We start from the raw sequence: 55,648 nt of genomic DNA, 5'->3' as shown, positions 1-55,648 counted from the left end.
GGCCGGCGGCAATCGCTGCGGCAACTGGAGGTCGGGCTGGCGCATTACGACCCGTTGCAGGAGGGCCTGGGCGTGCTCGCCGAATACCTCGCCGGCTACCTGCCGGCCGAACGCCTGCGGGTGCTGGCCGCGCGTGTCGTCGCCACGGAAATGGCGATCCACGGCGAAGGTATCCCGGCGATCTACGACCTGCTGCACGTCACCCATGGTCTGCCCAGCGACGACGCCTTCGACGTGGCCGTGCGCGCGCTGCGTGGCGGCGGCCTGACCAAGGATGCGGTCTACCTGGGTGGCCTGCGCGACCTGATCGACTACCTGCGCGACGACGGTGAGTTCGAGCCGTTGTTCGTCGGCAAGTTCGCGCTGTCGCACCGGGTGGTGCTCGACCAGTTGATCGACGAGGGCTGGGTCGTCGCCCCCGACCTGCTGCCGCGCTATTGCTCGTGGCCCGACTTCACCGAACGCCTGTCCCATTGCCGGAACCTTCCGGTCGAACGTCTCTTCCATCAGGAACCCGCCCAATGACCCGCAATCCGAGCACCGATTCCAGCACCGGTCCGACCGGCGATGCCTCGCCCAAACGACGCCCCATCAAGCTCGGGTTCGTCATCAACGACATGGCCACCGAGAAGAACAACTACACCACCATCCGGCTCGCACGCACCGCGGTGAACCGTGGCCACGAAGTCGCATTGATCGGCCTGGGCAACTTCATCTATGACGCCAACGGCACCATCCGCGCACACGCCCACATTCCGCGGCAGGACCACTACAAGAATGACGACGAGTTGCTGGCGGACCTGCAGGGCGAGGGCGCCGAGATCCATCGGATCTCCGTCGAGGAACTCGACGTGCTGCTGCTGCGCAGCGACCCCGCCGACGAAGTGGTCGATCGTCCGTGGGCACCCAACAGCGGGCTGTTGTTCGCCCAGTTGGCGGCGCTGCGCCACGTGATCGTGCTGAACGACCCGACCCACCTGACCGACGCGTCCAACAAGACCTATTTCCAGCACTTCCCGGAAGAGGTGCGACCGGTTACCTGCATCACCCTGGATGCCGACGAGATCAAATCGTTCATCAAATCGCACGACGGCTACGGGGTGATCAAGCCGTTGCAGGGCTCGGGCGGGCAGAGCGTATTCGTGGTCACGCCCGACAGCGGCTCCAACCTCAACCAGATGATCGACGCAGTGACCCGCGACGGCTACGCGATCGTACAGGAGTACCTGCCCGACGCGGTCAACGGCGACCTGCGTTTGCTGACGCTCAACGGTCGTCCGCTGGTGGTCGACGGCCATTACGCCTGCTTCCGGCGCTACAACGACAGCGGTGATGCGCGCAGCAACATCACCGCCGGCGGCAAGGTGGAGATGGCGGTGCCCGACGCCGATGCGCTGCGGCTCGCCGAGATCGCCGGGCCCAAGCTCATGCGCGACGGCATGTACCTGGCCGGGCTCGACATCGTCGGCGACAAGATGATGGAGATCAATGTCGATACCCCCGGCGGGATCAACATGGCCGAGGAACTGACCGGCGCCGACTTCAGTGGCCACATCATCGGCGACCTGGAGCGCAAGGTCCGCCTGCGCGACCAGTACAACCGCACCCTGACCAACACCGAGCTGGCGATGATGTAAATGTAGGAGCGACGTAAGTCGCGAAAGCCACAGCCCGGCAATCCGCCAGGCCGTAGCCGGACCACAGGCGAATCGACCGCCGCGTGTATCGCTTCCCTGAGGGATACTGTCGGGGATACCTGCGAGTTGCGCCGTGGACAACTTCCTCATCACCTTCGACCTCATCGGCACCTTCGTCTTCGCGCTCTCGGGCGCGACGCTCGGGGTGCGCTACCGGCTGGACCTGTTCGGGGTGCTGGTGCTGTCGTTCGCGGCGGCGACCTCCGGCGGCATCGCCCGCGACCTGCTGATCGGCGCCACCCCGCCGGTCGCGCTTGCCAACTGGTACTACCTCGCGGTGAGTTGCCTGGCGGGCCTGATCACCTTCTATCGGCATGTCGAGATCGACCGGCTGCGCAACCCGGTGCAACTGTTCGACGCGGGCGGGCTGGCCCTGTTTGCGGTGACGGGCGCATTGAAGGCGCTGGACTTCGGCCTGGCCCCGGTTTCGGCGACGCTGCTGGGGATGTTGAGCGGCATCGGCGGCGGCATCGCCCGCGACGTGCTGGTCGCGCGCACCCCGGTGATCTTCCAGGCCGACCTGTATGCGGTCGCGGCGTTGTCGGGCGCGGCGGCGGTGGTGGTCGGCCACGGCCTGGGCCTGCCGCTGGTGCCGGTGGTGGTGGTCGGGGTAGGGCTGTGCTTCGGCCTGCGCTACATGGCCATCCGCCATGGTTGGCGGCTGCCGGTCGCCGAGCACCGCGAGTCCTGAGCCGGCTATCATCCGGTTATGTCGAAGCTGCTGCTCAACCTGCGCTATGTACTGGACGACGAGGTCGAGGACATCCGGGCCATGCTCGACGAGAACCGGATCGGGTTCTACGAGACCCGGCCGAGCCGCTGGGGTATTTCCCATGGCGGCATCTGGATCCGCGACGACAAGGACCTGCCGCGGGCCAAGCAACTCATGGCCGGCTACCAGGCCGAGCGCCAGGCGAGGGTGCGGGCCGAGAACGACGCGGCCCGTCGCGATGGCACTGCGGAAACCTTCATGGACGTGCTGCGCGAACAGCCCGGGCGGGTGCTGCTGATCGCGCTGGCGATCCTGCTGTTGCTGGGACTGGTCGCATTGCCGGCGGTGCTGCTGCGCACCTGATCGGGCCGACACATCGGTCACGCGCGGGTATGTCTTTGGTCATTGGCCGGACGGGCGTGGATGTGCAATCGTCGGGACTTGGGGAGCGGGCCGGGGATGGCGCTCGCGTCGCCTGTCGTCGCCATTCGAGGTTGCCCGCATGACCCGCAAACGTTCCCTGCTCCGTCGCTCCCTGTTGCCCGCCGGCCTGTTGCTGGCGTTTGCCGGCGCCGCCGGCACTGCTCCGGCCGCCAAGCCGGGCCAGGCCGAATTGACCGACCACACCTACGCCACCGGCGCGCCGATGACGGCCGAGCAGGAGGCGGTGGTATTCGAATCGGCCGACCTGAAGTTCAAGGTGTTCCCCGAGGGCAAGCGCATCGACGGCGATGCAACCCTGGCGTTCCGCGCGACTGCGCCGGTCGCGAAACTCGTGGTCGACCTGGACCGCAACTATGCGATCGAGTCGGTCTCGGTCGACGGCACGGTGTTGCCGGACAGCGCATACGCCAATCCCGAAGGCCGGTTGACGGTGACGCTGCCGCAGCCACTCGCGATCGGCGACGAGGCCGCGTTGCGCATCGTCTACGGCGGGGAGCCGCACGTGGCCGAGAAGGCGCCGTGGGATGGCGGTTTCGTCTGGGCCACCGCGCCGACCGGCGAGCCGTGGATCGCCACCGCCGTGCAGGGCGAGGGTTGCGACCTGTTCTGGCCGTGCATCGACCATCCGATGGGCGAGCCGCACGTGGTCACCCAGCACATTACCGTGCCCGATCCGCTGGTCGCGGCCGGCAATGGCGTCGCGATGGGCATGGACCAGCACGACGGCTGGCGCACCTGGCACTGGCGCACCGAGAACCCCAACACCTATGCGATCGCCCTCAACATCGGGCCGTATGAGCTGCTGGAAGGCGAGTACGAGAGCCGTTACGGCAACACCATCCCGCTGCGCTTCTGGCACCTGCGCGGCAACGCCGAGGAGGCGCGCGGACTGTTCGCCGAGTTCCCGCTGATGCTCGATTTCTTCGAGTCGACCATCGGTCCGTATCCGTTCGCCGGCGAGAAGATGGGCGTGGTCGAGACCCCGCACCTGGGCATGGAGCACCAGACCATCAACGCCTACGGCAACGACTACAAGCAGGGCGAGTACGGCTTCGACTGGTTGCTGCAGCACGAGTTTGCGCACGAGTGGTTCGGCAACCAGTTGACCAACGTCAACTGGGACGACATGTGGCTGCACGAGGGTTTCGGCAGCTACATGCAGCCGCTGTATGGCCAGTACCTGCGTGGCGATGCGGCGTACTACGCGTCGCTGCACGGCCAGCGGCTCGGGCTGGCCAACAAGCATCCGATCGTTGCCGGCCGGCCGATGCTGGAGGACGATGTCTACGACAAGGAAGACGGTCCCGGCGGCGACATCTACGCCAAGGCCTCGGTGATGCTGCACAGCCTGCGCGAACTGATCGGCGACAAGGCATTCTTCAGCGCCACCCGTCGCGTGGTCTACGGCACCGACACCCCGGAGCCGGGCAACTTCGCGCCGCGCTACGCCAGCACCGGCGATTTCATCGACATCGTCAACGAGGTGACCGGCAAGGACTATCGTTGGTTCTTCGACGTCTACCTGTACTCCGCGGCGCTGCCGGAACTGGTAGCCACCCGTGACGCCGACGGCCTCGCGCTTCGCTGGAAGACCGAAGGCGACAAGCCGTTCCCGATGCCGGTGGATGTCCGCATCGGCTCGGTCGACGGCAACGTGCAGACCGTGGCGATGGGCGATGGAAGCGGCCATGTCGACCTGCCGGCCGATGCCCTGTACACGCTGGACCCGCATTCCAAGGTGCTGCGTGCGTTGCCGCACATCGTCATGTTCCAGCAGGACAAGCTGAAGCGCGCAAAGCAGGCGGCCGAAGCGAAAAAGACCAGCGAGTAGCTTCCCGCCACCCCCTGTAGGAGCGACGTAAGTCGCGATTTCCTCGCGAATCGGGATCGCCGTGCAATCGCGACTTACCTCGCTCCTACAACAAAGGGACCCGTGCGGCAGAATGACCGTATGTCCCCAGACCTACTCCCGCCAGCCTCCACGCCAGACCCGCCGCCGGTCCGTCCGGTCGAACCCGACGCTGCCGACTGCTGCGGCGAAGGCTGCCCGCGCTGCATTTTCGATGTCTACGACGAGGCGATGGAGCGTTACGAAGCCGCGCTGGCGGCATGGCGCAAGCGTCATCCGGAATCGGAGCAAGCAACCGATCCGGACGGTTAACCGGCGAATCCCTGCAACCGCTTAGCCGGACTCCGACACCGACGCCGGTATTGCTTCCCCGGTAGCGGTCTTGCGGTAATCCCGGTCGAATACCGGCAACACCGCCTGGATCAGAGGCCCGATCGCCAGCGCATAGGCCACGGTGCCCAGCCCGAACGTGCCGCCCAGCAGGTAGCCGGCCAGCAACACGCTGCCCTCGATCAGCGTGCGGACCAATCGCACCGACCAGCCGCTGCGCCGTGCCAGCCCGGTCATCAGGCCATCGCGCGGGCCGGGTCCGAAGTGCGCACCGATGTAGGCCGCGGTCGCGACGGCGTTGAGCACGATGCCGGCGATCAACAAGGCCACCCGGCCGGTCATTCCAACGTCGCCCAGCGCATCGCCGAACCAGCCGTTGACCAGGTCGAACACCACCCCGATCACCACCGCATTGCTGATCGTGCCGATGCCGGGTTTCTGCCGGATCGGGATCCAGGCCAGCAGCACCACGAAGCTGGTCGCAATCGCCACCCGGCCCATCGACCAGCCGCCCTGCAGGGCGACACCCTGGTGCAGCACGTCCCACGGCATCAGGCCGAGATCGGACTCCAGCATCAGCCACATCGACACGCCGTAGGCGATCAGTCCGAGATAGAGCTGGAGGAGGCGACGTGTCATGTCCGGTGGGCGCGCTGTGGGGAGGCAGCGTCAGGGCGATATTTTAGTGGACGCGTCAGTCCGCTGCGCCGCTTCCGGTGGAACGCTGCGGTGCGCCGGCAGGTACTGCGACACCGGCGGCGCGTACCATCGGCGGCTGGATCACCACGTTAGAGACCCCGATGACCATTTCCATGCACGCCGCTTCCGTCCCGGTATTCAAGCAGATGCTCGGCAGCCTCGCTGCGCTGCTGGAGAAGGCCGAGTCCCACGCGGAAGCGCGCAAGATCGCTCCGGAGGTGCTGCTGCAGACGCGCCTGTTTCCCGACATGTTCCCGCTGGTGCGGCAGGTGCAGATCGCCTGCGACTTCGCCAAGGGCGTGACCGCCCGACTGGCCGGCGCGGAGGTACCTGCGTATGACGATACGGAGCAGTCCTTCGAGCAGTTGCGGGCGCGGATCGATCGCACCATTGCTTTCATCGGCAGTTTCGACGCCGCAGCATTCGACGGCAGCGAGATGCGCGAGATCGTCACCCGTCCGGGCACTCCGAAGGAGCGCCGCTTCAACGGCCAGGACTATCTGCTCGGCTACGGCCTGCCGCAGTTCTTCTTCCACGTGACCACCGCCTACGCTCTGCTGCGCCACAACGGCGTGGACGTCGGCAAGCGCGACTACATGGGCGCGTATTGATCCGCGAACTGCGAGGGAGAGGTCAGAAGCGGTCGCCGACGGGCGAGTAACGCCATTCGCCCGGCGGCATCTTGTTCAGCCCGATCCGGCCGATCCGCAGTCGCCGGATCGCCACCACGTCCAGCCCGACCTCGGCGCACATGTGCCGCAGTTGACCGGGGCGCACGTCCTTGATCGCGAAGCGCAGCCGCACCTCGTTCTGCCAGCTGACCTTGCACGGCGGCAACGCCCGGCCTTCATAGGCCAGTCCGCGTGACAGCCGCCCCAGGGTGTACGGGTCGGTGGCGCCACGGACCTCGACCAGGAACTCCTGCTCGATCTTCGCGCCGTCCTCTTTGAGTCGCCGTGCGACGCGGCCGTCCTGGCTCAGCACCACCAGCCCGCTGGCCTCGTCGTCCAGCGGCATCAGCGGCTGCAGGTGCGCGAAGTGGCGCTGCAGCACGCGGATGCCGGTGACGTCGCCTTCGGCATGCGTCGCCCGGGTAACGAGTGACGGGGTGGCGTTGAATGCAATGCCGGCAGGCTTGTGCAGCAGCATGGTCGCCGGCTCGGCCGGTTCCAGCCGTGATTCGGGATCCAGTTCCACGTGTTCCCCGGCGACCATGAACTGCGGCGTCTCCACCACCATCCCGTCGACCCGGACCCAGCCGCCCTCGATGTACTGCTCGGCCTGCGCGCGCGAGCAGCCGGTCAATTCGGCGACGCGACGGGCGAGCCGCTCGGGTGCGGGCGGGGTGGGCTGCTCGGGCATGGGCGTAACCGCAACGGGGCGGCCCAGTGTAAAGCGCGTGGACCGCTAAAATGCCGCGATGATCCTCAACCTCGCCGCCTACCATTTCACACCGATCGACCGGCCCGTCGAATTGGCCGATGACCTGCGCGGCTGGGCCGACGCGGGTGGACTGCGCGGAACCGCGTTGGTGGCGGGCGAGGGCATCAACCTGTTCCTGGCCGGCACGGAACCGGCGGTCCATGGCTTTCTCGATCGCCTGCGGGCCGACCCGCGGTTCGCCGACATCACAGTCAAGCTCAGCCACAGCCAGCGGCAACCGTTTGCGCGCCTGAAGGTCAAGCTCAAGCCGGAAATCATCAGTTTCCGCCGCGACAACAGCTCGCCGCTGGACGGCCGCGCACCAACGGTGGCACCGGCGGAGCTTGCGCGCTGGATGGCCCAGGGCCATGACGACAGCGGCCGGCGGCTGGTGCTGCTCGACACCCGCAACCGCGAGGAAGTGGGTCACGGCACCTTCGAAGGCGCGCTGACCCTGCCGATCGACAATTTCACCGAGCTGCCCGACGCACTGGCGCCGCACCGCGAGTCGCTGGCCGACGCCAGCGTGGTCAGCTTCTGCACCGGCGGCATCCGCTGCGAGAAGGCCGCGTTGTGGCTGCGCGCCGATGGCATGGACAACCTGCTGCAACTGGACGGCGGCATCCTGGGGTATTTCGAACAGGTCGGCGGCGCCGGCTATGACGGCCGTTGCTTCGTATTCGACGAGCGGGTGGCGCTGGACCCGGCGTTGCAACCGCTGGTGGATGGCGAGGACGCCTGAGAATTCCGCCCGCGCACAGCGGGACCGGCTGACTCCATCCACAACCTGCGGTTATGACCCATGCCCGTCTTTCTATTGGCGGATTTCGCGGGCCTGTGTCTATGCTCGGGCCGTGTCATGGACGAAAGAACCATGCGCCCGACCATTATGTGCTGCTGTCGGGGGCCAGGGCTCGAACTGCCTGAGCCGGTTCCATGGCCGACTGTTGGGGGGCATCCGTTGCACGGTCAATGGGGTGTGATTGCTTTTGGCCGCGGCGATCCATGACACGTAACGCTGGAGAAACTTCGCATGAATGACCGCCTGGGCCGGAATATTCCCACTTTGTTGGCTGCGTCGGTGCTGCTTGCGCTGGCCGGTGCCGCGACCGCGCAGGAAGCGGAGAACGCAGACCAGGAAACGTCCACCCAGGACGCAACGTCCCGGGACACGCCCTCCGCCAAGGCCCTGGACCTGAGCACCGTGATCGTGACGGGCACGCGTATCAGCGATCGCACACAGGCCGAGTCGCTGGTGCCGATCGACGTGATTCCCAGCGATGTGCTGACCCAGACCGGTGCCGTCGACCTGGGCAGTGCACTCGACCAGGTGGTTCCGTCGCTGAATTTCCCGCTTGCGTCCATGTCCGACACGTTCGCTTTCACGCGCCCGTTCCAGATGCGCGGCCTCAACAGCGACCAGGTGCTGGTGCTGGTGGACGGCAAGCGCTGGCACTCGAGTGCGCTGATGCTGACGCTCGGCCAGGTCGGGCAGGGCTCGCAGGGCGTGAATATCGGCACGATCCCCATCGGTGCGATCGACCGTATCGAAGTGCTGCGTGATGGCGCCTCGGCGCAGTACGGTTCGGATGCCCTCGCGGGCGTGATCAACATCATCCTTAAAAAGGGACCGGACGGCGGCCAGGTGCAGGCCAGCTACGGCAAGTATTCGGCAGGCGATGGCGACCGCTCCCGGATCCAGGGCGACGTCGGGTTTTCGCTTGGTGAGAATGGATGGCTGAGGATCTCCGCGGAGGTCGCCGATCAGCAGCCGACCAACCGCGCGGGACTGGACAACCGGCCGGGGTTCACCGAGTTGGGAAAGAAGTTCACGGTCGGTATCCCGAGGTCGGAGAGCTACAACACCTTCTTCAACTGGGGATACGACTTCGCGCCAAACGTGAGTCTTTACGGGTCCGGGCATTACGGCATGCTCATGGCCGAGCCCATGGCGTTCTATCGCTATGGCGCCAATGCGCCTGAGCCGAAGAATGACCTGATGCAGTACATCTTCCCGGATGGCGATGGCTTCCAGCCGGTGGAGCACGGCGAGTCGCGGGACAAGAGCTTCGTCATGGGGTTGCGCGGCGATACCGATGGCGGCTGGAGCTGGGACGTCAGCGGCACCTGGGGCGCCAATCGCGTGTCCTATGGCACGTTCAATACAGTCAACTTCGCCTTCTGGAACGATTTCGGCTACAGCCCCACGGATATCCACGACGGTACCCTGACTTCATCGCAAGCCACGTTTGACGTCGCGATGGCCAAGTCGCTGGGCGAAAACTGGGATCTTGGTTTCGGCGTGCAGTACCTGCGGCAGAGATACGAGATCGTCGAGGGCGACCTCGCCTCCTGGTACGTGGGCAATTCCGGAATCACGGGCGCCGCCCAGGGTTTTGCCGGATGGGGGCCGCAGGACGCGAGCGACAATTCGAGGCATTCCATCGCCGAGTACGTGCAGTTGGAAGGCAACATCACGGAGCGCTTGAGTAGCTCCCTTGCGGTGCGCCACGAGGATTACTCGGACTTCGGGACCAATGTGTCCTATGCGTTGTCCGGGCGCTATGACTTCGACAACGGGTTCGCGCTGCGCGGGACGGTCTCCACCGGCTTCCGCGCACCGGGCCTGGGACAGCAGCATGGCTCGGCAACCACTTCCGTGTCCTACCCCGAAGGCAACTCGCTGGGCCTGCCGGAAGGCATCTACCTGCGTGGCCTGGTGCCGGTCGACAACGAACTGGCCATGTTGCTTGGCAGCGAGCCGCTGGAGCCGGAAACCTCGCAGAGCTACACGATTGGTGCGGTGTGGAACCCGATTCCTTCATTCACGACCACGGTGGACCTGTACCAGATCGACCTGGATGACCGCATCCTGATGTCGAGCTCGATGTCGCTGGTGGCGGACTCGGTCCAGGATTACCTCGCGGACAATGGCATCACCAACCCGCAGTACGTTGCGCTTGCCTACTTCACCAACGCCGCGGAGATGCGTATCCGGGGCATCGGCATCGTCACCAACTACTTCAAGGAATTCGAGGACGGCGGGGAATTCGAGACGACGGTCAACTGGGCATACCACAAGAACGAGGTGACCGGCGTTCGTCCAAACCCCGCGGTACTCGAAGCACTGGGTGATGTCGGCTTCAACCGCATTACGCGCAGCCAGACCAAGGGGCTGCTCGCCGACCAGATGCCCCGTTCCAAGTTCATCTGGACCAATACCTACAAGAAAAACAACTGGGGATTCACCGGCACCGCGATCCGCTACGGCGGTGTGACCGAATACAGTTCCACCGATGCCGCCAACGACGACATATACCCGGCCAAGTGGATCTTCAACACGGCCGTTGATTATTACCGTGACCGTTGGACCTTCACCGTGGGCGCGGACAACATCTTCGATACCTATCCGGAAAAGGCGCCCGAGGGCAGCAATTTCCACGGCATATTCCCCTATCCGAGCAGTTCGCCGTTCGGGTCCCAGGGTGCGTTCGTCTACGGGAAGGTCACTTACCGCTGGTAAGTCGGCTTGGGTGCGCGCTGTGTCCGTAGCAGCGCGCGCTGTGTCCCAGGCTGCGCTGGGTGTGGGGCGGGCAGGCACGGTGCTCGGGGTGTCTGGTCGCTCGTCCGGTTCCAGATCACGGCTGAAGCCGCTCCTGCGGTGATGGTCGGCTATGCGTTGGAGCGCAACCACTCCACCGCGCCCAGGCCCGCGCGGCGCCCACTCGCGAAGCATGCGGTCAGCAGGTAGCCGCCGGTCGGTGCTTCCCAGTCCAGCATCTCGCCGGCGCAGAACACGCCGGGCAGCGCATCGAGCATCAGGCGTGGGTCCATCGCTTCCAGCCGTACGCCGCCCGCGCTGCTGATCGACTCCTCAACGGGTCGCGCGCGCCTGAGCTTCAGTGGCAGACGCTTGATAGCGCGCGCCAGCAGTTCGGCGTCATCCATCCGCGACTTGCCGAGGACCTCGTGGAGCAGGGCGCTGCGCACGCCGGTCAACCCCGCCTGGCGGCGCAGGTGGTCGCTGAGGCTGCGGCCGTTGCGCGGTTTGCCGAGGTCGCGGCGCAGGCGGTCGAGTTCGCGGCCGGGGGCGAGGTCGAGCTGCAGCGTGGCCTCGCCATCGCGTGCGATCGCATCGCGCAGCGGGGCCGACAGCGCGTACACCAGGCTGCCTTCGATGCCGGTTTCAGTGACGACGCATTCGCCCTGTCGCTGGTGTTCGCGACCGCCCTCATGCCAGTGGGCGACCACCGGTTTCAGTGGCGCACCGGCGTGGCGGCTGGCGAAGTGTTCGCTCCAGCCGATATCGAAACCGCAGTTGGACGGCGCCAGCGGCGCAGCGTCGACGCCGCGTGCGGCCAGCCTCGCCTGCCAGGCGCCGTCGGAACCTAGTTGCGGCCAACTGGCACCACCCAGCGCGAGCACGCTCGCCGCGGCCACGACGTATCGCTCGCCAGCCGGGGTGGCGAAGCGCAACGCACCCTCGCCGGTCCAGCCGAGCCACTGGTGCTGTACGTGGAAGCGCACGCCCTGGTCGCGTAGTCGTCGCACCCAGCCGCGCAGCAGCGGCGCGGCCTTGCGGTCGGTCGGGAACACGCGGTTGGAGCTGCCGACATAGGTGTCGATGCCGAGCCCGCGGGCCCATTCGCGCAACGCGTCGGTGTCGAAGTCATCGAGCCAGCCTCCGACCGCATCGCGACGTTCGCGATAGCGCGAGTCGAATGCCGGCCGCGGCTCGGCATGGGTCAGGTTGAGCCCGCCCTTGCCGGCGATCAGGAACTTGCGCCCGACCGAACCCTTGCCCTCGAACACATCGACCTCGACCCCGGCCGCGCGTGCGACTTCGGCGGCCATGAGGCCGGCCGGGCCGCCGCCGATGATGGCGAGGCCGGGGAGGGTGGGTGGAGTGTCGGGCATGGGCGCACGTGGGCTCTTGTCGGACGGGAAGGATCGCATGGTCCCCACGGCGAGAGTCCTGTCCTGACTGTAGGAGCGGCTTCAGCCGCGATCTGGAGCCGGACGGGCGACCGGACGTCCCATCGCGGCTGAAGCCGCTCCTACAGAACCCCGAGGGAATGCATCGGCGCCCAGCTGCGGTAAGGTCGGTGCTTCGTTCCAGGGGATCCCATCCGATGCATCTCAAGACACCCGGGTTGCGCGCCCTCGTGCTGGCGCTGGGCTTTACGTTCGCCGCGGGCACGATAGCGCAGACGACACCGACGCCGGCCGCCGCCGCGGCGCCGGATACCGCCACGCCAGCCGACACCCCTTCCGCCCTGCAAGGCTTCGACGCCTACGTCGAGAATGTCCGCAAGCAGTTCGACGTGCCCGCCATCGCCGTTGCCATCGTCAAGGACGGCAAGGTCGTGCTCGAGCGCGGCTACGGGGTCAAGGACCTGCAATCGCGCGAGCCGGTCGACGAGCAGACCCTGTTCGCGATCGCCTCCAACACCAAGGCGTTCACCGCCGCTTCGCTGCAGATGCTGGCCGAGGACGGCCAGCTCGACATGGACGACCGGGTGATCGAGCACCTGCCTTGGTTCCGCATGTCCGACCCCTACATCACTCACGAGATGCGCATCAACGATCTGCTCGCGCACCGCAGCGGGCTGGCACTCGGCGCCGGCGACTTGCTGTACTGGCCGGGCACCGACTACGACACCGAAGAGGTCGCGCGGCGCCTGCGCAACGTGCCGATCGATGGCGGCTTCCGCGCCCAGTACGCCTACGACAACATCCTGTTCGGCGTCGCCCAACTGGTGATCGAGGCGGCCAGCGGCCAGTCCTACGAGGACTTCCTGCGCAGCCGCATCCTGCAACCGCTGGACATGGACGCGACCCGCTTCAACAGCGACCGCCTGCAGCCCGGTGACAACGTCGCGACCGGGTACTCCAAGGCCAACTTCGAGGACCTCGTCGCCGCACCGCGCATGTCATGGGGCAATGTGTCGGGCGCCGGCGGGCTGTATTCCAGCGTGCATGACCTGACCCGTTGGGTGCGGATGCAGCTCGACCAGGGCGTGATCCCCGGGACCGACGGCGAGCGCTTGTTCAGCGAAAAGCGCCAGCGCGAGATGTGGACGGTGATGACGCCGATCCCGGTACCCAAGGCCAAGATCCCGGAACTGGAAGCGGCGACCCCGAACTTCCGCGGCTACGGCCAGGGCTGGAACCTGACCGACTACCGCGGCGAAAAGCTGGTCTGGCACACCGGCGGCTGGCCGGGCTTCGTGTCGCGGATCACGATGGTGCCGGAGCAGGAGCTGGGCGTCATCGTGCTGACCAGCGGCGAGGTCGGCGGCGCGTTCAACTCGGTGACGATGCGCGCGCTGGACGCGATACTCGGCGCACCGCAGACCGACTGGACCGCGGCGTATGCGAAGGCCCGGGGCGAGTCGGAAGACGAGGCCGCGACCGACTGGAAGAAGCACCAGGCCGAGCGCGACGCCGACAGCAAACCGTCACTGCCGCTGGCCGACTACGCTGGCACCTACACCGACCCGTGGTACGGCGATGTCGAGATCAGCCAGCAGGGCGGCAAGCTGCGCATCGCCTTCAGCCATACCGAGGCGCTGGTCGGCACCCTGTCGCACTGGCAGCACGACACCTTCGTTATCCGCTGGGACCAGCGCTGGCTCAACGCCGATGCGTTCCTGACCTTCAGCCTCGATCCCGACGGCGAGATCCGCGAGGCGCGGATGGAGGCGATTTCGCCGATGACCGACTTCAGCTTCGACTTCCACCATCTGCGGCTGGTCCCCGCTGAACCCGAAGCATCCGGGTCGGAACAGGAGTCCTGAGATGAGCTGGGTCGGCATCGTCCTCGTAATCGTCTGCCTGTGGCTGGCGCTGAAAGTCGCCGGTTTCGCGCTCAAGTTGCTGCTCTGGGCACTGGTGCTGTTTGGCCTTTACTGGCTGTTGGCGCCGATGCTGGGGTTGCCGGCTGTGTTCTGAGCCGATCGACCCCATGTCGGGGATTCAACCCCACGCAGGATCCGACATGGTCCCGTACTCGCTCCTCGACCTCGCCCCCGTCACCGAGGGCAACGACATCGGCCAGGCGTTCGCCAACACGCTCGACCTGGCGCGCAATGCCGAGCGGCTCGGCTACCACCGTTACTGGCTGGCCGAGCACCACAACATGCCCGGCATCGCCAGCGCCGCGACCTCGGTGCTGATCGGCCACGTCGCGGGCGGCACTTCGACGATCCGCGTCGGTGCCGGCGGCATCATGCTGCCGAACCACTCGCCGCTGCAGGTCGCCGAGCAGTTCGGCACGCTGGCCTCGTTGTACCCGGACCGCATCGATCTCGGCCTGGGCCGTGCGCCGGGCACCGACCAGGCCACGATGCGCGCGTTGCGGCGTTACGTCGATGGCGCCGATACCTTCCCGCAGGACGTGGTCGAGTTGCTGCACTACTTCCAGCCAGCCGAGCCGGGGCAGGCGGTGCGCGCGGTGCCCGGCGCCGGTCTCGAGGTGCCGGTGTGGCTGCTCGGTTCCAGTCTGTTCAGCGCGAAGCTGTCGGCCGAGCTGGGGTTGCCGTTCGCATTTGCCTCGCACTTCGCGCCGGATGCGATGGACCAGGCGTTGGCCCTGTACCACCGCGAATTCACGCCATCAGCGCGGCTGCAAAAGCCATACGCGATGCTGGCCCTGAACGTGGTCGCCGCCGAAAGCGATGCCGAGGCGCGGCGGCTGTTCACCACCCAGCAGCAGTCATTCGTCAATCTGCGCCGTGGCCGCCCCGGGCTGGTACCGCCACCGATCGACGACATCGAATCGTGGTGGACGCCGATCGAGAAGCACGGCGTCGAGCGAGCGCTCGCCTGCAGCGTGATTGGCGATGCCGACACGGTGAAGCAGGGCATTGCAGCGTTCGTGGAACGCCATCGTCCGGACGAGCTGCTGCTGACCGCCAACGTATTCGACCACGGTGCGCGGGTGCGCTCGTTCGAGATTGCGGCGGATGTAATGCGGGCGGGTTAGTCGCCCTTCTTGACGTCGACCAGTTCGACCTCGAACACCAGCGAGGCGTTCGGCGGGATCACCCCGCCGGCGCCCTTGCGGCCATAGCCGAGTGACGACGGGATCAACAACACCCGGCGGCCGCCGACGTGCATGCCGGCGACGCCGTCGTCCCAGCCGCGGATCACCCGGCCGGCGCCAAGCAGGAAGGTGATCGGCTCACCGCGTTCAATCGAACTGTCGAACTGTTGGCCGCGCTGGTTAGGCGCGTCCTCGTCGTACAGCCAGCCGGTGTAGTGCACGCTGACCTCGTCGCCGGACGACGCGACCGCGCCGGTGCCGGCCTTCAGGTCGATCCGCTGCAGTTCGGCGACGCTGCCGCCCGGCGGCGGACCGGGGTCGGCACAGGCGGCCAGCAGCAGGCCGCACAGCAGCACGACGACGGAGCGGAGGGGGCGAATGCGCATCGGACGGATTTCCTGAAGGGACGCGTCAGGTTAGCCGATCCGGTCGCGACGCTGCCGCCGTGATCGACCATACTGACCACCCCTTGCCGCTGAAAAACGTACTGGATGAGAACCCCCGCCGGCCTGCAGCCCCTGATCGACGACGGCGTCATCGACGAGGTGATGCGCCCGCTCAAGAGCGGCAAGGAAGCATCGGTCTACGTGGTCCGCGTTGGCGAGGAGATCCGCTGCGCCAAGGTCTACAAGGACATGGCGCAGCGCAGCTTCCAGCAGCGGGTGCAGTACCAGGAAGGCCGCAAGGTCCGCGGCAGCCGCCAGGCGCGCGCGATCGGCAAGGCCACCAAATTCGGCCGCAAGGAACAGGAAGCGGCCTGGAAGAACACCGAGGTTGACGCGCTCTACCAACTGGTCGATGCCGGTGTGCGCGTGCCGCAGCCGCACGGGTTCTTCAACGGCGTGCTGGTGATGGAACTGGTGGTCGACGCCGACGGCCACTCGGCGCCGCGGCTGGGCGAAGTGGAGCTGTCGCCGTTGGAGGCGCGCGGCTTCCACCGCTTCCTGGTCCACCAGGTGCAGAAGATGCTGTGCATCGGCCTGGTCCACGGCGACCTGTCGGAGTACAACGTGCTGGTCGCGCCCGACGGCCCGGTGGTGATCGACTTCCCGCAGGTGGTCAGTGCCGCCGGCAACAACGCCGCGCGGCGGATGCTGCAGCGCGACGTCAACAACCTGACCCTGAGCCTCGGCCGGTTCGCCCCGGAGCTGCTGTCGACCCATTACGCCGAGGAGATGTGGGCGCTGTACGAAGCCGGCGAGCTGCGGCCCGACAGCGAGCTGACCGGCGAGTTCGAGTTCGACGAATCCGTCGCCGACCTCGACAGCGTGCAACTGGCGATCCGCGACGCCCGCGAGGAAGCGCTGATCCGCCAGCAGGGCCGCGAGGCGGCCGAACAGGACGACTGAGCGACGGTCTCTAGTCGTCGCGGCCCACGTGGTCCGCGAAATGCCGCTTGCCCCGCAACGGCATCCACAGCTGCGCCCACAGGCCGCGCGGCACGGTTTCCAGCTTCATCACCCCGTACTCGTCCGGCCAGGTCCCGGCCGGCGGCCGCTTGAACGTGCCCATCAGCATGTCGACGACGGGCAGGTGGATCGCGTAGTTCACGTCGATGTAGTCGATGTGCCGGGCGTGGTGCCAGTGGTGGTAGCGCGGGGTGACCAGCACATACTCCAGCCAGCCGAAGTCCAACCGCAGGTTGGCGTGCGCCAGCACCGCCTGAACCCCGACCAGGATCACGTAGCCATTGACCGCGTCGGCCGAGAAGCCCAGCACCACCAGCGGCAGCAACACCATGCTGCGGGTCAGCAGGATCTCCAGCAGGTGGATGCGCGACCCCGCCAGCCAGTCCATCTTGCGGCTGGAGTGGTGCACCGCGTGGAAGCGCCAGAGCCATGGCAGGTTGTGGTACGCGCGGTGCAGCGATGCCTGCGCCAGGTCGGCGACGAACACCGCGACCACGAATTGCAGCCACACCGGCAGCGACTGGATCGCCGCCTTGAGCGCCGGGAACAGCGCGAACGCCGCCACCGTCGAGGTCGAGGCCGTCACCGCGATCAGGATGAACTGCACCAGCACGTGGCTGAGGAAGAAATAGCCCAGGTCGGTGCGCCATTCGCGCCGCAATGGCGACATCGGGCGCACCGCCAGCATCTTCTCGATCGGGATGAACACCAGCGCCGAGAAGAACAGCGAGATCACGAACCAGTCCAGCCCGAGCGAGAACGGGGTCGACTCGATCGCATCGAAGTGCACCGTCGCCCCACCCAGCATCACCGCCAGCGCGGCGCTGCCGACCCCGGCCATCGCCACCCGCTTGTTGCGGTTGCGCAGGATCGCCACGGTGCCGAACACGAACGCCGCGACCAGCCCGAACAGCAGCAGGTGGCGGGCGAAACGCTCGTCGTAGACCGCGCGGAAATCGCGGCTGGTCAGCAGTTGCGGGAAGTGGAAGCACAACACTCCGAGCAGGGCCGAGAGGCCGAGGCCGGCTGAGATATGGGCAAACCACGAAGGTGTATTGCGTTCCATTCGGCCCCTGTCCTATACCGCGCTGCCTGCCGCGTGGCCCGACGCCCAGGCCCACTGGAAATTGTAGCCGCCGAGCCAGCCGGTGACGTCGAGCACCTCGCCGACGAAGTACAGCCCCGGTAGGTGGCGTGACTGCAGGGTGCTCGACGACACCCCGTCGGTATCGACCCCGCCCAGGGTGACTTCGGCGGTGCGGTAGCCCTCGGTACCGCTGGCGACCAGCGGCCAGTCGGCCAGCACCGCGGCAACCTCGCGTAGCTGCGGCAGGTTGAACTGCCTGATCGGTCGCGCGGGTTGCAGCTGCGGCAGCCACACCTCGCACAGGCGCTGGGCGAATCGTTTGGGCAGCAAGTCGCCGAGCAGCGTCCGCAACTCCGCGGCCGGCCGCTCGGCCTGCAACCGCAACAGCACGTCGAGCGCGTCGCGCCCCGGCAGCAGGTCCAGCCGCAGCGTGTCTCCGGGCTGCCAGTACGACGAGACCTGCAGGGTCGACGGCCCGCTGATGCCGCGGTGCGTGACCAGCATGAAGTTGCTGAAGTCCTGGCCGTTGCAGCTGGCGGTGACCGGCAGCGCCACGCCGCTGAGGTCGGCCAGCCGTTCCTGGTGCTTGCCGCTGAGCGTCAGCGGCACCAGCCCGGCGCGGGTCGGCAGCACCACGTGGCCGAACTGCCGCGCCAGTTCGTAACCGAAGCCGCTGGCACCCATGCTCGGGATCGACAGCCCGCCGCTGGCGACCACCAGCGCCGGCGCCGCGAACGCGCCGCGCGCGGTGTGCAGGTGAAACAACTTCCCACCCGTCGCACCGGCCTCGCCATGCACCACCCGGTCGATGCCGCACGAAGTCTCGATCCGCACCCCGGCCCCGGCGCACTCGTCCAGCAGCATCTTCACGATCAGCTTCGACGACACGTCGCAGAACAGCTGCCCGAGTTCCTTCTCGTGGTAGGCGATGCCGTGGCGCTCGACCATCTCGATGAAGTGCCACGGCGTGTAGCGGGCGAGGGCGGACTTGCAGAAGTGCCGGTTGGCGGACAGGAAGTTCTCCGGCGAGGTGCCGGTATTGGTGAAGTTACAGCGGCCGCCGCCCGACATCAGGATCTTCTTGCCGACCTTGTTGGCGTGCTCGACCACCAGCACCCGCTTGCCGCGACGGCCGGCGGTGAGCGCGCACATCAGCCCGGCGGCACCGCCGCCGATCACCAGGACGTCGTAATGCTCCATCGCCGCGCGCGGTCGCTCAGCGCGGGGCCATCCGCACCGTCGGCCGCACCGACGTGCTGCCGCGCTCGCCCATCAACTGCAGCTCGCCGTCCTGCATCAGCGCATTGAGCCGCATCCCGCGTTCGCCGATCGCCGGCAGCGCATCGACCACCTCGGCCGGGATGTCGATCACGGTGACGTTCTTCAACCGGGTCAGCGAACTGGCGATCTTGTCCCACCAGATATCCGAGGCGCGGCCGCCGTAGTTGACCACCACCACCTGCTGCGCGCGGCCGCTGGCCTTCTTGATGCGCGACTCGTCGGGATGGCCCAGCTCGATCCACAACTCGATTGCGCCGGTGTAGTCGCGCCGCCAAAGCGACGGCTCCTCCTCGTCGCTGATCCCGCGGCCGAACTCCAGCCGCTCGTCGGCGTACAGCGCGAACGCCAACAGCCGCACCATCAAGCGCTCGTCGGTCTCGGACGGATGCTGGGCGAGGGTGAGGTTGTGGGTTGCGTAGTAATGCCGGTCCATGTCGCTGACCTGCAACTCGGCTTTGACGACGGTGGAATTGAGGGCCATTGGCAGGGGGGTCGCGGAAGGTCGGCCATTCTAGCGCCCGCGCCCGTGCAGCGTCCCGATCGCCTCGATGGTCGCCGCGACCCGGCGAGGGCGCGCTCAGTTGCAGGCGGTCGCCACCGTGATACGTACCTGAAGCACCAGTGCGCGATCTTTCACGAAGCGCTGCCACTTTATGACGACGTCGTGCTCCAACGCACTGCGACGGTCATCATCCATCTGGTCCACCGCGCCCGCGAGCGGAGTGCCATGCACGTACTGCCAAAGAAACGCTTCGGGTGCCGGGAGGCGCAGGGATCTGGTTTCGGCCTGAACCGAGATGTCGTGGAACCCGGCGCCGGCAACGAGGCTCTGGATCTGTGCCGTGTCGTGGAGCGAGAAAACCTGGTCAACGAATCCCGCTGCATCGCCGCTCGCATGACGCGCGAGTGCCTCTCCCATGATGGCGAACAGCTGCGGCGTGGGTCCTGGCACATTGAGCAGCAGGCGGCCACCCGGCATCAGCACGCGCCGCATCTCACCCAGTGCGGCGGGTTTGTCGGTCATGAACTGAAGCCCCATCTGGCACAACACCACGTCAAACGAGGCATCCGGGAACGGCATTGCCTCGGCGCTCGCCTCGTGCCACTCGATGGCCATGTCGGCCGGTGTCGCGGAGCGGGCCACCGCCAGCATGCCCGGATTGACGTCCAGGCCGGTGATGCGCCCGGAGACGCCGACCTGCGGTGATGCAAGCCGTGCGACCACGCCGGTGCCGCACGCGACATCCAGTACCCGTTCACCCGGCTGAAGCGCGGCGAGGCGAACCAAGTCGGTTGCGAGCGGGGCGCCAATCGCGGGGACAAAGTAGCGCTCATAGTTGGCCGGCGGACTTCCGCCGTAGGCGCTGCGGGAGGTTTGCGCTGTCATGTTCCGACCCTCCGTCGGCCGCTGGAGTGCAGCGGCTTTGCTGATCAGGATTGGAGCACATGTGGGGTTACGGCCGCGTTGGAACCGTGCGCTGCCCCTGCGACGCGGGTCTACAACTGCCCGGTGAAGTACTGCACTGCCAAGCTCGACAGCGCGACCGCGGCCCACACCCCCAACCCGAGTGCGATCGGCCGCAAGCCCGTCGCCGCCATCCGCCGCAGGTCGGCCGACAACCCGATCGCGGTCAACGCAACGATGATCAACAGCTTGGCGCCGAGCCGGATCGCCGGTTGCCAGGCATCGGGGATCAGCCCCGCGGTGCTCACTGCCGAGGCGACCACGAACCACAGGATGAACCACGGCACCACGCGCCACAGGCTGAAGTCGCCACCCCCGTGCTTCTTGTGTCGCCATGCCTCTATCCCTGCCAGCACCAGGCACATCGGGATGATCAACGTGGCGCGGGTCAGCTTGACGATGGTGGCGTGGTCGCCGGCGGCCGGGCCGTAGCTGTAGCCGGCGGCGACCACCGAGGAGGTGTCGTTGATCGCGGTGCCGGCCCAGAGGCCGAAACCTTCCGGGCTCATGCCCATCAGATGGCCGAGCGCGGGGAACACCAGCACCGCGACCAGGTTGAACAGGAAGATGGTGGAGATCGCGAACGCGGTGTCGTGTTCGTCGGCCTTGATGATCGGGGTCACCGCGGCGATCGCCGAGCCGCCGCAGATCGCGGTGCCGGCGCCGATCAGCAGCTTCAGCTTGGATGGAATACCGAGCAGTCGGCCGAGCAGGAGGGCCGCGACGAAGGCGGCGGCGACGCTCACCAGGGTCACGGCGAGCGAGTCCAGCCCGGTGCGGGCGACCTGGGTCAGGCTCAGGCCGAGGCCAAGGGCGACGATCGACCATTGCAGGACCTGCTTGCCGGCGAAGCGGATGCCCGGTTGGCAGGCCGCGGGTGGTGCCACCAGGTTGCGCACGGCCACGCCGAGCACGATGCCGAACACCGGGCCGCCGACCAGCGGCAGCCATTGGCCGAGGCCGTAGGCGACCGCGGCGAGCGCCGCGCATAGCAGCAGGCCGGGCCACAGGGAAAAGCGTATCGGGGTGATGTCGAGCGCGGTATCGGGCGTGGCGGGCATGGGCGGCGGGGCGGGCGTGGGAAAAGTCGGGCCGGGCGCTTGCACGCCTCGGTGCGGACGGCCCAAGGATACAGGCGTTATCCGCGGCACCGGATCTCTAGACTGTGTCGATGACGTCCGCGCAACCCGATCCTGACGGCACCTCCGCAAGCCACCTGCAGTTGCCGCCGGGTGCGTGGGCGACGGTACTCGATGGCTTGTGCGCGCGGTTTCCGGCGATCGACCGCGCGACCTGGCTGGATCGGTTCGCGCGCGGGCGGGTGCTCGACGCGCACGGCGTGCCGCTGCCGGCCGATGCGGCCTATCGGGTGGGGATGGAGATCCGCTATTTCCGCGAGGTCGTGGATGAGCCGGTCATCCCGTTCGAGATGTCGGTGCTGCACGTCGACGCGCACTTGGTGGTGGTCGACAAGCCGCACTTCCTGCCGGTGACGCCGGCCGGGGCATTCGTCGGTGAGACGGTGCTGGCGCGGCTGGTGGCACGGCTTGGTAATTCCGGGCTGGTGCCGTTGCATCGGATCGACCGTGGCACCGCCGGGCTGGTGTTGTTTTCCGCCAACCCGGAAACCCGGGGGCGATACCAGGCGCTGTTCCGGACGCGGCGGATCGGGAAGTACTACGAGGCGTTGGCGCCGGCGTTGCCGGAGGCGGAGTTTCCGCGGGTGCGGCGCAGCCGGCTGGAGCGTGGTGAGCCATTCTTCCGGATGGCGGAAGTGGCGGGGGAGCCCAATAGCGAGAGCCGCATCGAGGTGCTCGAGCGCGGCGGCGGGATCTGGCGATACGCGCTGGAGCCGGTGACCGGGCGCAAGCACCAGTTGCGCGTGCACATGGCGGCGCTGGGGGCGCCGATTGTGGGGGACCGGGTGTATCCGGTGTTGCGGGAGCAGGCGGCTGACGATTATTCGCAGCCGTTGCAACTGCTTGCGCGGGAGCTGCGGTTTGCCGATCCGTTGAGTGGGGAACAACGGGAGTTCCGGAGCGAACGGCAACTGGCATTGCCTTTGTAGGAGCGGCTTCAGCCGCGATCGGGAATCGTTTGCTCGCGCCGACTTCCCGATCGCGGCTGAAGCCGCTCCTACAGGGGCATGGGATCAGCGGGGTTTGAAGGGTTTGCGTGGGCCGCTGCCGTGGGGTTTGCCGGCATGTGGAGGGCGTGGGCCGCGGGGGCCTGCACCGCGCGGGCCGGGCGCGCGGGCGGCGACGTTGGCGCGCGGGCCACTGCGGCCACCCGCGGTGTCGCCGGGCTCGGCGTGGCGGATGCGCAACGACTGGCCGGCGACGTAGACGCGCTTGAGGTGTTCCATCAACTCGCGCGGCATCCCTTCGGGCAGGTCGACCAGGCTGTAGTCGTCGCGGATGTCGATCCGGCCGATGTAGCGGCTTTCCAGGTCGGCTTCGTTGGCGATCGCACCGACGATGTTGCCGGGCTGCACGCCGTGGCTGTGGCCAACCTCGATGCGGAAGGTCTCCATGCCGATCTCGCCGGGGGCCTGCGCGTCGTGGCGCGGCGCCTTGCGCTCGGGCGCGCGGCGCGGCGCGGCGTCGTCCTCGAACATCGACTCGGCGACGTTGTGGATGCTGGACGGCGGCGCGGATGGCATATGCACCGGCGGGGTGAACTGGCGCTCGGCATGGCGGGCGGCTGGCGGCGCGTGGCGCTCGTCGAAGCTGCGCGGCTCGCGGGACGGCGGGGCGTCACGGTCCGGTCGCTGCTGGCGCGGCGGGCGCGGTGGCTGACCGCGGTGGCCGGTGTCGCGCGGACCCTGGTCACGGTCGAACTTGTTGTAGGACGGACGCGCCGGCGCCGACAGCAGCAGCGGGTTGTCGCCCTGCACCAGCTTGGCCAGCGCGGCGGCGATCTCGACCGCCGGCACGTTCTGCTCGCGCTCGTAACGCTCGACCAGGTCGCGGAACAGGCTGAGGTCGTCGCCCTGCAGTGCATCGCCGATGCGGCCGAGGAACTTCGACACGCGCTGCTCGTTGACGGTCTCGATGGTCGGCAGTTCCATCTGCTCGATCGGCTGCCGGGTGGCGCGCTCGATCGCGCGCAGCATGCCGCGCTCGCGCGGCGCGACGAACAGGATCGCCTCGCCCTTGCGCCCGGCGCGGCCGGTGCGGCCGATGCGGTGGACGTAGCTCTCGGTGTCGTAGGGGATGTCGTAGTTCAGCACATGGCTGATGCGGTCGACGTCGAGCCCGCGCGCGGCGACGTCGGTCGCCACCAGCACGTCGATCTTGCCGTCCTTGAGGTTCTGGATGGTCTTCTCGCGCTGCGCCTGCTGCACGTCGCCGTTGATCGCGGCGGCCGAGATGCCGCGCGCGGCGAGCTTGCCGGCCAACTCGTCGGTGCCGAGCTTGGTGCGGGCGAACACGATCATCGCGTCGAACGGCTCGGCTTCCAGGATGCGGGTCAGCGCATCGAGCTTCTGCACGCCGCTGACTGCCCAGTAACGCTGGCGGATGTTGGCCGAGGTGCTGGTCTTGTTCTTGATCGCGACCTCGACCGGCTCCTTCAGGTAGGTCTGGGCAATGCGCTTGATCTGGTGCGGCATGGTCGCCGAGAACAGCGCGACCTGGCGGGTCTCCGGGGTCTTCTTGAGCACCGATTCGACATCGTCGATGAAGCCCATCCGCAGCATCTCGTCGGCCTCGTCGAGCACCAGGCAGCGCAGCTCCGACAGATCCAGCGAGCCGCGGTCGAGATGGTCGATGACCCGGCCGGGGGTGCCGACCACTACCTGGACGCCGCGCTTGAGCGCCTGCAACTGCGGGTAGTAGCTCTGGCCGCCGTAGATCGGCAGCACGTGGAAGCCGGGCAGGTGGGTAGCGTATTTCTGGAACGCCTCGGCGACCTGGATCGCCAGTTCGCGCGTGGGCGCCAGCACCAGCGCCTGCGGCTTGCGCGCGTTCGGATCGATCTGCGCCAGGATCGGCAGCGCGAACGCCGCGGTCTTGCCGGTGCCGGTCTGGGCCTGGCCGATCATGTCGCGGCCTTCCAGCAGCGGCGGGATGGTCGCGGCCTGGATCGGCGAGGGCGACTCGTAGCCGACATCGGCCAGTGCCCGCAGCAACGGCTCGGGCAGGGCCAGGTCGGTGAACTTGATCGATGGTGTGTCGGGGGAAGCGGGTGTTGCGGGCGTCTCGGCGCTCATCGCAGGTCTCGTTGGCGCCGGCGATGCCGGTCGTATGGACCCGCTAGTTTAGCTCGCGGGACACGTGCCCGCGTGATGCCGGTTGTTCCGGATGTTCAGTCCCGCGTTCGCGATTCAGCCTTGCGGGGTGCTGTCGGCAGCGTCGCCGGTGTTGTCGCCCGGGGTGGCAGCGGTGCCTTCGGACACGCTGTCATCGGACTTCGCGGCCTGCTTCCGGGCCAGCTTTTCCTCTTTCTTCTTCTTCTTCGCGATCTCGCGCTGGCGCTTCTCGAACGAATAATTCGGCTTTGCCATGGGCAGTTCCTGTGTGGATTGCCGACCAGTCTAGGCCATGTGGACCGGTTTCACAGACGGAGTGTTTACGATGGCCTGCCCCCCCGACGACGGCGTGCATCATGATCAAGCTGCATCACCTCGAAAACTCCCGTTCCCATCGCGTGCTCTGGTTGCTCGAGGAGCTCGGCCTGCAGTACCAGGTGGTTCGCTACCAGCGCGATCCGGACACGTTGCTGGCGCCGCCCGAATTAAGACAGGTCCATCCGCTCGGCAAGTCGCCTGTGCTGGAAGAGGATGGACTGGTGCTGGCCGAGTCGGGCGCGATCATCGAATACCTGGTCCGGAAGCACGACCAGGCCCATCGGCTATCGCCGCCACCGGGTCCGGCGGACGACCCGGAGAGCGTGCGCTACCGCCAATGGCTGCACTACGCCGAAGGCTCGATGATGCCGCCGCTGCTGCTTAGCCTGGTGTTCGCCCGGGTCAAGCAGGCGCCGATGCCGTTCTTCGCCAGGCCCATTGCCCGTGGCATCGCCGACAAGGTGCTGAAGACCTTCGTGCGGCCGCAGGTCAGGCTGCACATGGATTACGTCGAGGCCGAACTGGGCAAACACACGTGGTTCGCCGGCGAACGCTTCACCGCGGCCGACATCCAGATGAGTTTCCCGGTCGAGGCTGCGATCACCCGCGGTGGTGTCGACGGTTATCCCGGGCTGCAGCATTTCCTCGATCGCATACGTGCACGGCCCGCGTACCAGCGGGCGGTGGAGCAGGGCGGCGACTCGGGGCCGTTGAAGTAAGCGATGGAGTTCGACTTCGACAACGCGTTCGTGCGTGAACTGCCCGGTGACCCGGAAATGGGACCGTGGGTGCGGCAGGTCGAGGGCGCGGCTTGGTCGGCGGTGAAGCCGACGCCGGTGGCCGACCCGAAGGTGTTGGCGTGGTCGGCCGAAATGGCGACGCGGCTGGGGCTGGATGCGGACGATGTCCGCTCGGCGCGGTTCGCCCGGGTGTTCGGCGGCAACGAGCTTCTGCCGGGAATGCAACCGTTCGCGGCGAACTACGGAGGCCACCAGTTCGGCCACTGGGCCGGCCAGCTCGGCGACGGCCGCGCGATCACCCTGGGTGAAACCGTCAACGCCGCCGGTGAACGCTGGGAACTGCAGCTCAAGGGCGCCGGGCCGACGCCGTATTCGCGCACCGCCGATGGCCGCGCGGTATTGCGTTCGTCGGTCCGCGAGTTCCTGTGCAGCGAGGCGATGCACCATCTCGGCGTGCCGACCACCCGTGCGCTGAGCCTGGTCGGCACCGGCGAGCACGTCGTCCGCGACATGTTCTACGACGGCAATGCGCGGCCCGAGCCCGGCGCGGTCGTGTGCCGGGTGGCGCCGTCGTTCCTGCGCTTCGGCAACTTCGAGCTGCCGGCGTCGCGCGGCAACACGGCGTTGCTGAGGCAACTGGTCGATTTCTGCATCCGGCGCGATTTCCCGCACCTGCAAGGCGAAGCCGAGACGCTGCACGCGGCATGGTTCGGCGAAGTCTGCGAACGCACCGCGGTGATGATCGGCCACTGGATGCGGGTCGGCTTCGTGCATGGCGTGATGAACACCGACAACATGTCGATCCTCGGGTTGACCATCGATTACGGCCCCTACGGCTGGGTCGACAACTACGACCCGGACTGGACGCCCAACACCACCGACCGCCAGAACCGCCGCTACCGCTTCGGCCAGCAGCCGGCGGTGGCGTACTGGAACCTCGGCCGCCTTGCCGGCGCGCTGTCGCCGCTGTTCAACGGCGTCGAACCGTTGCAGGCCGGGTTGCAGCGCTTCGTCGACACCTACACCGCAGCCGACCGCGCCAACACCGCGCGCAAGCTCGGCCTGGCCGAATGCCGCGACGACGACATCGCGCTGATGCAGGGCTTGCAGGACCTGCTGCGCGAAGCCGAGGTCGACATGACGCTGTTCTTCCGCGCGCTGGCCGATTTCGATCCCGCTGCCGGTCCAGCGTCGGAAGCCGGTCTGCTGTCCGGAGCCGGCCCGGTACCGTCCGGCCTGGCCGTGTTTGCCGATGCGTTCTACGACGAAGAAAAACGTGACGCGGCGGCACCGGCGTTCAACCAGTGGCTGGATCGGTACGCCGCCCGGTTGCGAGATGACCCGCTGGAGCGCGGTGAGCACCGCGAGTGCATGCGCAAAGCGAACCCGCGCTATGTGCTTCGCAACTACCTGGCCCAACAGGCGATCGACCGCGCCGAGCAGGGCGATCCGGGTGGGGTGGTGGAGTTGCTCGACGTGATGCGGCGCCCTTACGAGGACCAGCCAGGCCGCGAGGCCTTCGCGCGGAAACGACCCGACTGGGCGCGCCAGAAGGCCGGCTGCTCGATGCTGTCGTGCAGCTCGTGACGCGGCGGCCGACCGCCTTTCGTAGGAGCGGCTTCAGCCGCGATCCCGGAGTCGATCGCTCGTCCGGCTTCCGATCGCGGCTGAAGCCGCTCCTACAGGGCCAGTTCAGTCGCGGATGATTTTGTAACGTCGGGTTCACCCACCCCAAACGATGCTGGGCAAACCCCGCGAGAGAGGACCAACACCATGACGAGCGACCGGTCATCCGTGTTCTCCGGCCTGCGCTCCGGCCTTCTGAATGTTTGGGCGCCACGTTCCCTTGCGCGCTGGTTGGTACCGATCCTCGTGGCCCTGCTGCTGGCAGGCTGCGTCACCGGCTATGGCGCGCCGGGCGGCGGCTACGGCGACTATGGCAGCCAGCGCGTTCTCGGCACCGTGCAGGACATCGATCCGCGCTACGGCAGGATCGTGTTGAGTACCAATGACCGCTACGGCAATCGCGGTTCGCGGGTCGCGCTGCGTTTCGACCGCAATACCCGGCTGTTCTACCAGGGCCGGCAACAGGCGGTCACCGGACTTGAGCGCGGCGACGGCATCAGCGTCGACGCGGTGCGCTCGAACGGTGAGCTGTGGGCACGCCAGATCGAGGTCGTGCACAACGTCCGGGACGGCTATGGCGGCGGCAACTACGGCGGTGACCTGCGCGGCGCGGTGAGTTTCGTCGATCCGCGTGCACAGATCATCGGCATCACCAGTGGCGGCTACAGCGGTCGGCGCGAGCAGGTCGGCTACGACAGCCGCACCGTGGTCGAGTACCGCGGGCGGCGGGTGCGGCCCGAACAACTGGAGTCCGGCGACATCGTGAGCATCCAGGCGCGGCGCTGGGGCAACGACTGGCTGGCCGAGCGGGTCCGGGTGGAGCGGAGCGTCCGGGAGTACTAGGGCGCCTCAGCTCGGGGCGAACGCCTTGCCGGCCTTCTTGTCGCGCTTCTCGGCCTTCTTTTCCTTCATGGTCTTGGCCGGCTTCTTCTTCTCGTTCTTCTTCTGGTCCATACCCTTGCTCATGGCGCTTTCCCGTGTCTGTGGCCAGCGAACGCCGCGGGCGTGGCCGGAGTATGCGCCTGCCGGCGGTGATTGGAGCGCCGGCCACGTAGAATGGGCGGATGCCCCTGATTACCCTGAACAACGTCGACTACAGCGTCGGCGGCCCGCTGCTGCTTGAAAGCGTCGATTTTTCGGTCGAACCGGGAGAGCGCGTCGCCCTGATCGGCCGCAATGGCGCCGGCAAGTCCACCCTTTTGAAGCTGCTGTCGGGCGACATCCACGCCGATGACGGCGAGATCCGCCGCGAGGGTGGGGCGCGCATCGCCCGACTCGAGCAGGAAGTCCCGGCCGGTGCCGATGGCGACGTGTTCGACGTGGTCGCCGACGGCATGGGCGAGTTGGGCAAGTGGCTCGCCGAATTCCACCACCTCAGCCATGCCAACGAGTTCGATGCCGACGCGATGTCGGCGGTGCAGGCCAAAATCGACGCCGCCCAGGGTTGGAGCGCCGACCAGCGTGTGGTCGAGACCCTCGACAAGCTTGGCCTCGACGGCGACGCGCCGTTCTCCGGCCTCTCCGGCGGCATGAAGCGCCGCGTGTTGCTGGCGCGTGCGCTGGTCTCCGCGCCGGACCTGCTGCTGCTGGACGAGCCGACCAACCACCTCGACATCGAGTCGATCGACTGGCTCGAAAGCTTCCTCAAGTCGTGGCAGGGCGCGCTCATTTTCGTCACCCATGACCGGCGCTTCCTGCGTGCATTGGCCACGCGCATCGTCGAGATCGACCGCGGCCAGCTGACCAGTTGGCCCGGCGACTGGGCCAACTACGAGCGCCGCCGCGAGGAGCGCTTGAACGCCGAGGCGCAGGAAAATGCGCGCTTCGACAAGATGCTGGCGCAGGAGGAAATCTGGATCCGCCAGGGCATCAAGGCCCGCCGCACCCGCGACGAGGGCCGCGTGCGCCGGCTCAAGGCGATGCGCGTCGAGCGCTCGCAGCGGCGCGACCTGACCGGCAACGTCAAGATGGAGTTCGCCCAGGCCGAGAACTCGGGCAAGAAGGTGATCGAGGCCAAGCAGGTCTCGTTCGACTTCGGCGGCAAGCCATTGCTCGACGACGTCTCGACCATTGTTTTCCGCGGCGACCGGATCGGCCTGATCGGGCCCAACGGCAGCGGCAAGACCACGTTGCTGAAGACCCTGCTCGGTGATCTGCAGCCGACCGCCGGCGAGGTCAGGACCGGCAGCAACCTGCAGATCGCCTACTTCGACCAGTACCGCGCGACCCTGCGCGAGGACTGGAGCGCGCTGGAGAACGTGTCCGAGGGCCGCGAGTTCGTCGAGGTCGGCGGCAAGCAGAAGCACGTGATCGGCTACCTGCAGGACTTCCTGTTCACTCCCGAACGCGCCCGCGCGCCGATCACCCGGTTGTCGGGTGGCGAGCGCAACCGCCTGCTGCTGGCCAAGCTGTTCGCCCAGCCGTCCAACCTGCTGGTGATGGACGAGCCGACCAACGACCTCGATGTCGAGACGCTTGAATTGCTGGAGGAGTTGCTCGGCGATTACCCCGGCACCTTGCTGCTGGTCAGCCATGACCGTGATTTCCTCGACAACGTGGTGACCTCGACGCTGGTGATGGAAGGCAACGGTCGCGTGGGCGAGTACGTCGGCGGTTACAGCGACTGGCTGCGCCAGCGTCGGGTCGAGTTCACCGCGCCGGCCTCGGCCCGCTCCACGTCGGCAAGATCGGCGTCGATGCCGGTCTCGCCGGTCGCGGCCGCGGCCGCCACGCCGTCGGCGCCGAAGCGCAAGCTCAGCTACAAGGACGCGCGCGAGCTGGAGCAACTGCCGCAGCGGATCGAGGAGCTTGAGGCGAAGGTCGCGTCGATGACCGCTGAGATGAACGAGCCCGCGTTCTACCAGCGCGGTGCCGACGGCATTGCCGCGCACAACACCGCGATGGCCGAGGTGCAGGCCGAGCTCGACCGCGCCTACGCGCGCTGGTCCGAGTTGGAGTAACGGGCTGCCGTCGATGCAGCAGCCTGACCTTGCCGGTTTCGCGGCACCCGATAACAGCCTTCACCGGCTGTTCTTCGCCTTGTGGCCGCCGGACGATGTTCGCCATGACATCGCTGACGCGGCCTCCCGGCTGCTGCGGGACCATGAGCCCGGCGGTCGTCGGATCGGGTCGCACCGTTACCACCTGACGCTGCAGTTCCTTGGCGACTACGCCGGGTTGCCGCCGTCGCTGGTGGAGCAGGCGAGCGCGGCCGCCGCTTCGATTACGGTCGCGCCGTTCGACCTGGTGCTCGATCGCGCCGGCAGCTTCCGCAACCGTTCGATCCCGTGGTGGCTGGGCTGCGAGGCCATGCCCGACGGCCTGCGACAACTGTGGGATTCACTTGGTTCCGCGCTGGCCCGGTCGGGCGTGCGGGTGCAGTCGGGGAAGGCGCTGGTGCCGCACGTGACCATGTTGCGCGATGCGCGCGAGCCCCTGCCCGCGCGCGCGATCGAGCCGCTGCACTGGCCGGTCGATTCTTTCGTGCTGATCCACAGCGAACTGGGTGCGCGCAACGCCTATACCCAGGTCGGCCGGTGGCCGTTGCGCTGACGCGATCACGCGTCGAAGTCAGCGCGCATGCGCCAGCAGGAACGTCCGCACCGCGGCATCAACATGCGCGGTGGCCTTCTCGGGCTCACCGGTCTCGCCCATCAACAGGCGGATGAAGGGCTCGCTGGCGCTGAGGCTGAAGAACTGCGAGGTGGCTCGCTCGAAGTCGTCGACGGCGAGGTGGCCGGCATCGGCCTGCTCGCGCAGCAACTCCGAGAACGCCTGCTGGTACGGCGCGATGGATTGCTGCCAGAACGAGTGCTGGCCCGACTGCGGGGTGTCGCGGGCGAGGATCAGCATGCGCTGGATGTCGACCATCAACGGGCTGGTTGCCAACCGGTAAAGACCGCAACCAATGGTGTGCAGGCGTTCGGCCAGCGCGCCGCGCGGTGCCCGGATCAGTTCGTCCGGCGAGGGCAACTGCAGCAGCAGGCGCTCGAAGGTCGCGTCGAACAGCGCCTCCTTGCCGGCGAAGTGGTTGTAGATCGTCGCCTTGGAGACGCCCGCGTTCTGGGCGAGCTCGTCCATGCTGGTGCCGTCGAAGCCGAGCCGGGTGAACATCCGGCGGGCGTTTTCGAGGATGGCGTCGTGCTTGCCGGTGTCGGCGGGACGGCCCCGCCGGATCTCGCCGGTATTGGGTGGCGGCAGGTCCGGCTTCACGGGCGCGTCCTCGGACTCATGGTTTCAACAGCATCGGCACGAACTCGTGCAGTGCCGATGAAAGCAGGCCGCGGTCGAGGTCGGGTTCACGGGTTTCGCGCAACTTGAGGCCCTCGAACAGGCACTGCAGCAGCAACGCGCGACCGGGTGCGCCGGCGGCGGGAACATCATGGCCACCGGCCTCGCGGCCGCGTGTCAGCCAGTCGACCAGGGCGCCACGGACGGTGGCGTCGTAACGGTCCAGCGCGGCGGCGATCTGCGGATCGCGGGTGGCCTCGGCGGACATTTCCAGCAGCAGCGCCGCGTTCATGCCCTTGGCCTCGTCGGTACACGAGCGGCCGTAGTTCTGCGTCATCTCGTCGGCCAGGTCGATCCTGCGGTTGAGCCGGATGTCCTCGCGCAGCAACTGCAACTGGCGATCGACGATCGCAAGGATCAGCGCGTTCTTGTTCTCGAAATAGCGATAGATCAACCCGGCACTCATGCCGGCGGTCTCGGCGATGCTGGCGATGCTGGCGGCGTGGAAGCCGTGGGCGATAAAGCACTGCTGCGCCGCATCGAGGATACGGTGGCGCTGGCCCTCGGCGCGTTCCTGCGCCCTGGTTGGTTCGTTCGTCGTGTTCATGTCCCGGATTCGTTCCAGCCTCCGCCCAGCACCCGGTACAACGTGACCCGGTTCGCCTGTTCGGCCAGTTGCGTGGCCACCAGCGACTGGCGCGCGGCATACAGCGTGCGCTGGGCGTCGAGCAGGACCAGGTAGCTGTCCTGGCCGGCGTCGTAGCGTGCCTGCGACAGCTCGTGCGCGCGGGTTGCGGCGGCGACCAGGGCTTCCTGCGCGGCGCGTTGCTCGGCCAGCGTTCGCGACAGCGCCAGCGCATCGGAGACCTCGCGGAAGCCGGACTGGATCGACTTCTCGTACTCCGCCAGCGCGATGTCGCGGTCGGCGGTGGCCATGCCCAGCGCCGAGGTCAGCCGGCCGCCCTGGAAGATCGGGATGTTGATCTGCGGGATGAAGCTCCAGATGCCGTTGCCACCGTTGAACAGCCCGGACAGCTCGTCGCTGGTGCTGCCGACGCTGCCGGTCAGGGTGATCGACGGGAAGAACGCGGCACGCGCGGCGCCGATGTCGGCGTTGGCCGCGCGCAACCGGTACTCGGCGGCGAGCACGTCGGGTCGGCGCAGCAGCACCTCGGACGGCAATCCGGCCGGCAGGCTCGCGAGCCCACTGACCTCCGGGGTGAACGCGTCCGGCAGCAATGACGGGTCGACCGGCCCGCCGACCAGCAACGCCAGCGCGTTGCGGTCCTGCGCGACCTGGCCTTCGAAACGCGCCACGTCCGAACGCGCGGTCTCGACCACGGTGCGGGCCTGGCTCACGTCCAGCCCCGACACCGCGCCGAGGTCATGGCGCTGTTCGGTCAGCTTGAACGACGCTTCCTGGCTGGCGAGGGTGGCCTGCGCGATCGACAGCAGTTCGCGGTCGGCCGCCAGCGCCAGCCAGGTGTTGGCGACTTCGGCGATCAGCGACAACTGCGCGCTGCGGCGCGCCTCGTCGGTGGCGAAGTAGCGTTGCAGCGCGGCCTGGCTGAGGTTGTGCACGCGGCCGAACAGGTCCAGCTCGAACCCGGCGATGCCGGCGCTGGCGGAGTAGCTCTCGCTGACGTCGAGGTTGTCGCCGCCGCTGCGGGTCATGCTGACCTCGGCGCCGAGCGAGGGCAGGCGGTCGGCGCGCTGGATGCCGTACTGCGAACGCGCGCGCTCGACGTTGAGCACGGCCACCCGCAGGTCGCGGTTGTTGGCCAGCGCCTGCGCGACCAGCTCGTCCAGGCGCGGGTCGGCGAAGAAGTCGCGCCAGCCGATGTCGGCGGTGATCGTCCCGGTGCCATCCGTTGCGACCGGGGTCGTCGCCGGCAGCGGCCACTCTGCCGGGATCGAAGGCGCGGCCTCGGGCAATGGCGGTTGCAGGGTTGAGCAACCGGCGACGAACAGGCTCGTCGCCAGTGCCAGGGAGGTGATCAGTGGCTTAGTCATGGGAGGAGCCTCCTGCCGGTGCATCGAGGGCCGGCCCGGTGGCCGCGCGCTTGCCGCCGAACAGGCGCTGCACGACCACGAAGAACAAGGGAATGAAGAACAGGCCGAGCAGGGCGCCGACGATCATGCCGCCGAGCACGCCAGTGCCGATCGCACGTTGTGCACCGGAGCCCGCGCCGGACGCGATGGCCAGCGGCAGCACGCCCATGCCGAACGCCAGCGAAGTCATCAGGATCGGCCGCAGGCGATCGCGCACGGCCTGCATGGTCGCCTGTACCAGCTCCATGCCCTCGGCCATGTAGTCCTTGGCGAAGGCGATGATCATGATCGCGTTCTTGCTGCTCAGGCCGACCGTGGTCAGCATCGCGACCTGGAAGTACACGTCGCGCTCCATGCCGCGCAGGCTGTTGGCCAGCACCGCGCCGAGGATGCCGAGCGGCGCGACCAGCAGCACCGCGGTCGGGATCGTCCAGCTTTCGTACAGCGCGGCCAGGCACAGGAACACGATCAGCAGCGACAGCGCGTACAGCAGCGGTGTCTGCGCGCCCGCCTGGCGCTCCTGGTAGGACAGGCCGGTCCACTCGATGCCGACGCCGGTCGGCAGCTCGCCGATCATCCGTTCGACCTCGAGCATCGCGTCACCGGAGCTCACGCCCGGGGCGCTCTCGCCCTGGATCTGCATCGCCGGCACGCCGTTGTAACGCTCAAGCCGCGGCGAGCCGTACTCCCAGTGCGAACTGGCGAACGCGCTGAACGGCACCATCTCGCCCTGGTCGTTGCGGATCGACCACAGGTTGAAGTCTTCCGGAACCATGCGGAACGGCGCATCGGCCTGCATCATCACCCGCTTGACCCGGCCGCGGTCGATGAAGTCGTCGACGTACTGGCCGCCCCATGCCGTCGACAGCGCCGAGTTGATGGAGGCGATCGACAGGCCCAATGCGCTGGCCTTCTCGGTGTCGATGTCGAGCTGGAACTGCGGGGTGTCCTCCTGGCCGTTCGGACGCACGTTGACCAGCATTTCGTTCTGCGCCGCGGCGCCGAGGAACTGGTTGCGTGCCGCCAGCAATGCGTCGTGGCCAACGCCGGCGTTGTCGGTCAGGTAAAAGGTGAAGCCGGCGGCGGTGCCGAGCTCCGGCATCGCCGGTGGCGCGAACGCGAAGGCGAGGGCGTCCTTGATCTGGCTCAGGCCGGCCATCGCACGGCCGGCAACCGCATCGACGCCCAACTCGTCCGACTCGCGCTCGCTCCAGTCCTTGAGCTTCACGAACGCCATGCCGTTGTTCTGGCCGGAACCTCCGAAGCTGAAGCCCTGCACGCTGAACACCGACTCGACCGCTTCCTTCTCTTCTTCCAGGAAGTAGCGCTCGACCTTCTTCATCGACTCCATCGTGCGTTCCTGGGTGGCACCAACCGGCGCCAGGATCTGCGAGAACAGCACACCCTGGTCCTCGGCCGGCAGGAACGAACTGGGCAGGCGGATGAACAGCAGGCCCATCACCACCACCAACGCACCGAAGATCGCCATGAAGCGCTTCGGGCGCCCGATCATGCCGCGCACGCCGCGCCGGTACTTGCTGCTGCCGGAATCGAACTTGCGGTTGAACCAGCCGAAGAAGCCCTTCTCGCCGTGGTGCTCGCCTTTGTGCAGCGGCTTGAGCATGGTCGCGCACAGCGCCGGGGTCAGCACGATCGCGACCAGCACCGACAACGCCATCGCTGAAACAATCGTCGCCGAGAACTGCCGGTAGATGACGCCGGTCGAGCCGCTCATGAACGCCATCGGCACGAACACCGCCGACAGCACCAGCCCGATTCCAACGAGCGCGCCGGTGATCTGGTCCATCGACTTGCGGGTGGCCTCCAGTGGCGACAGGCCTTCCTCGCTCATGATGCGTTCGACGTTCTCGACCACCACGATCGCGTCGTCGACCAGCAGGCCGATCGCCAGCACCATCGCGAACATCGTCAGCATGTTGATCGAGAAGCCCAGCGCGGCGAGCACGCCGAACGTGCCTAGCAGCACCACCGGCACCGCGATCGTCGGGATCAGGGTCGCGCGGAAGTTCTGCAGGAACAGGTACATGACCAGGAACACCAGCACGATCGCTTCGAGCAGGGTCACGATCACGCCCTTGATCGACACCTGCACGAACGGGGTGGTGTCAAACGGCAGCACCGCCTTCAGGCCGGGCGGGAAGAACGGCGACAACTCGTCAAGGGTCGCCTTGACCCCGGCCGCGGTGTCCAGCGCATTGGCGCCGGTAGCCAGCGAAATCGCGATGCCGGTGGCCGGCTGGCCGTTGTAGCGGGTGATGAACTCGTAGTTCTCCGCACCCATCTCGACCCGGGCGACGTCGCCCAGCTTGAGCACCGAGCCATCGGAGTTGCTGCGCAGGACGATGTCGCGGAATTGCTCCGGCGTCTGCAGCCGCGACTGCGCGGTGATCGACGCGTTGATCTGCTGTCCCTCGACCGACGGCGCGGCACCCAGCGAGCCGACCGCGACCTGGGCGTTCTGGGCCTGGATCGCGGCGCCGATGTCGCCGGGGGTGAGGCGATAGGTGTCGAGTTTGTTGGGGTCCAGCCAGATCCGCATCGCGTACTTGGCGCCGAACACCTGCAAGTTGCCAACGCCCGGTACGCGGCTGAGCGGGTCGACCAGGTTGGCGCCGACATAGTCGGAGATGTCGTCCTTGGCCATGCTGCCGTCCTCGGACACGAAGCCGATAACCTGCAGGAAGCCGCTGGCGGATTTGCTGACATTGACGCCCTGGCGCTGCACTTCCTGCGGCAGCAGCGGCATCGCCGACTGCAGCTTGTTCTGCACCTGCACCTGCGCGGTGTCGGGGTCGGTGCCGTTGGCGAAGGTCAGGGTGATCGCGGCGCTGCCATTGCCCTCACTGGTCGAGGAGAAGTACAGCAGGCCGTCGAGGCCCTTCATGTTCTGCTCGATGATCTGTGTCACCGAGTCCTCGACTGCCTTGGCCGATGCACCGGGGTACACCGCGTTGATTGCGACCGTCGGCGGCGCGATGGTCGGGTACATCGAGATCGGCAGGGTGAAGATCGCCAACGCGCCGGCGAGCATGATGATGATCGCGATGACCCACGCGAAGATCGGTCGATCGATGAAGAAACGTGCCATGTCGGGGGTCCGTTATTGCTTCGACGCGTCGGCGTCGGCGGGAGCGGCAGGCTCGGCTGCATCGGGGTTGGCCGCATTGGCCGGCTGGCCTTCCGCAGGCGGTGCCTCGGCGCCGGCAGCTTCTGCCGCGCCGGCCTCGGTTGCCTGCACCGGGGCGCCCGGCTGGATCTTCTGCAGGCCTTCGACGATCACCTTGTCGCCGGCGGCCAGGCCATCCTCGACCAGCCACTGGTCGCCGACCGTGCGGCTGACCTTGACCGCGCGCGGCTCGACCTTGCCGTCCTTGCCGACCACCATCGCGCTCGCGTTGCCCTTGGGGTCGCGGGTGATGCCCTTCTGCGGAACCAGCAGCCCGTCCTGGCGCACCGCCGAGCCGACCACGGCGCGCACGTACATGCCGGGCAGCAGCAGGTGGTCCGGGTTGGGTACCTCGACCCGCAGCAGGTAGCTGCCGGTGGACGGGTCGACCGTGATTTCGGAGAACGCCAGCTTGCCGTCGTATGCGTACTCGGTGCCGTCCTCCAGCACGATCTTCACCGGCAGGTCGGCCTGTTCGGCGGTGCCGGCGGCAAGGCTCTTGCGCAGGGCCAGCAATTCGCTGCTGGACTGGGTGAGGTCGACGTACATCGGATCGGTCTGCTGAATGGTCGCCAGCGCGGTCGCCTGGTTGGCGGTGACCAGCGCGCCGCGGGTGACCGAGGACTTGCCGATGCGGCCACTGATCGGGGCGCTGATGCGGGCGTAGTCGAGGGTGACGCTGCGGCCCTGCAACGCGGCGCGGGCGACGCCGACATCGGCCTCGGCCTGGCGCAGCGCGGCGACGGCATTCTCGTTGTCCTGCTTGCTGATGGCGTCGATCTTCGCCAGTTCGGCCGAGCGACGCGCGGTCAGCTGCGCGGATTTCAGGGTCGCCTCGGCACGGGCCAACGTCGCCTTGGCGCTGCTGGCATCGGCCTGGTAGGCGGCGTCTTCCAGCTGGTAGAGCGGCTGCCCCGCCTTGACCAGGCCGCCCTCGGCGAACAGCTGGCGCTCGACGATACCGTTCACCTGCGGGCGGACTTCCGCGACCAGGAACGGTGCGGTGCGGCCGGGCAGTTCGCGGGTCAGCGTGACCGACTGGGCTTGCAGGGTGACCACGGTGACCGGGGCGGGCGGCATCTGCTGCTGCGCTTCGTCACCACCGCAGGCGGCCAGTGCGACGGAAAGGGCCAGCGGCAGGACGAGCACGCGGCAACGGCGGACCAGGCGAGGGGTCTTGGACATGGGAGAGGCTCGGATCGGAAATGGGGTTGGGCTGGACGGACCAGTTCAGACACGGAAGAATGAACGATCATTCTTTTTTTGTCAAAGCAACGGAGCGTCCCGCCAGAGTTGGCAAACGCAGACGCCGCAGCCTACGCGCCCCGGGTTAAGGCATCGTCAGGCGCCGGGTCATGGTCCACCATGGCGACCCTTGCTTTAAGGAGCCGCCCTTCGCCATGCCCGATCGCCGTACGCCGCAAGCCCATCCGGACCGCGACCGCGCCGGCTATGTCCAGGTCCGCGGCGCGCGCGAGCACAACCTGAAGGACATCGATGTCGACATCCCGCGCGAGGCGCTGGTGGTGTTCACCGGGGTGTCCGGCTCGGGCAAGTCGTCACTGGCGTTCGGCACGCTGTACGCGGAGGCGCAGCGGCGCTACCTGGATTCGGTCGCGCCGTACGCGCGGCGGCTGATCGACCAGGCGGGGGTGCCTGACGTCGACTCCATCGAGGGCCTGCCGCCGGCGGTCGCGCTGCAGCAGCAACGCGGCGCGCCGACCACGCGGTCCTCGGTCGGCAGCGTCACCACGGTCTCGAACTCGTTGCGGATGCTGTATTCGCGCGCCGGCAGCTACCCGGACGGCGCCGCGATCATCTATGCCGACGGCTTCTCGCCGAACACGCCGCAGGGCGCCTGTCCGCAATGCCACGGGCTCGGCCGCATCTACGAGGTCACCGAGCGGTCGATGGTGCCGGACGACTCGCTGACCATCCGCGAGCGCGCCGTCGCCGCGTGGCCACCGGCGTGGCACGGGCAGAACCAGCGCGACATCCTCGTCACCCTCGGCTACGACATCGACATCCCGTGGCGCGAGCTGCCGCAGGAACAGCGCGACTGGATCCTGTTCACCGAGGAGCAGCCGACGGTCGGGGTCTATCGCGACCTGACCCCGGCGCAGACCCGCGCGGCGGTCGAGCGCGGCGACAACCCCAGCTACAAGGGCACCTTCAGCAGCGCCCAGCGCTACGTGCTGCATACCTTCGCCAGCACCCAGAGCGCGCTGATCAAGAAGCGGGTCGGGCAGTACATGGTCGGCACGCAATGCCCGTCGTGCGACGGCAAGCGATTGCGGCGCGAGGCATTGGCGGTGACGTTCGCCGGGCTCGATATCGGCGAGCTGTCGCGGTTGCCGCTGAAACAGGTGGCCGAGCTGTTGCGCCCGGTCGCGGCCGGCGACGCCGCCGGGCACGACGACCATCCCGAGCAGGCCGAGGTGGCCCGGCGCATCGCGACCGACCTGCTGGCGCGGATCGAAATCATCATCGGCCTCGGCCTGGGCTACCTGTCGCTGGAGCGCAGCACCCCGACGCTGTCGCCCGGCGAACTGCAGCGCCTGCGGCTGGCAACCCAGATCCGCTCCAATCTGTTCGGCGTGGTCTACGTGCTCGACGAGCCGTCCGCCGGGCTGCACCCGGCCGATACCGAGGCGTTGCTGGTCGCGCTGGAACAGCTCAAGGGCGCCGGCAACTCGTTGTTCGTGGTCGAGCACGAGACCGAGGTGATCCGTCGCGCCGACTGGTTGGTCGAGCTGGGTCCTGCGGCGGGCGAGCAGGGTGGACGGGTGCTCTACAGCGGCGCGCCGGCCGGGCTGGCGGAGATCGAAGCCTCGCCGACGGCGCGCTACCTGTTCGACCACAATCCGCCGCTGCAACGCGTCCCGCGCGAGCCGGGCAGCTGGCTGGAACTGCAGGGCGTCCGTCGCAACAACCTTGACGGCATCGACGTGGCATTCCCGCTGGGCGTGCTCACCGTCGTCACTGGCGTGTCGGGTTCCGGCAAGTCGAGCCTGGTCAGCCAGGTGCTGGTGGAGTTGCTTGGCGTGCATCTGGGGCACGAGGTGCCGGTCGAGTCCGACGAGGGCGAACTGCCGGACGAGGGTGGCCCGGCCACGGACGGGCGCATCGTCGCCGGGCTGGATCGCGTGCGACGGCTGGTGCGGGTCGACCAGAAGCCGATCGGTCGCACCCCGCGCTCCAACCTGGCGACCTACACCGGATTGTTCGACCACGTGCGCAAGCTGTTCGCGGCGACCCCGGAAGCGCGCAAGCGGCGCTACGACGCCGGCCGCTTCTCGTTCAACGTCGCCAAGGGCCGCTGTGAGAACTGCGAGGGCGAGGGCTTCGTCAGCGTCGAGTTGCTGTTCATGCCGAGCGTCTACGCGCCGTGCCCGGTCTGCCACGGCGCCCGCTACAACGCGAAGACGCTGGAGATCCGCTACCGCGACAGGACGATCGCCGACGTGCTCGGCATGACCGTTGATATGGCCGCCGAATTCTTCGCCGAGGATGCGCAGGTCGCGCGTCCGCTGGCAGCGCTACGCGAGGTCGGGCTCGGCTACCTGCGGCTCGGCCAGCCGGCCACCGAACTGTCGGGTGGCGAGGCGCAGCGGATCAAGCTAGCGACCGAACTGCAGCGGGTGCAACGCAGCGGCACGCTCTACCTGCTCGACGAACCGACCACCGGTCTGCACCCGGCCGACGTCGAGCTGTTGATGCGCCAGCTCGACGGCCTGGTCGAGGCCGGCAACAGCGTGATCGTGGTCGAGCACGACATGCGCGTGGCGGCCGCCGCCGACTGGATCATCGACATCGGCCCCGGTGCGGGCGACGAGGGCGGACGGGTGGTCGCGCAGGGCACGCCGCAAACCGTCATGGCGTCGAAGGACAGTCGCACCGCGCGCTACCTGGCAGCGGAACTCGCCACCCGTAGCTGAGAGCCGACCGCGTCAGGCGGCGTCGTGGAAGATTACGCTCAGGGTGTGCCGGTGGCCGCGGCGGATCCGGCTGACGCCGTGTCGCAGGTTGACCCGATAGGTGCCGCGTGTGCCTTGCACCGGACGCTGGTGGACCGCGAACACCACCGCGTCGCCCTGCTGCAACGACACCACTTCCGGCCGTGACTGCATGCGTGGGCGCTGCTCGGTCAGGACGAACTCGCCGCCCTCGAAGTCGCGCCCCGGTTGCGAAAGCAGGATGGCGATCTGCAGTGGAAACACGTGTTCGCCGTAGAGGTCCTGGTGCAGGCAGTTGTAGTCGTCGGCACAGTATTGCAGCAGCAGCGGAGTGGGGCGTTGCTGGCCGGCACGGTGGCAGCGGTCGATGAATTCGGCGTGGCGATCGGGATAGCGGACATCGATGCCCATCGCTTCGTTCCAGCGGTTGGCGATTGGTGCCAGTCGCGGGTAGATCGCCTCGCGCAAACGGCCGACCAGGTCCGGAAGCGGATAGGCGAAGTACCGGTATTCGCCGCGCCCGAAGCCGTGGCGGCCCATCACCACGCGGCTGCGGAACAGGGTGTCGCGCGGATACAGGTTCGCCAGCTCGTCGCATTGCCGCGTCGACAGCAATCCCGGCAGCACGGCATTGCCGAGGGCGTCGAGGTCGGTGGCGACCCGTGCCCAGTCCAGCGACTGCACATCCGGGCCATCGGACATTGCCTGCAATTGCGCGTTCATGCGTGCGCTTCGCGATCGAGCAGGGTGCGTTTGCGCTCCACGCCCCAGCGGTAGCCGGACAGCGCGCCGTCGTTGCGGACCACACGATGGCACGGGATGGCGACCGCGAGGGTGTTGGCGGCACAGGCCGCGGCGACCGCGCGGACCGAGGTTGGCGAACCGATGCGTTGGGCGATCTCGCTGTAGCTGGCGGTGCTGCCGGCCGGGATCGTCCGCAGCGCCTGCCACACGCGTTGCTGGAACGCGGTGCCGCGCACGTCGAGCGGCAGGTCCAGGCCAAGCTGTGGCGCTTCGACGAAGCCGACGATGGTCGCGACCAGTCGCTCGAACTCCGCGTCGCCGCCGACCAACTCGGCATTCGGGAAGCGGTCCTGCAGTTCGCGCGCCAATGCGTCCGGGTCGTCGCCCAGGCTGATCGCGCAGATGCCCCGGTCGCTGCGCGCGACCAGGATCGCACCGAGCGCGCACTGGCCGATCGCGAAGACGATGCGGGCATCCATGCCACCGCGGCGGTAGCGGTTCGGCGCCATGCCGAGGACGTCGCCGGCCTTCTCGTAGAAGCGCGCATTGGAGTTGTAGCCGGCGTCGAAGATCGCGTCGGTCACGCTATTGCTGCGCGCCAGTTCGGCCCGCACGCGCTGGCTGCGATGGGCCGTGGCGTAGGCCTTCGGCGTGACACCGGTGATCGCCTTGAACACGCGGTGGAAGTGGTAGGGACTCAGCCCGGCCCGCCTGGCCAGCGCCTCCAGCGCGGGCGCCTGCTCCGACGCCTCGATGAAGCGGCAGGCATCGGCCACGGTAGCGGCATGGGTGTCATGCAGCGATGGCTGGTCCGGCTTGCAGCGCTTGCACGGCCGGAAGCCGGCGCGCTCGGCGTCCGCGATGCTGGCGTGGAAGGCGACGTTTTCCGGCCGCGCCCGGCGGGCGCCGCAGGAGGGCCGGCAATACACGCCGGTGGTCTTTACCGAGTAGTAGAAGCGGCCGTCGGCCTCGACATCGCGGGCGACGATACTGGCCCAGCGCGGATCGATTTCGGTCGCGGTGATGGCCGCCTGTCGGGCGCCGGGACCACGGTTGCGGGCGATAGCGTTCATGCGGATTCCTCGTTGACCAGGAGGCCGGAGCCTTCCGTTGGGGTCAATGTAGAGACGCCGGGCTACCTCCGATATCCGGGTCTTGCGGTTGAACCCGGCGATTGTGTCGCGCCGCCGAGTTGCGGCATGCCCGTTATCCAGTGTGCCGGGGCTTCGTGTCGCAATGACAGAAAGGGCTTGACATCCTGCGACCGGATCAACTGTACTATCTGTAACAGTACAGATGGAAGGCCCGCATGCCCCGTACCCAAGCCCTGATGATCCAGATCGTCACCGGCGATCCGCGCCCGATCGGGAAGCAGATCGTCGATGCGGTGAGGATGAAGATCGCGACTGCCGAGCTTACGCCCGGCGGACAACTGCCGAGCGTGCGTGGGCTGGCGCAACAGTTGGGCATCAATCCCAACACCGTCGCCAAGGCTTATGCCGAGCTGACCACCGAGGGCTGGCTGGAATCGCGCCAGGGACTGGGCCTTTTCGTGGCCCCGCCGCGCCAGCGCCTCAGCGACGGCGAGCGCGAACGCCGGCTTGATGACGCCATCGCGCGCTTCCTCAACGACGTGGTCGTGCTCGATTACCCGCCGGAGGAGGTACAGGCCCGCCTGCGCCACGGGTTTCAGGCGCTGTCGCCGCGAAAAACCGCCTGATTCCCATTGAGCCGCCACACACCGGAATCCAACATGTCCACTGACTACGTCATCGAGACCGTCGCCCTCACCAGGCGCTACGGCTCCAGGTTCGCGCTCGACCACCTCGACCTGAACATCCCGCGCGGACGTATCCACGCCATCGTCGGGGCCAACGGCGCCGGCAAGTCGACCCTGTTCCGCGTCCTGCTCGGCTTCCTGCCGCCAAGTTCGGGCGAGGCGCGCATCCTCGGCCAGGACAGCCGGCACCTCACCCCGGAAGTCCGCGGTCGCATCGGCTTCGTCAACGAGGAACACACATTGCCGGGCTGGATGAAGGTATCGGCGGTGACCGCGATGCAGCAGCACCACTATCCGCGCTGGAACCAGCAGGCCTTCGACAGTGTCATTGGCCACTACCACGTATTGCCGGAACAGAAGGTCGGCCAGCTTTCGCGCGGCGAACGTGCCGGTTTCAATCTCGCCCTGGCATTTGCGCAGGCGCCGGAACTGCTGGTGCTGGACGAACCCACCCTGGGCCTCGACGTCGTCGCCAAGCGCGCCTTCCTCGAATCGCTGCTGTACAGCAATGCCGCCGATGACATCACGGTGGTCTATTGCTCGCACCAGATGGAGGAGATCGAACGCGTCGCCGACAACCTGATCATCCTGGAACGCGGGCAGCTGAAGAACATGTCGGCGCCCGACGACTTTCGCGACCGTGTCAGCTACTGGGTCGCCGACATCCCCTTCAAGGGACCAGAGCCGGAAATCGTGCCGGGGTTGCTGGAACTGCAACGCATAGACGGCCTGCAGCACTACCTGGTGCTGGACCAGGACGAGGATTTCGCCGAGTTCCTGCGGGCCTGTGGTGCGCGTTCGATACAGAGCATGCCGGTAAGCCTGGACCGGGCGGTCAATGGCTTCCTGGCCAAGAACCATGCGGCGCCGACGGCGTCCGCTGGCGTCGCCTGAGCGCGCCCGACACCAGTACAACGGGGAATAATCGACATGAAAGACCTGTTCAAGGCCGAGCTGCTGCGTTTCCGCATTTGGGCCATTGCCGCCGCCATCGTTCACCTGATAGCGCTCGGTTTCATGAGCCGCCTGGTCGACCTGGCGCAGCAGCCCAGGATGGTTTACCAGGTGTTCGGCATGGTTTACGTGGTCGCCGGCGCATTGCTGGGCCTGTACCAGATGGGAAGCTACCGCCGGCCGAGCCACTGGCTGAACCTGCTGCATCGGCCTTTGCATCGTTACAGGACCGCCTCCGCATTGTTCGGGGCTGGCGCCGTGGTGTTGTTGCTGGCAGTCGCACTGCCGATTGCGCTGATCGCGAGCTACCAGGAAACCCTGACCGCGCGCGTGGTCGACCTGCGCCATTGGCTGCTGCCGCTGGCGGCGCTCCTGCTGGCACTGTGCGGGTACCTCGCCGGTGCCTACGCGATGCTTGCCAACCGACGGTATTCGGTGGCGGTAGTGATGCTGCCGACGCTGTTCCTGTTCGCACAGGCTGGTGGCATCGCCGCGATTGCGGTGCAGCTGACGGTGCTGATGTACCTGGTGGTTCTGGTCGGCATCGCCTTCAGGCCCGATCTGGGCGAGGCACCGCGCGGCGTCGGTGCCGTGGTTGCGACTGCGCTACCGGTGCAGGTGGGCGCTTACTTCCTGCTCTGGATGCTGGGGATCGGCTACGAGCTGGCGTGGACCGCAGTGGGCAGCCATCCGCTCAACGGCGGTACGCCGTCGGAAGACGGCTACATCGCCACCGACCGTGCCGAACCCGGGGACCGGTTGCTGGCCGGCATAACCGACAGCCGGCATCCGGATGCGCCGTTGTGGCGCCAACAGGTCGCGCTGTCGGACGTGTCGGTGCTCAATCCGATGCGCAACCTGCCGCGACGCCACCAGTTGACCAACACCATGCAGCCGCCGGAGTTCGACGACCCGGAACGCAGCGTTCGCTGGGTGTTCAGTCACGATCGCATGCGGTTTGTCGGCTACGGCACGAAGGACAAACAGGCACGTGGCGAACTCGGTGCGGGGCCGGCGCAGGGCGACTTCCCCGGGCCGGCGCTGCCGTACGCCGGCAATATCGTGTTCACGCCGACGGTGGCCTACCAGTACGACGAGGAACAGCAGCGCCTGTTCCCGCGCGTCGCGCTGCCGGCGGGCGAAGTGTTCGCCGACCCGCCGCATCCCGTCGGCGAGAACCTTGCCGCGATGAGCAACCGCGCGCTGTACTTCTATCCCGGGCGCGAGGCTGCCAACACGCTCGATCCACTGCGGCCGCTGCTGCGCGTTCCGCTCCCCGGCCCGGTTGGGCAGTTGATGAGCGTCGACCTGATCGAGTTGCTGGACGGATATCTGGTGTCGTTCGCCTTCACCAACGGTGCCTGGGCGGGAGAGGCCACTCCGTACCAGCAGGTGCTGCGCGTGGACGGCGAGGGCAACGTGGAGTCGGTGGCCCGGCGTGCGCTCGGCTTTGACCTGCCGCGCACTTACACGATGCGCACCTGGTGGCTGTCACCGGTGCTGCGCGAGCTCTGTCTCGCGGCGCAGCAGCTGTTCGCGACGCCCAATCCGCTCGACGACGGTGACATCCCGCCTCCGCCGCGATACATCGTGGTGCTGGCCGGCGTGCTGTGCCTGCTATCGCTGCTCGGCGCGGTCTGGTTGACCCGGCGCCAGGCACATGGGCCCCTGGAGCGCTGGAGCTGGGTGCTGGCATGCGGCGTCATCGGCCTGCCGGCACTGGTCAGCCTGCGGTTGTTGTTCCCGATGCGCGAAGTCGTGGACCGGGTGTCGCTCGTACAGGTTGCGAACGCGTAGTCACAGACGGCAGGAACTCTGGAGAATCACGATGATCCCGATCCCGACATTCATCGGGGCGCTGGCCTGCTGCGCGCTGCTGTGGCCCGCCAGCCTCGCGCGCGCCAACGACAGCGATGCCGCGCTACATGCGGCCGTCGCCGCCGAACGCGCCCGTCCCGCGGCTCCGCGCCACCCACGGACGGCGTTCGTCAGCGACCACGCGCCACGCGCTGTGCAGTTGTCGCCCGATGGCCGTCACGTCGCCTACCTGCGCACGCAGGGTCAGGCGCACAGCCTGTGGCTGTTGCCGACCCAGGCCGGCGGCGAGGCGCGCCGACTGCTGGCGCGGACCCAGGCCGAGCAGTTGCTTTGGTCCCGCGACGGACGCTGGCTGTTCGTCATCGCCCCGCGCACGCTGTCGATCCTCGGCCTCGATGGCGGCGGCATACGCATCCCGCTGGGAGGTAGCGAGCAACGCGAAGTGATGCGGGTCGATCCGTCACAACCTGCCGCAGTGGTGTTACGCGAGCGTGTTCGCGACGCCAGTGGCCAGCGCTGGCGCATCGTACGTTTGGACGCGCACGGGCGACGCACCCCGCTGTGGGAGGATCCGCACTGGGTGCATGAAGTGGCCTTCGATGCCAGTGGTCGGCTGGTGGCATTGACCAGGTCCGAGGGCGACCACAACGCGATCCATCGCGTCGACGCGGACGGCACGCTGCGCAGCGCGAGACGCGTGGAACCGATGGCGCGCGCCTCGTTGCTGGGCATCACCGCGCAGGGCGACCTGCTGCTGCGCGGCGACACTGGTGGCAACTTCAAACGGGTGCTGCGACTGGACCGCGAGGGCGGGTTGCACACGTTGCACGTCGATCCGCACGGCGAGGCCGACCTGGACGGGCTCGCGCTCGACCCCGTCACCGGGCAACCGTTGATCGCCAGCTACCGCAGTACGGTCGCGGCCAGCTATGGCATCGGTCCGGCGGAGGACCGGGTGGCCGCGATCAGCAGTCACTTTGCGGGACGTGATCTCGAGATCGATGTCGGCCGTGGGCCCGGCGCGTACTGGCTGGTGTCGGAGCGCGACAGCACCCTGCGCGACCCGCGCTGGCATCTTTACGATCCGCGCAGCGGCGCCTTTCGACGCATCCTCGCCCAGGAGGTGAAGGCATCCCGGCCGCTGCCGGAGACTGCCTTGGCGCAGAAGATTCCGTTCACCTACCGTGCCTCCGATGGCATGCGCGTGCATGGCTTCCTGTTGCTACCGCCGGGAGCCGATCCCGCGCGCGTGCCGCTGGTGGCGCAGGTGCATGGCGGTCCGATCAACCACTTCCGGCCCGGCTACGACGGCATCGCCCAGCTGCTGGCCAACCGCGGTTATGCGGTGTTCCAGTCCAACTTCCGTGGCTCGACCGGGCACGGCCGCGACTATATGTTCGCGTCGCATGGCGACTACGGCAACGGTCGGGTGCAGCAGGACATCGTCGAAGGCGTGCGCTACCTGCTGGCGCAGGGTGTCGGCGATCCTGAGCGGGTCGGCATCGTCGGCCATTCCTTCGGCGGCTATTCCACGCTGCTGGGCGTGACGTTCTCGCCGGAGTTGTTCAAGGTCGGCGTGGCCGGCGCACCGCCGGCGGATTTCGGCTGGTCAATGAAATGGCTGGTCGATGCCGGCGACCAGGGCGCGCGGCCGGACGGCTCGCTGATTGCAATGCTGCGCGCGCTGTCGATCGATCCGACCGACCCGGAGACCTACGCGCGCCTGCACGCGCAATCGCCCGTGGCCAACGCCGAAAAACTGCGGCGTCCGTTGCTGATACTCGCCGGTGGCGCGGATCGCACGGTGGCCATCCGTGAAGTGATTCATTACGCCGCTCGACTGCAATTGCTGGGCAAGCAGGTCAGCCTGTACGTCGAGCCCGGTGGTGGTCATTCGCCGGTCGACCCGTTGCCACGCGAGGCCTATGTCTACCTGATGGAAACGATGCTGCACTCGCACCTGGGTGGCGCGAAGCCGGATGCCCCCGGCGTGGAACTGCGCGCGTACCTGCAGAAGAACCTGCGCCTCGTCGGGCCGGAGTTTGCGGCGATCGCAGGGAGCGTGCGTCAGTCGCCCAGGAAAGCGCCACAGCCCTGATAAGTCATGTCGCCGACCTGGAGCGTTGCGCCGGCCTCGAACCATTCGCCACTCATGCCGTCCTGGCAGGGCTCGCGGGTGATGGTCAGGACCACGTCGGTGCCATCCGCGGTCGCGCCGGTGTAGCCGGATGAATCGCCCTGAAGAGCCGCGGTCTTCGCTACCTCGATCGTGCGTTCCGCGTAGTCGAGCGTGGCCCGCAGCTCGGGGTTCTCGCCGCGATCGACCTCGATGAACCAGCCCGGCTCGCCGCCGCCGGCGCGGAAGCCGACCCCGCGTTCCGCAGCCTGGAACCACGGCGACGGCCGCTCGGAGCGGGTGCATTCGCGCTTGGCGGTTTCGCTACCGGCCTCGGCGGCGAGGCTCAGGGTGCCGCTGTCGCCCTTGGTCCAGAACTCGTTGCCGGCGTCGTCGGCATAGCGCGCGCCGGAGCCCGAGACCGCGATCGGCAACTCCAGCTCGCGTCCGGAGAAGGCCAGGGCGACGCGCTGGGAATCATCGAGGTAGGTCGAGGCCACCCCGATTTCGTCGCACTGCCAGTGGAAGGTGTCGGCGGTGGCTTCGGCGGGCACGGGGGTCGGTGCGGCCGGGTCGGTCGTTGCCGGGGCGGTAGGCACCGGGTCCTCGCGACCGGCTTCGGGCTGGCAAGCGACCGCGAGGAGCGCGACCGCGAGCGAGAATGTCAGGCGTGGAGCGGCGGCAGGCAGGTTCATCCGGGTCTCCTTCAGCGTGGGGCGCGGTCGGTCCGCAGCACGGGATAGAGGTTGTAGCGGTCGTCCCACGAGGAGTGGAGGCGATAGAAGTAATCGAGCCGTGCGCGCGGGCTGGCGGCGAATTCGGCGTCCTCGCGCAGGCGCTTCTCGAACGCGGCCTTCAGCTCCGGATCCTTCGCCAGCATCCCGCGGGCGACCTCCTCGGCGACGTAGGCTTCCATGTATTCCTTGCGCTCGAACGCGTTGTTGAACTCGCCCCAGGCCACCAGCGAATCACCGGCCTTCGGCTCGAGCACCTGCATCACCAGTCGCGACTTGGGCTGCGCGATCGGCACGAACAGTGCGCCGGCGGCGACGTCGCGAGTCTCCGGTTTCCACTGGCCTTCCAGTTCCAGCCGCTGGTGGCCTTCGTACGATGCGTCGCCGAACTTCACGGTGTCGGCGCGGAACGTCTCTACCTTGGCGTTCGACAGGGGCTGCTCGATCCGGCGGTAGTCGATGTCATGCCGGTCCAGCCGCTCGGCGACCCAACCGGCGTGCGCGGCCGGCACGAGGTAGCCAGCCTCGGGCGCCTCGACCACCAGCGCGGGGTGGATGTCGTCGCACAGCGGCACCTGCCAGGTTTCCGGCGTGGTTTCGTCGTAGCGCGTCATGGTCGCGCCGGAGATTTCCGACGGCGTGCGGGTGTAGGCGTAACCGAGGAAGTCGATGGTGTGGCACTTGTCGCTGGCCTTGTAGTCCAGCGCCACCGGATCGCCGCCGAGCCGGGTCGCGCGCTTGTCGGCCGCCTCGGCCAGTGCCTGCCATTCGTTGCCGTGTTCGGCGACCTGCTGCAGCACCGCGACGATCGCGTCGTGGGTGGTCCTGACCCGGTGCGGATAGTCACGCCAGGAATGGGTTTCCACCAGCATCCCGAGCCGGTTGCGAAGCTGCATGTAGCCATGCGAGAAACGCGGGGTCGAGACGCCATCGATGAAACCCGAGGCCGGGTTGTCGTCCTGCACGAACGATGGATAGAACGGCAACGGCAGCGCGCCCTGCTCGGTGAGATAGCCGATGGTGGCATCGCGCAATTCGGTGCCGGCTTGGCGCAATGCCTTGTCGCCGCTGTTGACCGGCTCGACCTGGATCGACACGTCGTGGCGGAACTTGGCGCCGTCGGTGACATGCAGGTCGACGTAGGCCAGCGGGTCCCACTGGTTGATCAGGCCGAGCATCGCCTGCATTTCCGGCGCGTCGGCCTTCACGTAACCGCGGTTGAGGTTGTAGTTCTGCGCGGTGGTGCGCCAGCCCATCTGCTCCGGGCCGCGCTGGTTGGGCCGGTTCCAGGCGCCGAAGCGCTCGTGGCCATCGACGTTGAACACCGGCACGAACAGGAACACCTGCTTCTCCAGCACGCCCGGCGCCAGCTTGCCCTCGAGCATCTCGCGCAACGCGAGGAAGCCGGCGTCCTTGCCGTCGATCTCGCCGGCGTGGATACCACCCTGGATCAACGTCACCGGCAAGCCCTGTTCGCGCGCCGCCTCGGGGGTGAAGGCGCCGGTCTGCGACACCACCAGCAGCTTCATCGGCCGGCCTTCCGGGGTGGTGCCGAAGATTTCGCAGCGCACGGCATCGGAATAGCGCGCGGCGAACGCGTCGCACAACTCGATGACCTCGGCGTAGCGGCCGGTCTGGATGAAACCGCTGCGCTCGGACACGGTGGTCAGCGGCGCGTCCTGCGCGAAGGCGGGCAGGGCGGGCGTGAGCAGCAGGCTCGCCACCAGCGTGGAAAACAGGGCGGGACGCAGTTCGCGGGTGCGGATCATCGGCAGGTCTCGTCAAGTGATCGGTCGATGGTAACGCCGCAGCTGCGCGGCGGCCCGGGCCCCAAGTCATTTCGGTGACGGGGCGCAGCGTCCCATCCGGGCGCACGGCTTGCGCCTAGACTTGGGCGCTTCGACCTCCAACCTCTCGAACACGGAGCCGCGCATGTACACCCTTTACTACTCGCCCGGCGCCGCCAGCATGGCGGTGCACTGGTTGTTGATCGAACTGGGCCAGCCGCCCGAACTGCGCCTGCTCGACTTCGCCAGCCGCGAGCAGAAGTCGCCCGGATACCTCGTACTCAATCCCGCCGGCGTGGTGCCGACCCTGGTCATCGACGGCGAGCCGATGTTCGAGGCCGCGGCAATCCTGATGCACCTCGCCGACAGCCATCCCGATGCGGGTTTCGCCCCCGCATCCGGCGACCCGCGCCGCCGCGCGTATTACCAGTGGATGTTCCACCTCGCCAACATGGTGCAGCCGCAGCTGCGTGCCTGGTGGTACCCGGCCGAGGCCGCGGGCGAGGCGAATACCGACGCCGCGCTCGACCTGACGCAGTCGCGCCTGGAGGCGGCCTGGACCCGGCTCGACGCGCACCTGGCCGCGCACGGCCCGTACATGCTGGGCGAGCAGGTCAGTGCGGTCGATTTCTACCTCACCATGCTGATGCGCTGGGCGCGCGGGACGCGGCAGCCGGCGACCAACTGGCCGCACCTCGCCACGCACGCGCGGCGGATGAAGGCACGCCCGTCGTTCGCACTGCTTTATGAGCGCGAAGGCCTGAGCGAGTGGGACTGAGCCGGCAGCCCGCCCGAAGCGTGCTTCCGGTAGGCTTGCGCCCTTGGAATTTCCAGAATTGCGATAGATGACGACAGCCACCGAGACGCTCAGTCGCCCGGGCAAGTTGCCCCGCCAGATCCCGTACATCATCGGCAACGAAGCGTGCGAGCGCTTCAGCTTCTACGGGATGCGCAACATCCTGGTGCCGTTCCTGATCAGTTCGGTGCTGCTGCAGTACATCCCGGCGGGTCTCGACCGCGAGTCGGCGGCGAAGGACGTGTTCCACACCTTCGTCATCGGCGTGTACTTCTTCCCGCTGCTGGGCGGCTGGCTGTCGGACCGGTTCTTCGGCAAGTACAACACCGTCCTGTGGTTCTCGCTGATCTACTGCGCCGGCCACGCCTGCCTGGCCATGTTCGAGGACAGCCGCGTCGGGTTCTTCAGCGGCCTGTTCCTGATCGCGTTCGGGTCGGGTGGGATAAAACCGTTGGTGGTCTCGTTCTGTGGCGACCAGTTCGACCAGAGCAACAAGGACAAGGCGAAGATCGTCTTCGACGCGTTCTACTGGATCATCAACTTCGGCTCGTTCTTCGCCTCGCTGTTCGCACCGCTGCTGTTGAGCCACTACGGGCCGTCGGTGGCGTTCGGCGTGCCGGGCGTGCTGATGTTCATCGCGACGTTCGTGTTCTGGCTGGGGCGCAAGCAGTACGTCAACGTCCTGCCGTCGGGTACGGATCCGGACTCGTTCCTCTCGGTCTCACGCACGGCGTTGCTGGCGCGGGCGCCGGGGCAGGGACGGGCGGGACTGGTAATCGCCGCCATCGGCGTGGCCGTCGCGGTCGGCCTGCTGCTGCTGTGGGCGCTGTCGATGCGCGGCATGGCCCCTGGCTGGTGGCCCGATGATTTCGGCTTCGTCATCAGTGCCTGCCTGGCGCTGGGCGCGTTGATCGCGTTCGGTGGCGTCGGCACCTCGATGCAGTTGGATCGCGCACGCGGACGTCACCCGGACGCCGCGGTCGACAGCGTGCGCGGCGTGCTGCGGGTGCTGATCGTGTTCGCGCTGGTGACGCCGTTCTGGTCGCTGTTCGACCAGAAGGCCTCGACCTGGATCATCCAGGGCCGCGAGATGGTGGTGCCGCACGACAGCTGGTGGTGGCCGAGCTGGCTGGTGATGGAGCCGGCGCAGATGCAGGCGCTCAATCCGCTGCTGGTGATGCTGCTGATCCCGTTCAACAACATCGTGCTGTACCCGGCGCTGCGGCGCATGGGCTTCCAGGTCACTGCGCTGCGGCGGATGGGCTGGGGCATCGCGTTCTCCGGCGTGGCGTGGGTCGCGGCTGGCATCATCCAGCTGTGGATCGACGGCGGCGACGAGGTGTCGCTGGCCTGGCAGACGCTGCCCTACGCGCTGCTGACCTTCGGCGAGGTGCTGGTGTCGGCGACCGCGCTGGAGTTCGCCTACAGCCAGGCCACGCAGTCGATGAAGGGCGTGATCATGGCATTCTGGTATCTCACCAGCACCTTCGGCAGTTTGTGGGTGCTGATCACCAACGCCGCGGTCCGCAACGAGGCGGTGACCGCGAGCATTGCCGGTACCGGCTACAGCGAGAACGCGTTCCTGATGTTCTTCTTCGCGGCGTTCGCGTTCGTGGCGGCCCTGGCCTTCGCCATGTATGCGAAGCACTACCCCATGCAAGACAACTACAGGACCGCCTGACCGATGCTGACCCTGATCCTGATCGCCGTAACCGTGCTGGTCTCGTGGCTGGCGTTCGACCGTCCGCGACTGCTGGACCGGTTGATCCTGTGGCCGCCCGCGATCGACCGCCAGAAGCAGTACGACCGACTGCTGACACACGGCTTTATCCATGCCGACTGGCAGCACCTGCTGTTCAACATGATCACGCTGTTCTTCTTCGGCCGGATCGCGGAGCAGGTGATCGGATCGATGATCGGGCCGATCGGGTTCCTGCTGTTCTACCTGTCGGCCATAGTCATAGCGATCCTGCCGACCTACCTGCGCCATCGGCATGACAGCCGCTATCGCAGCCTTGGCGCCTCGGGCGCGGTGTCGGCGGTGCTGTTCGCGTTCATCCTGGTGCAGCCGTGGTCGCTGATCTTCGTGTTCTTCCTGCCGGTGCCGGCGATCGTGTACGGCGCGTTCTTCGTCGGCTATTCGATCTGGATGGACCGGCAGGGCGGCGACAACACCAACCACAATGCGCACCTGTCAGGCGCGATCTACGGCGTGCTGTTCATGCTGTTGATGGAGCCACGGATCGCAGGCGTTTTCCTGCAGCGGCTGGTGAACCCGTCGTTCGGCTGAAGCCTCAGGCGGCCGCCGCCTGCTCGTCGTCGCCGTAAGCCTGCATCAGGCGCTCATAGACCAGCGCGTCGATCCGGGCAAGTTCGCCGGTGTCTTCGCCACAGGCCAGTTCGTACAGCCGCGCCACCAGGGCGTCGTCGCTGTCGGCTTCGTTGGCACGGGAGTACAGGTCGGTCATGACAATCTCCTGGTTCGTCCAGGCCGCCGGTCGCCGGTGCCTGTGCAGGTCGATGCCCGCACAGGAGCCAACGCAGATTCCATGCCACGCCGGGCAGTCAAGCGGATTCAGAGGTGCTTGGCATCGGCACGAATGACGTACTGCGTCACACTCCGCCGTGGACGCCCGCACGCTGCCGCCGGCCGTCGATGCTCACTCCGCGTAAATGCAGGGCGTGGTATCGAAACCATGTCACGCGATGACGTGACCTGAAGGCGCGCATTCGAACGTTAGCTGGCGCGTCCCTCGATACCCCCGATGGAGGACTGCATGGCCACGACCCCAGCCCGCAAGACCGCCCGGAAGGCTCCGGGCACGGCGCGGAAAACCGCGACCGGGACGACCGCGAAGAAGGCAACCAAGAAAGCAGCAGCCAAGAAAGCAACAGCGAAGAAGACGACTGCAAAAAAAGCTGCCACCCGGAAGACCGCCGCGAAGAAGGCCCCGGTCCGGAAAGCCGCTGCCAGGAAGACGACCGCAAGGAAGGCTACGGCGAAGAAGACCACGGCCAGGAAATCCGCCAGCAAGAAGACGGCCAAGAAAGCCGTGCGGAAGTCCGCCGTCCGCAAGGCGCCGACAAAGAAGGTCGCGAAAAAGACCGTGGCGAAGAAGGTCGCCAGCAAAACGGCAGCCAGGAAGTCGGTCGCAAAGAAGCCCGCGGCCAGGAAGGCGACCGCCAAGAAGGCCGCACCGCGGAAAACTGCCGCGAAGAAGGCCGTTGCGAAGAAACCCACGAAGAAGACGGCCGCCCGCAAGTCCCCCACGAAGCCGCGCAAGATCACGCCCGCGAAGGCCCTGGCCAACACCCGCAAGCTGCTCGAGGCCAAGCAGCAGCACGACCAGCAGCCGCAGCCGTGGCAGGCGCTCGATCCGGAACACGGGCACCAGCCCAACGCGGGCTTCCAGTCCGCCAGTGCCGCCGCCAAGGCCGAGGAACTGCACGCGGCCGAAAGCCGGATGCAGGGTATCCAGGGCAGCAACAGCACCCACGACCGTCACAACCAGGGCAAGCGCGACAATCGCTAGCCCACCCTCGAGCCCGGCAGGAACCCCCGGATGACCACTTCCCCCGATGTCCACCACCAACCCGAGCGCCGGCGCTTCGCCACCACCGTCGAAGGCCACGAAGCCGAGCTCGAGTACCGCATCGAAGGAGGCTTCATGGACATTACCCATGTGACCGTGCCCGATGCGATCGGGGGGCGCGGGATCGCCAGCCGCCTGACCCTGGCGGCGTTCGAGCAGGCGCGTACGGATGGACTCAACGTCCGGCCTTCCTGCCCGTACGCGGCTGCGTGGGCCGAACGGCATCCGGAATTCAACCAGCTGCTGGGCTGAACCGGGGCGGGACCGGGCTGCGCGCCAGCCCGTCCCGCGCTCGCCCGGTGCTCGCCAATGGGTGTGGCATGTGCCAGCCTGTGCGCCCCTTGCCGTGCCAGCCACCCCATGCGCCTCAACAAATTCATCAGCGAGAGCGGCTTCTGCTCGCGCCGCGAAGCCGACCGCCTGATTGCCGAGGGCCGGGTCACCGTCAACGACCTGCGTGGGCGGGTCGGCTCGGAAGTGGGCGAGGGCGACGAGGTCCGGGTCGATGGGCAGTCCCTGCGGG

The 55,648-nt window shown here is 67.5% G+C and carries 51 protein-coding genes (2 of these 51 only partly in view); 30 read left to right on the top strand and 21 right to left on the bottom strand.

The features are described 5' to 3' along the window. The 6 genes from ACT9F5_RS03070 to ACT9F5_RS03045 all read left to right on the top strand — a co-directional run. Positions 1-525, top strand: partial view of a tyrosine/phenylalanine carboxypeptidase domain-containing protein gene (locus ACT9F5_RS03070; protein ID WP_445118456.1) — the final stretch only. The gene continues 696 nt to the left of window position 1, outside the view; 525 of the gene's 1,221 nt are visible here — the last part of the coding sequence; the start codon falls outside the window, past its left edge; its stop codon occupies positions 523-525. Then, complete coding sequence (locus tag ACT9F5_RS03065) at positions 522-1,637, top strand: hypothetical protein (protein WP_445118455.1); 1,116 nt, start codon at positions 522-524, stop codon at positions 1,635-1,637. Before ACT9F5_RS03070 ends, ACT9F5_RS03065 begins: the two co-directional genes overlap by 4 nt. A 133-nt stretch (positions 1,638-1,770) precedes the next feature. Then, entirely contained in the window at positions 1,771-2,388 is a 618-nt protein-coding gene (locus ACT9F5_RS03060; protein WP_445118454.1) for a TRIC cation channel family protein, read from the top strand. Between the two features lie 18 nt (positions 2,389-2,406). After that, positions 2,407-2,772 (top strand): DUF6164 family protein, encoded by a 366-nt coding sequence (locus tag ACT9F5_RS03055; protein ID WP_445118453.1) that lies wholly within the window; start codon positions 2,407-2,409, stop codon positions 2,770-2,772. A gap of 139 nt (positions 2,773-2,911) precedes the next feature. Continuing rightward, positions 2,912-4,684, top strand: a complete 1,773-nt coding sequence (locus ACT9F5_RS03050) for a M1 family aminopeptidase (protein WP_445118452.1) — start codon at positions 2,912-2,914, stop codon at positions 4,682-4,684. A gap of 120 nt (positions 4,685-4,804) precedes the next feature. Continuing rightward, positions 4,805-5,014, top strand: a complete 210-nt coding sequence (locus tag ACT9F5_RS03045) for an oxidoreductase-like domain-containing protein (protein ID WP_445118451.1) — start codon at positions 4,805-4,807, stop codon at positions 5,012-5,014. 21 nt (positions 5,015-5,035) lie between these two features. Here the strand turns inward: ACT9F5_RS03045 and yczE are convergent, their stop codons facing one another. After that, positions 5,036-5,671, bottom strand: a complete 636-nt coding sequence (gene yczE, locus ACT9F5_RS03040; RefSeq protein ID WP_445118450.1) for a membrane protein YczE — start codon at positions 5,669-5,671, stop codon at positions 5,036-5,038. Positions 5,672-5,832: 161 nt separating this feature from the next. On the opposite strand from yczE, the gene ACT9F5_RS03035 reads away from it, so the two are divergent. Then, positions 5,833-6,342, top strand: coding sequence for a DUF1993 family protein (locus ACT9F5_RS03035; RefSeq protein ID WP_445118449.1), 510 nt, complete (start codon positions 5,833-5,835; stop codon positions 6,340-6,342). 22 nt (positions 6,343-6,364) lie between these two features. Here the strand turns inward: ACT9F5_RS03035 and ACT9F5_RS03030 are convergent, their stop codons facing one another. Then, on the bottom strand, positions 6,365-7,093 hold the full coding sequence (locus ACT9F5_RS03030) for a S4 domain-containing protein (protein WP_445118448.1): 729 nt from the start codon (positions 7,091-7,093) through the stop codon (positions 6,365-6,367). A gap of 58 nt (positions 7,094-7,151) precedes the next feature. Between ACT9F5_RS03030 and ACT9F5_RS03025 the strand changes: the two genes are divergently transcribed. Next, positions 7,152-7,895: a sulfurtransferase gene (locus tag ACT9F5_RS03025; RefSeq protein WP_445118447.1), complete on the top strand. Its 744-nt coding sequence runs from the start codon at positions 7,152-7,154 to the stop codon at positions 7,893-7,895. Positions 7,896-8,186: 291 nt separating this feature from the next. Beyond that, positions 8,187-10,676, top strand: a complete 2,490-nt coding sequence (locus ACT9F5_RS03020; protein WP_445118446.1) for a TonB-dependent receptor domain-containing protein — start codon at positions 8,187-8,189, stop codon at positions 10,674-10,676. Positions 10,677-10,825: 149 nt separating this feature from the next. On the opposite strand, the gene ACT9F5_RS03015 is transcribed toward ACT9F5_RS03020, so the two are convergent. Next, positions 10,826-12,070 carry a TIGR03862 family flavoprotein gene (locus tag ACT9F5_RS03015; RefSeq protein WP_445118445.1) on the bottom strand — a complete coding sequence of 415 codons (1,245 nt, stop codon included), beginning with the start codon at positions 12,068-12,070 and terminating at the stop codon, positions 10,826-10,828. Positions 12,071-12,285: 215 nt separating this feature from the next. On the opposite strand from ACT9F5_RS03015, the gene ACT9F5_RS03010 reads away from it, so the two are divergent. The 3 genes from ACT9F5_RS03010 to ACT9F5_RS03000 are packed head-to-tail and all read left to right on the top strand — an operon-like array spanning position 12,286 to position 15,140. Next, positions 12,286-13,953 carry a serine hydrolase gene (locus ACT9F5_RS03010; RefSeq protein WP_445118444.1) on the top strand — a complete coding sequence of 556 codons (1,668 nt, stop codon included), beginning with the start codon at positions 12,286-12,288 and terminating at the stop codon, positions 13,951-13,953. A gap of 1 nt (position 13,954) precedes the next feature. Further along, entirely contained in the window at positions 13,955-14,107 is a 153-nt protein-coding gene (locus ACT9F5_RS03005) for a hypothetical protein (RefSeq protein ID WP_445118443.1), read from the top strand. A 46-nt stretch (positions 14,108-14,153) separates the two neighbouring features. Next, positions 14,154-15,140, top strand: coding sequence for an MsnO8 family LLM class oxidoreductase (locus ACT9F5_RS03000; protein ID WP_445118442.1), 987 nt, complete (start codon positions 14,154-14,156; stop codon positions 15,138-15,140). Here ACT9F5_RS03000 and ACT9F5_RS02995 read toward each other — a convergent pair. Beyond that, on the bottom strand, positions 15,137-15,586 hold the full coding sequence (locus ACT9F5_RS02995; protein ID WP_445118441.1) for an FKBP-type peptidyl-prolyl cis-trans isomerase: 450 nt from the start codon (positions 15,584-15,586) through the stop codon (positions 15,137-15,139). The genes ACT9F5_RS03000 and ACT9F5_RS02995 overlap by 4 nt on opposite strands. A 105-nt stretch (positions 15,587-15,691) precedes the next feature. Between ACT9F5_RS02995 and ACT9F5_RS02990 the strand changes: the two genes are divergently transcribed. Further along, positions 15,692-16,549, top strand: coding sequence for a PA4780 family RIO1-like protein kinase (locus ACT9F5_RS02990; RefSeq protein WP_445118440.1), 858 nt, complete (start codon positions 15,692-15,694; stop codon positions 16,547-16,549). Positions 16,550-16,559: 10 nt separating this feature from the next. Here ACT9F5_RS02990 and ACT9F5_RS02985 read toward each other — a convergent pair whose 3' ends face one another. The 5 genes from ACT9F5_RS02985 to ACT9F5_RS02965 all read right to left on the bottom strand — a co-directional run bounded on the left by ACT9F5_RS02985 (position 16,560) and on the right by ACT9F5_RS02965 (position 21,503). Beyond that, positions 16,560-17,675, bottom strand: coding sequence for a sterol desaturase family protein (locus ACT9F5_RS02985; RefSeq protein WP_445118439.1), 1,116 nt, complete (start codon positions 17,673-17,675; stop codon positions 16,560-16,562). Positions 17,676-17,687: 12 nt separating this feature from the next. Beyond that, entirely contained in the window at positions 17,688-18,896 is a 1,209-nt protein-coding gene (locus ACT9F5_RS02980; RefSeq protein ID WP_445118438.1) for an aminoacetone oxidase family FAD-binding enzyme, read from the bottom strand. 16 nt (positions 18,897-18,912) lie between these two features. Continuing rightward, positions 18,913-19,458 carry a YaeQ family protein gene (locus ACT9F5_RS02975; RefSeq protein WP_445118437.1) on the bottom strand — a complete coding sequence of 182 codons (546 nt, stop codon included), beginning with the start codon at positions 19,456-19,458 and terminating at the stop codon, positions 18,913-18,915. Positions 19,459-19,554: 96 nt separating this feature from the next. Beyond that, a complete protein-coding gene (locus tag ACT9F5_RS02970; protein ID WP_445118436.1) occupies positions 19,555-20,364 on the bottom strand; it encodes a methyltransferase domain-containing protein in 810 nt (269 codons plus the stop codon). A gap of 110 nt (positions 20,365-20,474) precedes the next feature. Next, positions 20,475-21,503: a putative sulfate exporter family transporter gene (locus tag ACT9F5_RS02965; RefSeq protein WP_445118435.1), complete on the bottom strand. Its 1,029-nt coding sequence runs from the start codon at positions 21,501-21,503 to the stop codon at positions 20,475-20,477. 110 nt (positions 21,504-21,613) lie between these two features. Between ACT9F5_RS02965 and ACT9F5_RS02960 the strand changes: the two genes are divergently transcribed. Continuing rightward, positions 21,614-22,510, top strand: a complete 897-nt coding sequence (locus tag ACT9F5_RS02960; protein ID WP_445118434.1) for a pseudouridine synthase — start codon at positions 21,614-21,616, stop codon at positions 22,508-22,510. A gap of 84 nt (positions 22,511-22,594) precedes the next feature. Here the strand turns inward: ACT9F5_RS02960 and ACT9F5_RS02955 are convergent, their stop codons facing one another. Together ACT9F5_RS02955 and ACT9F5_RS02950 are read right to left on the bottom strand one after the other, a co-directional pair. Further along, on the bottom strand, positions 22,595-24,655 hold the full coding sequence (locus ACT9F5_RS02955) for a DEAD/DEAH box helicase (RefSeq protein ID WP_445118433.1): 2,061 nt from the start codon (positions 24,653-24,655) through the stop codon (positions 22,595-22,597). A gap of 114 nt (positions 24,656-24,769) precedes the next feature. Continuing rightward, the gene (locus ACT9F5_RS02950; protein ID WP_445118432.1) at positions 24,770-24,949 is read right to left on the bottom strand and encodes a hypothetical protein; all 180 of its coding nucleotides are present in this window, start codon (positions 24,947-24,949) and stop codon (positions 24,770-24,772) included. Positions 24,950-25,050: 101 nt separating this feature from the next. Here ACT9F5_RS02950 and ACT9F5_RS02945 point away from each other — a divergent pair, with 101 nt between their 5' ends. The 5 genes from ACT9F5_RS02945 (at position 25,051) to thpR (ending at position 30,930) form a co-directional block, all read left to right on the top strand. Beyond that, positions 25,051-25,731: a glutathione S-transferase N-terminal domain-containing protein gene (locus ACT9F5_RS02945; RefSeq protein ID WP_445118431.1), complete on the top strand. Its 681-nt coding sequence runs from the start codon at positions 25,051-25,053 to the stop codon at positions 25,729-25,731. Between the two features lie 3 nt (positions 25,732-25,734). Then, positions 25,735-27,339 (top strand): protein adenylyltransferase SelO family protein, encoded by a 1,605-nt coding sequence (locus ACT9F5_RS02940; protein WP_445118430.1) that lies wholly within the window; start codon positions 25,735-25,737, stop codon positions 27,337-27,339. Between the two features lie 285 nt (positions 27,340-27,624). Further along, positions 27,625-28,221: a DUF5666 domain-containing protein gene (locus ACT9F5_RS02935; protein ID WP_445118429.1), complete on the top strand. Its 597-nt coding sequence runs from the start codon at positions 27,625-27,627 to the stop codon at positions 28,219-28,221. Between the two features lie 221 nt (positions 28,222-28,442). Next, positions 28,443-30,338 (top strand): ATP-binding cassette domain-containing protein, encoded by a 1,896-nt coding sequence (locus tag ACT9F5_RS02930; RefSeq protein ID WP_445118428.1) that lies wholly within the window; start codon positions 28,443-28,445, stop codon positions 30,336-30,338. Positions 30,339-30,351: 13 nt separating this feature from the next. Beyond that, positions 30,352-30,930, top strand: coding sequence for an RNA 2',3'-cyclic phosphodiesterase (gene thpR / locus ACT9F5_RS02925; protein ID WP_445118427.1), 579 nt, complete (start codon positions 30,352-30,354; stop codon positions 30,928-30,930). 18 nt (positions 30,931-30,948) lie between these two features. Here the strand turns inward: thpR and ACT9F5_RS02920 are convergent, their stop codons facing one another. From ACT9F5_RS02920 to ACT9F5_RS02900, 5 genes are read right to left on the bottom strand one after another with little or no spacing between them, the layout of a single operon-like run. Continuing rightward, complete coding sequence (locus tag ACT9F5_RS02920) at positions 30,949-31,590, bottom strand: TetR/AcrR family transcriptional regulator C-terminal domain-containing protein (protein WP_445118426.1); 642 nt, start codon at positions 31,588-31,590, stop codon at positions 30,949-30,951. A 16-nt stretch (positions 31,591-31,606) separates the two neighbouring features. After that, positions 31,607-32,215 carry a TetR family transcriptional regulator gene (locus tag ACT9F5_RS02915; protein WP_445118425.1) on the bottom strand — a complete coding sequence of 203 codons (609 nt, stop codon included), beginning with the start codon at positions 32,213-32,215 and terminating at the stop codon, positions 31,607-31,609. Further along, positions 32,212-33,621, bottom strand: a complete 1,410-nt coding sequence (locus ACT9F5_RS02910; RefSeq protein WP_445118424.1) for an efflux transporter outer membrane subunit — start codon at positions 33,619-33,621, stop codon at positions 32,212-32,214. The genes ACT9F5_RS02915 and ACT9F5_RS02910 overlap by 4 nt, the downstream gene beginning before the upstream one ends. Next, a complete protein-coding gene (locus ACT9F5_RS02905) occupies positions 33,614-36,769 on the bottom strand; it encodes an efflux RND transporter permease subunit (RefSeq protein WP_445118423.1) in 3,156 nt (1,051 codons plus the stop codon). Before ACT9F5_RS02905 ends, ACT9F5_RS02910 begins: the two co-directional genes overlap by 8 nt. Positions 36,770-36,781: 12 nt before the next feature. Then, positions 36,782-38,032: an efflux RND transporter periplasmic adaptor subunit gene (locus tag ACT9F5_RS02900; RefSeq protein ID WP_445118422.1), complete on the bottom strand. Its 1,251-nt coding sequence runs from the start codon at positions 38,030-38,032 to the stop codon at positions 36,782-36,784. A 215-nt stretch (positions 38,033-38,247) separates the two neighbouring features. On the opposite strand from ACT9F5_RS02900, the gene ACT9F5_RS02895 reads away from it, so the two are divergent. Next, complete coding sequence (locus ACT9F5_RS02895; RefSeq protein ID WP_445118421.1) at positions 38,248-40,785, top strand: excinuclease ABC subunit A; 2,538 nt, start codon at positions 38,248-38,250, stop codon at positions 40,783-40,785. A gap of 12 nt (positions 40,786-40,797) precedes the next feature. Here the strand turns inward: ACT9F5_RS02895 and ACT9F5_RS02890 are convergent, their stop codons facing one another. Both ACT9F5_RS02890 and ada read right to left on the bottom strand, forming a co-directional pair. Continuing rightward, the gene (locus tag ACT9F5_RS02890; protein ID WP_445118420.1) at positions 40,798-41,526 is read right to left on the bottom strand and encodes a 2OG-Fe(II) oxygenase; all 729 of its coding nucleotides are present in this window, start codon (positions 41,524-41,526) and stop codon (positions 40,798-40,800) included. Next, complete coding sequence (gene ada, locus ACT9F5_RS02885) at positions 41,523-42,620, bottom strand: bifunctional DNA-binding transcriptional regulator/O6-methylguanine-DNA methyltransferase Ada (RefSeq protein WP_445118419.1); 1,098 nt, start codon at positions 42,618-42,620, stop codon at positions 41,523-41,525. Before ada ends, ACT9F5_RS02890 begins: the two co-directional genes overlap by 4 nt. Before the next feature lie 236 nt (positions 42,621-42,856). Between ada and ACT9F5_RS02880 the strand changes: the two genes are divergently transcribed. The 4 genes from ACT9F5_RS02880 to ACT9F5_RS02865 are packed head-to-tail and all read left to right on the top strand — an operon-like array spanning position 42,857 to position 48,197. Continuing rightward, the gene (locus ACT9F5_RS02880) at positions 42,857-43,267 is read left to right on the top strand and encodes a GntR family transcriptional regulator (RefSeq protein WP_445099549.1); all 411 of its coding nucleotides are present in this window, start codon (positions 42,857-42,859) and stop codon (positions 43,265-43,267) included. Between the two features lie 33 nt (positions 43,268-43,300). Further along, a complete protein-coding gene (locus ACT9F5_RS02875) occupies positions 43,301-44,221 on the top strand; it encodes an ATP-binding cassette domain-containing protein (protein WP_445118418.1) in 921 nt (306 codons plus the stop codon). Between the two features lie 36 nt (positions 44,222-44,257). Next, positions 44,258-46,078, top strand: a complete 1,821-nt coding sequence (locus ACT9F5_RS02870) for a hypothetical protein (protein ID WP_445118417.1) — start codon at positions 44,258-44,260, stop codon at positions 46,076-46,078. A gap of 31 nt (positions 46,079-46,109) precedes the next feature. Further along, positions 46,110-48,197: a prolyl oligopeptidase family serine peptidase gene (locus tag ACT9F5_RS02865; protein ID WP_445118416.1), complete on the top strand. Its 2,088-nt coding sequence runs from the start codon at positions 46,110-46,112 to the stop codon at positions 48,195-48,197. Here ACT9F5_RS02865 and ACT9F5_RS02860 read toward each other — a convergent pair. Both ACT9F5_RS02860 and ACT9F5_RS02855 read right to left on the bottom strand, forming a co-directional pair. Then, positions 48,167-48,910: an MliC family protein gene (locus ACT9F5_RS02860; protein WP_445118415.1), complete on the bottom strand. Its 744-nt coding sequence runs from the start codon at positions 48,908-48,910 to the stop codon at positions 48,167-48,169. The genes ACT9F5_RS02865 and ACT9F5_RS02860 overlap by 31 nt on opposite strands. Before the next feature lie 11 nt (positions 48,911-48,921). After that, positions 48,922-50,718: a M14 family zinc carboxypeptidase gene (locus ACT9F5_RS02855; protein ID WP_445118414.1), complete on the bottom strand. Its 1,797-nt coding sequence runs from the start codon at positions 50,716-50,718 to the stop codon at positions 48,922-48,924. A 163-nt stretch (positions 50,719-50,881) separates the two neighbouring features. Between ACT9F5_RS02855 and ACT9F5_RS02850 the strand changes: the two genes are divergently transcribed. The 3 genes from ACT9F5_RS02850 (at position 50,882) to ACT9F5_RS02840 (ending at position 53,822) form a co-directional block, all read left to right on the top strand. Beyond that, positions 50,882-51,514, top strand: a complete 633-nt coding sequence (locus ACT9F5_RS02850; RefSeq protein ID WP_445118413.1) for a glutathione S-transferase N-terminal domain-containing protein — start codon at positions 50,882-50,884, stop codon at positions 51,512-51,514. A gap of 67 nt (positions 51,515-51,581) precedes the next feature. Next, positions 51,582-53,213, top strand: coding sequence for a POT-type proton-dependent oligopeptide transporter (locus ACT9F5_RS02845; protein WP_445118412.1), 1,632 nt, complete (start codon positions 51,582-51,584; stop codon positions 53,211-53,213). A 3-nt stretch (positions 53,214-53,216) separates the two neighbouring features. After that, complete coding sequence (locus ACT9F5_RS02840; protein ID WP_445118411.1) at positions 53,217-53,822, top strand: rhomboid family intramembrane serine protease; 606 nt, start codon at positions 53,217-53,219, stop codon at positions 53,820-53,822. 4 nt (positions 53,823-53,826) lie between these two features. On the opposite strand, the gene ACT9F5_RS02835 is transcribed toward ACT9F5_RS02840, so the two are convergent. After that, entirely contained in the window at positions 53,827-54,000 is a 174-nt protein-coding gene (locus ACT9F5_RS02835) for a hypothetical protein (protein WP_445118410.1), read from the bottom strand. 309 nt (positions 54,001-54,309) lie between these two features. Between ACT9F5_RS02835 and ACT9F5_RS02830 the strand changes: the two genes are divergently transcribed. The 3 genes from ACT9F5_RS02830 to ACT9F5_RS02820 form a co-directional block, all read left to right on the top strand. After that, positions 54,310-55,065: a hypothetical protein gene (locus tag ACT9F5_RS02830; RefSeq protein WP_445118409.1), complete on the top strand. Its 756-nt coding sequence runs from the start codon at positions 54,310-54,312 to the stop codon at positions 55,063-55,065. A gap of 30 nt (positions 55,066-55,095) precedes the next feature. After that, positions 55,096-55,377 (top strand): N-acetyltransferase, encoded by a 282-nt coding sequence (locus ACT9F5_RS02825; protein ID WP_445118408.1) that lies wholly within the window; start codon positions 55,096-55,098, stop codon positions 55,375-55,377. 108 nt (positions 55,378-55,485) lie between these two features. After that, positions 55,486-55,648, top strand: the 5' portion of a protein-coding gene (locus ACT9F5_RS02820) for a pseudouridine synthase (protein WP_445118407.1). 551 nt of this gene lie beyond the right edge of the window; 163 of the gene's 714 nt are visible here — the first part of the coding sequence; it begins with the start codon at positions 55,486-55,488; its stop codon lies beyond the right edge, outside the window.

The organism is Lysobacter sp. F6437 (assembly GCF_052547215.1).
This window is presented reverse-complemented; position numbering and strand designations above follow the sequence as displayed.

Excerpts from the sequence above, each read along its gene's own strand:
- ACT9F5_RS02915 (WP_445118425.1), bottom strand. The coding sequence starts at position 32,215 with ATGAACACGACGAACGAACCAACCAGGGCGCAGGAACGCGCCGAGGGC.
- ACT9F5_RS02980 (WP_445118438.1), bottom strand. The coding sequence starts at position 18,896 with ATGGAGCATTACGACGTCCTGGTGATCGGCGGCGGTGCCGCCGGGCTG.
- ACT9F5_RS03035 (WP_445118449.1), top strand. The coding sequence starts at position 5,833 with ATGACCATTTCCATGCACGCCGCTTCCGTCCCGGTATTCAAGCAGATG.
- ACT9F5_RS02870 (WP_445118417.1), top strand. The coding sequence starts at position 44,258 with ATGAAAGACCTGTTCAAGGCCGAGCTGCTGCGTTTCCGCATTTGGGCC.
- ACT9F5_RS02940 (WP_445118430.1), top strand. The coding sequence starts at position 25,735 with ATGGAGTTCGACTTCGACAACGCGTTCGTGCGTGAACTGCCCGGTGAC.
- ACT9F5_RS03025 (WP_445118447.1), top strand. The coding sequence starts at position 7,152 with ATGATCCTCAACCTCGCCGCCTACCATTTCACACCGATCGACCGGCCC.
- ACT9F5_RS02910 (WP_445118424.1), bottom strand. The coding sequence starts at position 33,621 with ATGACTAAGCCACTGATCACCTCCCTGGCACTGGCGACGAGCCTGTTC.
- ACT9F5_RS02855 (WP_445118414.1), bottom strand. The coding sequence starts at position 50,718 with ATGATCCGCACCCGCGAACTGCGTCCCGCCCTGTTTTCCACGCTGGTG.
- ACT9F5_RS03030 (WP_445118448.1), bottom strand. The coding sequence starts at position 7,093 with ATGCCCGAGCAGCCCACCCCGCCCGCACCCGAGCGGCTCGCCCGTCGC.
- ACT9F5_RS02830 (WP_445118409.1), top strand. The coding sequence starts at position 54,310 with ATGGCCACGACCCCAGCCCGCAAGACCGCCCGGAAGGCTCCGGGCACG.
- ACT9F5_RS02955 (WP_445118433.1), bottom strand. The coding sequence starts at position 24,655 with ATGAGCGCCGAGACGCCCGCAACACCCGCTTCCCCCGACACACCATCG.
- ACT9F5_RS03065 (WP_445118455.1), top strand. The coding sequence starts at position 522 with ATGACCCGCAATCCGAGCACCGATTCCAGCACCGGTCCGACCGGCGAT.
- ACT9F5_RS03020 (WP_445118446.1), top strand. The coding sequence starts at position 8,187 with ATGAATGACCGCCTGGGCCGGAATATTCCCACTTTGTTGGCTGCGTCG.
- ACT9F5_RS02835 (WP_445118410.1), bottom strand. The coding sequence starts at position 54,000 with ATGACCGACCTGTACTCCCGTGCCAACGAAGCCGACAGCGACGACGCC.
- ACT9F5_RS02970 (WP_445118436.1), bottom strand. The coding sequence starts at position 20,364 with ATGACAGCGCAAACCTCCCGCAGCGCCTACGGCGGAAGTCCGCCGGCC.
- ACT9F5_RS02995 (WP_445118441.1), bottom strand. The coding sequence starts at position 15,586 with ATGCGCATTCGCCCCCTCCGCTCCGTCGTCGTGCTGCTGTGCGGCCTG.
- ACT9F5_RS03055 (WP_445118453.1), top strand. The coding sequence starts at position 2,407 with ATGTCGAAGCTGCTGCTCAACCTGCGCTATGTACTGGACGACGAGGTC.
- ACT9F5_RS02905 (WP_445118423.1), bottom strand. The coding sequence starts at position 36,769 with ATGGCACGTTTCTTCATCGATCGACCGATCTTCGCGTGGGTCATCGCG.
- ACT9F5_RS02890 (WP_445118420.1), bottom strand. The coding sequence starts at position 41,526 with ATGAACGCGCAATTGCAGGCAATGTCCGATGGCCCGGATGTGCAGTCG.
- ACT9F5_RS02950 (WP_445118432.1), bottom strand. The coding sequence starts at position 24,949 with ATGGCAAAGCCGAATTATTCGTTCGAGAAGCGCCAGCGCGAGATCGCG.
- ACT9F5_RS02965 (WP_445118435.1), bottom strand. The coding sequence starts at position 21,503 with ATGCCCGCCACGCCCGATACCGCGCTCGACATCACCCCGATACGCTTT.
- ACT9F5_RS02860 (WP_445118415.1), bottom strand. The coding sequence starts at position 48,910 with ATGAACCTGCCTGCCGCCGCTCCACGCCTGACATTCTCGCTCGCGGTC.
- ACT9F5_RS02930 (WP_445118428.1), top strand. The coding sequence starts at position 28,443 with ATGCCCCTGATTACCCTGAACAACGTCGACTACAGCGTCGGCGGCCCG.
- yczE (WP_445118450.1), bottom strand. The coding sequence starts at position 5,671 with ATGACACGTCGCCTCCTCCAGCTCTATCTCGGACTGATCGCCTACGGC.
- ACT9F5_RS03000 (WP_445118442.1), top strand. The coding sequence starts at position 14,154 with ATGGTCCCGTACTCGCTCCTCGACCTCGCCCCCGTCACCGAGGGCAAC.
- thpR (WP_445118427.1), top strand. The coding sequence starts at position 30,352 with ATGCAGCAGCCTGACCTTGCCGGTTTCGCGGCACCCGATAACAGCCTT.
- ACT9F5_RS02960 (WP_445118434.1), top strand. The coding sequence starts at position 21,614 with ATGACGTCCGCGCAACCCGATCCTGACGGCACCTCCGCAAGCCACCTG.
- ACT9F5_RS02900 (WP_445118422.1), bottom strand. The coding sequence starts at position 38,032 with ATGTCCAAGACCCCTCGCCTGGTCCGCCGTTGCCGCGTGCTCGTCCTG.
- ACT9F5_RS02975 (WP_445118437.1), bottom strand. The coding sequence starts at position 19,458 with ATGGCCCTCAATTCCACCGTCGTCAAAGCCGAGTTGCAGGTCAGCGAC.
- ACT9F5_RS02880 (WP_445099549.1), top strand. The coding sequence starts at position 42,857 with ATGCCCCGTACCCAAGCCCTGATGATCCAGATCGTCACCGGCGATCCG.
- ACT9F5_RS02865 (WP_445118416.1), top strand. The coding sequence starts at position 46,110 with ATGATCCCGATCCCGACATTCATCGGGGCGCTGGCCTGCTGCGCGCTG.
- ACT9F5_RS02840 (WP_445118411.1), top strand. The coding sequence starts at position 53,217 with ATGCTGACCCTGATCCTGATCGCCGTAACCGTGCTGGTCTCGTGGCTG.
- ada (WP_445118419.1), bottom strand. The coding sequence starts at position 42,620 with ATGAACGCTATCGCCCGCAACCGTGGTCCCGGCGCCCGACAGGCGGCC.
- ACT9F5_RS03015 (WP_445118445.1), bottom strand. The coding sequence starts at position 12,070 with ATGCCCGACACTCCACCCACCCTCCCCGGCCTCGCCATCATCGGCGGC.
- ACT9F5_RS02990 (WP_445118440.1), top strand. The coding sequence starts at position 15,692 with ATGAGAACCCCCGCCGGCCTGCAGCCCCTGATCGACGACGGCGTCATC.
- ACT9F5_RS02845 (WP_445118412.1), top strand. The coding sequence starts at position 51,582 with ATGACGACAGCCACCGAGACGCTCAGTCGCCCGGGCAAGTTGCCCCGC.
- ACT9F5_RS02850 (WP_445118413.1), top strand. The coding sequence starts at position 50,882 with ATGTACACCCTTTACTACTCGCCCGGCGCCGCCAGCATGGCGGTGCAC.
- ACT9F5_RS03045 (WP_445118451.1), top strand. The coding sequence starts at position 4,805 with ATGTCCCCAGACCTACTCCCGCCAGCCTCCACGCCAGACCCGCCGCCG.
- ACT9F5_RS02825 (WP_445118408.1), top strand. The coding sequence starts at position 55,096 with ATGACCACTTCCCCCGATGTCCACCACCAACCCGAGCGCCGGCGCTTC.
- ACT9F5_RS02875 (WP_445118418.1), top strand. The coding sequence starts at position 43,301 with ATGTCCACTGACTACGTCATCGAGACCGTCGCCCTCACCAGGCGCTAC.
- ACT9F5_RS02985 (WP_445118439.1), bottom strand. The coding sequence starts at position 17,675 with ATGGAACGCAATACACCTTCGTGGTTTGCCCATATCTCAGCCGGCCTC.
- ACT9F5_RS02895 (WP_445118421.1), top strand. The coding sequence starts at position 38,248 with ATGCCCGATCGCCGTACGCCGCAAGCCCATCCGGACCGCGACCGCGCC.
- ACT9F5_RS03010 (WP_445118444.1), top strand. The coding sequence starts at position 12,286 with ATGCATCTCAAGACACCCGGGTTGCGCGCCCTCGTGCTGGCGCTGGGC.
- ACT9F5_RS03050 (WP_445118452.1), top strand. The coding sequence starts at position 2,912 with ATGACCCGCAAACGTTCCCTGCTCCGTCGCTCCCTGTTGCCCGCCGGC.
- ACT9F5_RS03005 (WP_445118443.1), top strand. The coding sequence starts at position 13,955 with ATGAGCTGGGTCGGCATCGTCCTCGTAATCGTCTGCCTGTGGCTGGCG.
- ACT9F5_RS02945 (WP_445118431.1), top strand. The coding sequence starts at position 25,051 with ATGATCAAGCTGCATCACCTCGAAAACTCCCGTTCCCATCGCGTGCTC.